This window comes from Blastococcus sp. SYSU D00669 (assembly GCF_054050715.1).
On sequence record NZ_JBJGZV010000032.1, the window covers coordinates 1 to 57,671 of the forward strand.

The window sequence follows — 57,671 nt, forward strand, 5'->3', positions numbered from 1 at the left end:
CCCCCCCCCCCCCCCCCGCCCCCCCCCCCCCCCCCCCCCCCCCCCCCCCCCCCCCCGCCCCGCCCCCCCGGCCCCCCCCCCCCCCCCCCCCCCCCCCCCCGCGGGCGGTGGGCGTCAGACCGCCGGGACCACCTGGAAGGAGGTGAACCGGACGTCCACGGCCGCGGTGGTGCTGCCGGGCCGGTGGGCGGCCAGCCCGACACCACCGGCGGCCTGCAGCCCGGCCGTGGTGTCGGTCCGCGTGATCGACGCGGTCGCGGGCTCGGCCGTGCCGGCCGCCCACACCGACGCCGCCACCTGCGTGGTGCCCGTGCCGGTCACCCGCACCCGCACCTCGAGCGCCGTCCCCGGCGTCCAGGTCAGGCCCGGGACGACGGCCTCCCCGCCGGGGAAGGCCTCCGTGCCGCCGGACAGCCGCGACAGCGCCAGGTACACCTGGCCGGTGGGCGTGATGCGCAGCCGGGCCCGGTACTCGTTGCCGGTGCCGACCCGGCGACCGGTGACGTACACGTACGTGCCGGCGCCGGTGGGCGTGGCGCTGAGGGTGAACGACGTGCGCACGTCCGTGGCGGTGGAGGGCACCCCGGCCAGGAACGCCCCCGTGTTGTTGCCGGCGCCCGGCAGCGACAGGGTCGCCGTGCCCGGTGCGACCGAGAGCCGCGTGGCCCCGGCCGACGCCTGCCACGGACCGCCGGCGTCCGCGGTGCCCAGGCCACCGGTCACCGAGCGCTGGAAGGCGTCGGCGGCCAGGACGCCCGAGGAGACCACCACCGTCCGGGTCGTCGTCGCCGTCGCCCCGTCGTCGTCGGTGACGGTCAGGGTGACCGGGTAGCTGCCGTCGGCGGCGTACGCGCGGGTGGCGGACGGGCCGGACGCTGTGCTCCCGTCCCCGAACGTCCACGCGTGGGACACGACGCTGCCGTCCGCGTCCGTCGACGTGCCCGCGTCGACGGTCACCGTGCGACCGACGCTGGTCGCGGTGAACGCGGCCACCGGCGGCTGGTTCGGCGCCGGACCGCGCGTGCCGGCCAGGTGGTGGTTCGCGACCTGGGCGGCGGTCAGGGCCACCGGGTAGACGGCGGCCTCGTCGATCCGGCCGGTGAACGTGGCGGCCCCGCCCCAGCTGGCGTCGGCGGCGATCCGCCAGAAGCCGGTGTAGACGTGCCCACCGCGCCAGTCGCTGCGCGCGGCCACCTGCTGGCCGTCCAGGTAGAGCGCCGTGCCGTTCGGCCCCACCGTCGCGACCACGTGGTGCCAGCGGCCGTCGTTGTACGCGCCCGGGCTGGTGACGATGCGGGCGGTCGCGGCGATGTAGACGCCGAAGTTCACCCGGCCCGAGGCGTCGAGGTAGATCATCCGGTCGGTCGAGGGGCTGACCCCGGTGGACGCGTTGCCGAAGCCCAAGATGCGGCCGCCGGCGGAGGAGGTGGTCTGGAACCAGGCCTCCTCGGTGAACGTCTGCGGTGCCAGGACCGGCGTGGTCGTGCCGACGAACGCCGACGCCGTCCCGTTGAACGAGTAGGCGCGGTCCGCGTCGCCGGCCAGGGCGCCGGTCTGACCCCGCGTGACGCCGGAGTTCAGCGGTGCGTCGTAGGCACCGGCGCGGTCGTGCACGGTCGAGCCGCTGGTCTCGCCCAGCGTCCAGTGGCTGCCGGCGCCGTCGGCGCTCACCAGCGCCGCGTACGACCGGGCCGGGCCGCTGCTGCCAGCCGGGACCGTCACCGTCGTCCAGGAGGACGCCAGGCGGTTGCCGTTGCCGTCGGTCGCGGTGACCAGGTAGCGGTGCGACCCCGCGGCGGCCGTGGTGTCGTCGCACGCCGCGGTCGGCAGGCGGAAGAACTCCGAGGGCCGCACGACCTGGCAGACCGGCGAGACGGTGTCGCTGTCGCGGTACACGCGGTAGGTCAGGAACTCGTCGTCCCGGTCGCTGACCGTGGTCCACGACAGGCGCACCGCCCCGGGCAGCGCGGTCGCGGCCGGGCTGAACGGCGCGGTCGCCCGCGGGGCGACCTTGTTCGGCGCCAGCGACCGGACGGCGAAGCGCACCAGCCCCTGCTGGCTGCTGCCGTTCACGCCCGGGAACTCGCCGCCGTAGACGACGTAGTCGGCGGTGCCGGTGACGGTCCAGCCGGCCTGCTGCTGGCCGGTGTAGCGGCCGCCGTAGAAGGTCGGGGACCACGCCAGCCGCGCCGGCGCGGGCGTGCCCACCAGGGCGGTGCTGAAGCCGCGCAGGTCGCTGACCTGCTGGTTGAGCGACTGGGCGGCCAGGGTGAAGGCGTTGGCGAAGAGGTGGGTCGGCTCCGACGTCCGCTGCGGGAAGCTGCCCACGTTGGCGCAGTCGTGGGCGTGGGAGGCGGTGTAGACCACGCCCCGGCTCGCGAAGGCGGAGTACGTGTCGCCGCGGCAGTCGGCGAACCACAGCGGCGTGCCGCCGTCGGCCGTGGCGGCGAAGCTGCCCTCGAGGTTGCCGGGGCCGCCGTACTCGTACCCGGTCCCGTAGACGTTCTGGCCGTCGGTCGACAGGCTCCAGATGGCGGAGTTCACGCCCTGGTTGGTGATCTTCTGGTTGGCGGCGAACGGCCGGGTGGCGCCGGTGGCGCCGTCCAGCGCGCCCACCCCGGTGGCCTTGACCCCGTTGAGGCTGTCGAACCGCCCGGCGACGACGACCTGGCCGCCGGACCCGGCGAGCACCAGCGCGAGGACCTCGTTGGAGGTCTGGCTGTTGACCTCCGGCCGCCCGGGCAGCCAGTTGCCCGCGGTCGAGCCCACCCCGGGGACGGGCGCCCAGCCGAGCAGCGCGCCGGTGACGGCCGAGACGGCGGCGAGCCGGGTGCGCGAGACGGAGCCGACGGCGGTGACCGAGCCGCCGAGGTAGACGGTCGTGCTCGACGCCGCGATCGCCCGCACCTGGCCCTGCACCGCCGGCGCGAAGGAGGGCACCAGCTGGCCGGTGGCGGTGTCGTAGGCGGCGATGCGGTTGCGCACCTGTCCGTTGGCCCGCGTGAAGTCGCCGCCGACGTAGATGCGCGAGCCGTCCGGGGAGGCGGTGACGACCAGCGCCTGCGCGTTCAGGTCCGGCGCGAACGACGTGACCAGGTTGCCGGTGCGGATGTCGTAGGCCAGCAGGTTGTTGCGCACGGTCTCGTTCGACCCCGCCGGCGAGCCGGCCGGTCGCGCCGAGGTGAAGGAGCCCGCGACGTAGACGGTGTTGCCGACGACGACCTGCGACCACGCGACCCCGTTGATCTGCACGGTCGGCAGCGGGTCGGCGCTGACGGTGGCCGGCCCCGCGGCGGCGGCCAGGTCGGCGGCCTGGTCGGCCTGCGCCGCAGGCGGTGCGGTGAGCTGTGCACCCATCGCGACGAGAAGCAGCCCGAGCAGGGCCACCACGGCCCGCCCGGGCACGCGGAGCACGCGTGCCGACATCGATGTTCCCCCGTGACTCGATCCCGGCGGTCGGGGAAGTCGACCGCCGGAACCAATACTGAGAGTGAGCATCAGGGGCCGTCCAGGGGTGAGGTGATCACCTCATCCGGTGGGTGACCTGTCGTTCTGCATCCAACGGGTGACCGGTTCTCATCACTCGGAGTGAGGACGCCGAGGGTGGTGGAGCCGGAACGCAACGGTCCCCGGGTCGGCTGCGCGAGGCAGCCGGCCCGGGGACCGTGCGGGGTGTCGCGTCAGGCGACGGGTGTCACCGCCAGCGCGGTGAACCGCACCGCCAGCGGCGTCGTGGCGCTCCCGGAGAGGTAGGCCGACAGGCCGATCCCGCCGGGCGCCTGCAGCGCCGCGTCACCGTCGGTCCGCGTCACCGTCGGCGCGGTCGGCTCGGCCGATCCGGCCGGCCACACGGTCGCGGCCAGCGAGGTCGTGCCGGTGCCGGAGACCTCGACCCGCACCGAGAGCGGCGTGCCCGGGGTGTGGGTCAGGCCGGGGACGACGACCTCCGCGCCGATCAGCGCCTCGCCGGCCGAGCCGGCCAGCTTGGTGAAGGCCACCCGCACCGTGCCGTCGGCGAGGAACCGCAGCCGCGCCCGGTACTCGAGGTTGGTCCCCACCCGGCGGCCGGTGACGTGCACCGAGGTGCCGCCGCCGGTCGGCGCCGCGGACAGCGAGACCGTGGTCAGCACGTCGGTCCTGGTCTCGGCGACCTGCCCGAGGTACGAGCCGGTCAGGTTGCCCGGGGCGTCCAGCCGCAGGGTGGCGGTGCCCGGCTCCACCGACTGGCGGCTGCCGCCGTTGGACGCCGTCCAGGCCCCGCCGGTGTCGGCGGTGCCGAGCCCGCCGGTGACCGTCCGGCCGAAGGCATCGGCGGCGAGGACCACCGGCGTGTTCGTCGCGGCGCTGACGGTGACCAGCTCCTCGCGCACCGAGGAGGTGCCGGCGGAGTCGGTCACGGTGAGCCGGACCGGGTAGGTGCCGGCCGCCGCGTAGGTGTGCTCCGCGGTCGCCCCGTTCGCGGTGCTGCCGTCCCCGAAGTCCCACGCGTAGGAGGCGAGGGCTCCCTCGGCGTCGGTGGAGGCGGCGGCGTCGACGGTCACCGTGTAGGCCGACTCCCCGTGGACGAACGCGGCGGTCGGCGCGGAGTTCGCCGGCGCCCCGGCGCCCGGGGTGATCGCCCGGAACCCGTAGACCCGCACGACGGTGGCGGCGGTGGTGCCGCCGGGCCGGCTGGCGGTGAGGCCGACGGCGCCGGCCACCTGCAGCGCGGCGTTGCCGTCGGTCCGCGTGATCGACGGGGTCGCGGGCTCGGCCGTGCCGGCCGCCCACACCGACGCCTGGACCGTCGTGGTGCCGGTGCCCGACGTCTGCACGCGGACGTTCAGCACGGTGCCCGCGGTCCAGGTCAGGCCGGGGACGATCGTCTCCCCGCCCGGGTAGCCGTCGGTGGTGCCGGCCAGGCGCGACAGCGCCAGCCCGACCGAGCCGTCCGCGGCGACGCGGACCCGCACGCGGTACTCGCCCACCCCGTCGACCCGGCGCCCGGTCACGTACACGTAGGTGCCGTTGCCGGTCGGGGCCGCCGAGAGCGCGAACGAGGTGCGCACGTCGGTCGTGGTGGCCGACACGCCGCCGAGGTAGGCGGTGTCGCTCTGGCCGGCGCCGTCGAGCCGGAGCTCGGCCGCGCCCGGCGTCACCGACTGCCGGGTGGCACCGGCCGAGGAGGTCCAGGCACCGCCGGTGTCGGCGGTCCCGAGGCCCCCGGTGGTCGTCCGGCCGAAGGTGTCGACGGCGTGCACGACGGTGCCGGCGACCGCGACGGTCCGGGTCGTCGTGCTGGTCGCGCCCTCGTCGTCGGTGACCGTCAGCCGGACGGTGTAGCTGCCGTCCGCGTCGTAGGTGTGGCTGGCCGTGGCCCCGGTGCCGGTGGTGCCGTCACCGAAGTCCCAGGCGTACGCCGCGACCGAGCCGTCGGGGTCGGTCGACGCCGAGCCGTCCAGCCGCACCGTGCGGTCGGCGACCGCCGAGGAGAAGCCCGCGGCCGGCGCCTTGTTGGCCACCACCGAGACCGGGATGCTGATCGAGCCGGTCGCACCCTTGTCGTCGGTCACGGTCAGGACGGCGGTGTAGGTGCCCGTCGCCCCGTAGGTGTGGGACGCCGTGGCCCCGGTGCCGGTGGCGCCGTCGCCGAAGGACCACGCGTAGCTCGCGACCGTGCCGTCGCCGTCGGTCGACGCGCTCGCGTCGAACGCCACGGTCAGGTCGGTCACCGCCTGCGTGAAGCGGGCCCTGGGCGCCGCGTTCGCCGGCTTGCCGACGACGCCGAGGGTGTGGTGGGCCCTGACCTGCGCGGCCGAGAGCGCGGTGCCGTAGACGGCGACCTCGTCGATCCGGCCGGTGAAGGTGTCCGAACCGCCCATCGCGTCGTCGCTGCCGACCCGGAGGTACCCGGTGAACGGCTGCCCGGCCGTGACGCCGGTCCGCGAGCCGACCAGCTCCCCGTCGACGTAGAGCGCCATGCCGTTCGCGCCGACGCTGGCGGCGACGTGGTGCCACGTGCCGTCGTTGAACGACGCCGTGCTGGTCACCGTCGTCTGCATGGTGAAGAACAGGACGCGGGTGCTGATGCCGAAGTTCACCCGGCCGCGGTTGTCCAGGTAGACCTGCCGGTCGGAGCTGGTGCTGGTACCGCTGCTGCGGTTGCCGTAGCCCATGATCCGGCCGCCCTTGGTGGACGTGGTCTGGAACCACGCCTCCTCGGTGAACACGGTCGGGGCGGCCGCGGCGGTCTGCGTGGACAGCGTCGCCGTCGCGGTGCCGTTGAACGAGAAGGCGGTGTTCGCATCGCCGGTCAGGGCGCCGGAGACGCCCTTGGTGACGCCGCCGCCGACGGTCAGCGGGGCGCTGCCGACACTGGCGGCCGCGGTCGAACCGGAGGTCTCGCCCAGCCGCCAGTGGCTCGTGGCGCCGTCGGCCCGGACCTGCTCGCCGTAGGTCTGCGCGCTGCCCGCCGTCGCCGCACCGACGACGTCGACGCTGACCTCGGCCGAGGACACCGTGTTGCCGAACGCGTCGGACGCGGTGACCACGTAGCGGTGCGTGCTGCCGGCGACACCGGTGTCGGTGAAGCTCATCGTCGGCGTGCGGTACCAGGTGGAGGCCTGCAGCGCGCCGTGCACCGGGGCGGCCTCGCCGTCGCGGTGGACCCGGTAGGTCAGGTTCTCGTTGTCGGCGTCGCTGGTGGCCCTCCAGGTCAGCGTGACCTTGCCCGGCTCCGGGCTCGCCGCGACCGGGGTGAGCCCGCCCGAGGCCTCCGGCCCGACGGCGTTCGGGGCGAGGTCGGCCACGGCGTACCGGACCAGGCCCTGCTGGCCGACGCCGTTGACCCGCGGGAACTCGCCGCCGTAGACGACGTAGTCGCCGTTGCCCGACACGGTCCAGCCGGCCTGGCCCTGCCCGGTGTAGGTGCCGGGGGTCATGGTCGGGAACCACGGCAGCAGCGAGCCGGACGGCGAGCCGACGAAGTTCGAGTTCCTCAGGGTGTGCGACCGCAGGGTGCCGGTCGGCGCCAGCGTGTACGCCGTGCCGAACTTGTGCACCCGCGGGTTCTGCTCGACGAAGCCGCCGATCGCCTCGCAGTCGTGCGTGTGGCTGGCCACGTAGACCACGCCGTCGGTGACGTAGCTGGCGTACGAGTCGCCGCGGCAGTCGTTGACCTCGACGATCGCGCCGCCGTCGGCCCGCGCGACGAACGAGCCCTCGAGGTTGCCCGGGCCGTAGTAGTCGTAGGCGGTGCCGATCACCAGGTCGCCGGAGGTCGTGAGGCTGTAGACCGCCGAGTTGATGCCCTGGTTGGTGATCTTCTGGTTGATCGCGAACGGCCGGGTCGCGCCGGTCACCGGGTCGAGCGCGGCGACACCGGTGGCCTTGGTGCCGTTCATCGAGTCGAAGCGGCCGGCGGCGACGACCTGGCTGCCGCCACCGGTGACGACCAGGGCCATGACCTGGTCGCTGGTGGCGCGGTTCCCGTCGGTGTTGCCGGCGGCCGAGCCGACGCCGGGCACCGGGGCCCACGGCAGCAGCGCACCGTCGGCCGCGGTGACGGCGGCCAGCCGGCTGCGGCTCACCCCGCCGACGGCGGTGATGCTGCCGCCGAGGTAGACCGTGTCGTCCGTGGCCGCGATGGCGCGCACCTGGCTGTTGACGTTGGGCGCCCAGCCCGCCACCAGCGCGCCGGTGGCGGTGTCGAAGGCGGCGACGCGGCGGCGCACCTGGCCGTCGACCTCGGTGAAGTCACCGGCGACGTAGACCCGGGAGCCGTCGGGCGAGGCCGCGACGGCGAGCACCTGGCCGTTGAGCTCGTGCGCGAAGGAGGTGAGGAGCTCGCCGGTGCGGATGTCGTAGGCGAGCAGGTTGGCGCGGGGCGTCTCGTTCGTCCCGGCCGGCGCACCGGCCGGTCGGGCGGAGCTGAACGCGCCGCCGACGTAGACGGTGTCGCCGACGACGGCCTGCGCCCAGGCGACGCCGTCGATCTGGACGGTCGGCAGCGCGTCGGCCGTGACGGTGGCCGGCGTGGCCGCCGAGGCGGTGAGCGGTGCCGAGTCGGCCGAGGCGGTGCCGGGCACCAGGGCCATCGCCCCGGCCACGGCCAGCAGCGCCACGGCTCCTGAGACGGCGCGCGCGGACGCGCGCCTGGGCTGTGCGGACATGCCGGTTCCCCCGAGTTCCCCCGTGTCGTCCCCCACCACCGGGTCGGCGAGCTGCCGATCCGGTGCGTACAGAGCGTGACGATGACACGGGAGATCACGGGCCGGCATCACACGGACCGGTGACGAGCTGCGGAAACAACCCGGCCGAGGGAGTCCGGGGTGACGGTCCGTGACGGGCAGGCGCCGGCCGGCGACGGGTCGGACCCGTCGCCGGCCGGGCGTCAGACCACCGCGGTGACGGTGAGCGGGCCGAACCGGACGGCGGTGTTCGCGGTGGTGCCGCTCGGCCGGTGCACGGCCAGCCCGATGCCGCCGTTCGCCTGCAGGCCCGCCGTGGTGTCGGTGCGGGTCAGCTGCCAGGCGGCCGGCTCGGTGCCCGTCGTCCAGACGGTGGCGCGCACGGTGGTGGTGCCGGTGCCGGTCACCTGGACGTGCACGTTGAGCGTCTGGCCGGCGGTGTAGGTGAGGCCCGCGACGACGACCTCGCCCTGGGGGAAGGCCTCCGTCGTCCCGGTCAGCCGGGACAGCGCCAGCCCGACCCGGCCGTCGGCCAGCAGCCGGACGCGGACCCGGTACTCCCCCACCCCGGTGACCCGGCGGCCGGAGACGTACACGTAGGTGCCGTTGCCGGTCGGCGCGGTGGTGGTGCTGACCGTGGTCCGGATGTCGGCGCTGGTCTGCGCCACGCCGCCGAGGTAGGAGCCGGTGTTCTGGCCCGCCGCGGTCAGCTGCATCTCGGCCACGCCCGCCGTCACCGACTGCCGGGTGGGTCCGGCCGCCGACGTCCACGCGCCGCCGACGGTCGCGGTGCCGAGCCCGCCGGTGACCGTCCGGTCGAACGAGTCGCCGGCGATCGCCGGCGGGCCCTGCGGCGCGGTCACCCTCACCGAGCGGGTCGTCGTCCCGGTCAGGCCGGCGTTGTCGGTCACCGTGAGGGTGATCGTGTAGGTGCCGGCCGCCGCGTAGGTGTGCGTGGCGGCGGCGCCGGTGCCGGCCGGGGTGCCGTCGCCCCAGTTCCACGAGTACGACGCGATCGTGCCGTCGGCGTCGGTGGAGGCCGAGCCGTTCACCGCGACGCCGAGCCCGGTCACCGTCGGCTGGCCGAACGCGGCCGTCGGTGCCTGGTTGCCCGCCGGGGCGGCGACGGTGACCGACCGGGTGGTCGTGCCGGTCCCGCCCTGGCCGTCGGTGACGGTCAGGGTGATCGTGTAGGTGCCGGCCGCCGCGTAGGTGTGCGTGGCGGCGGCGCCGGTGCCGGCCGGGGTGCCGTCGCCCCAGTTCCACGAGTACGACGCGATCGTGCCGTCGGCGTCGGTGGAGGCCGAGCCGTTCACCGCGACGCCGAGCCCGGTCACCGTCGGCTGGCCGAAGGCGGCCGTCGGGTCGGCGTTGGTCGGGGTCCCGGCGCCGACGGCGGTCACGGCGAAGCCGGTGACGCGCACGTCGGTGGCCGCGGTGGTGCCGCTGGGCCGGTGCGCCGAGACGCCCACGCCGCCGGCCGCCTGCAGGGCGGCCGTGGTGTCGGTGCGGGTCAGCTGCGGCGTCGCCGGCTCGGTGCCGGTGGTCCACACCGTGGCGCGGACCGTCGTGGGGCCCGTGCCCGAGGTCTGCACGCGGGCGTTGACGGTCTGGCCCGCCGCCACCGTGAGCCCGGGGACGATGACCTCGCCCTGGGGGAAGGCCTCGGTGCCGCCGGAGACCCGGGACAGCGCCAGCCCGACCCGGCCGTCGGCCAGCAGCCGCACGCGCACGCGGTACTCGCTGGTGCCCACGCGGCGACCGGTCAGGTACACGTAGGTGCCGTTGCCGGTGGGCGCCGCCGACAGGTTGAACGCCGCCCGCAGGTCGGAGCTGGTCTGCGAGACGTTCAGGTAGGAGCCGGTGTTGTTGCCCGCGGCCGGCAGCGCCAGGGTGGCGACCCCCGGGGTCACCGACTGGCGCGTGCCGCCGGCGGACGCCTGCCACACGCCACCCACGTCGGCGGTGCCGAGGCCGTTGGTGGCCGTCCGGTCGAACGTGTCGCGGGCGATGTGGGCGACGCCGGCCGCGACGGTGACCGAGCGGGTCGTCGTCGCCGTCCCGCCCTGGTCGTCCGTGACGGTGAGGGTCACGGTGTACGTGCCGGCGGCGGCGTAGGCGTGGGTCGCCGTGACGCCGGTGCCGTCGGTGCTGCCGTCGCCCCAGTCCCACGAGTACGACGCGACGGTGCCGTCGGAGTCGGTGGACCCGGCGCCGTCGACCGACACCTGCAGGCCGCTGGTGGCGCTGGTGAACGAGGCCGTGGGCGGCAGGTTCGCCGGCGACACCGTCACGAGCTGGGACGCCGAGCCGGTCGCACCCTTCTCGTCGGTGACGATCAGGGCCACGGCGTAGGTGCCCGGCTCCGCGTACGCGTGGGTGGCCGAGGCCCCGGTGCCGGTGGTGCCGTCACCGAAGTCCCACGCGTAGCTCGCGATGGTGCCGTCGGGGTCGGACGCCGACGCGGTGAAGCTCACGCCGCCGCCGTTCTGCTGCGTGGTGAACGTGGCCGTGGGCGAGACGTTCGCCGTGGTGCCCGAGCCCAGCGCGTAGTGCCGCGAGAGCACCTCGGGCTTGGGTGCCGAGATGTAGAGCGCCACCTCGTCGATCCGGCCGTCGAAGTACGCGCCCTGGTCGCCGCCGACCCGCAGGTGCGCGTTCAGCGTCAGACCGGGGGGCGTGTCGTTGCGCGAGGCCACCAGCGCCCCGTCGACGTAGAGGAACATGCCGGCCGGGCTCAGCGTCGCGGCGGTGTAGTGCCACTGGCCGTCGTTGTACGAGCCCGGCGTCGTCACCGTGCGGGCCTGGCCGCCGACCAGGACCGAGAAGGTCAGCCGGCCGTCGGCGCCCATGGTCAGGGTGCGGTCCGTGGTCTGGCTGTCCCCGGTCGGCGAGGTGCCGAACCCGAACAGCTGCCCGGCCGTCGTGGCGGAGGACGAGAACCACAGCTCGGTCGTGGTGGTCTCCGGCGCGCCGAAGGGGAAGGGCACGAACCCGCCCAGCTGCTGGGCGAAGATCTCCAGGTGCAGGCCGGAGTCCGGCGTGCCGGCGAGGTCGAAGGCGGTGTCCGCGTCGCCGGCCAGCGCCCCCGGGACGCCGGCGGTCACGCCGGGGCCGCCGGCGAGCCGGCTGCCGCCGTCGGCCGTGACGGCCGCGGTGCTGCCCGCGGCGTCGCCCATCGACCACACGACGTACGCGCCGTCCTCGCGGATCGTGTCGACGTACGCGCGGCCCGCCGCCGGCGGGGTCTCGCTGATCGTCGCCCACGCCGTCCAGGCGCGGTTGCCGAACGGGTCGGTCGCCTCGACGCGGTACTGGGTGCCCGGCGCGGTGTCGGTGAACGACATCTCCGGCAGGTTCCACCAGGTCGACTTCCGGGTGGTGGTGTGGATCGGCGTCGTGCCGGTCGCGTTGCGGAAGACGCTGTAGGTCAGCGTCTCGTTGTCCGGGTCCCACGTCGCGGGCCAGGTGATGCGGGCCTGCCCGGCCGCCGGGGAGTCGACGTGGGCGGCGAAGTCGGCGCTGAAGGCCGGGCCCACGTCGTGCGGCGCCGCGGCGTTGCCGGGCAGCGGGTAGCGGACCAGGCCCTGCTGGTCGACGCCGTTGACCCGCACGAACTCGCCGGCGTAGGCGAGGTACTGCCCGTTGCCGGTGATGCTCCAGCCGGCCTGCAGCTGCCCGGTGACCTGGCCGGCGTTCATCGTCGGGAACCAGTCGAGCGCGGCGGGTGCGGGCTTGCCGTAGAAGGCGTCGCTGCGCAGGGTGAACGGGCCGACGGTGCCGGCCGGGGCCACCGTCACGGCGGTGGCGAACTTGTTCACCCGGGGGTTCTGCTCCGGGAAGCCGCCGATGTTGCTGCAGTCGTGCGCGTGCCCGGCGAAGTAGACGACGCCGCCCGTGGCGTAGGCGCCGTAGTGGTCGCCGTGGCAGTCGTTGATCGCCAGCACGGTGCCGCTGTCGGCGGTGGCGGTGAAGGAGCCCTCGAGGTTGCCCGGGCCGGAGAAGTCGTAGCCCGTGCCGACGACGATCTGGCCGTCGGTGAACAGGCTGTACACCGCCGAGTTGATGCCCTGGTTGGTGATCAGCTGGTTGACCGCGAACGGCCGCGTGGCGCCGGTGACGGCGTCCAGCGCGCCGACCCCGGTGGCCTTGACGCCGTTGAGGGAGTCGAACCGGCCGGAGGCGACGACCTGCGCGCCGCCGCGGGTGACGACCAGCGAGAGCACCTCGTTGCTGGTGGCGGTGTTGCCGTCGCGGTTGCCGGCGGTCGGCCCGACGCCGGGCTGCGGCGCCCACGGCAGGAGGGCGCCGTCGGTGGCGCTCACCGCGGCCAGCCGGTTGCGGCTCACGCCGCCGACGGCGGTGATGCTGCCGCCGAGGTACACGGTGGAGCCGGCGGTGGCGATCGCCCGCACCTGGCTGTTGACCGCCGGCGCCCAGTCGGCGACGAGGTCGCCGGTGGCGGTCTCGAAGGCGGCGACGCGCTGCCGGGTCTGCCCGTCGACGGTGGTGAAGTCGCCGCCGACGTAGATGCGCGAGCCGTCGGGCGACGCCGTGACCGCGAGCACCTGGCCGTTGAGCACCGGCGCGAACGAGGTCAGCTGGCCGGTGGTGATGTCGTAGGCGAGCAGGTGGGTGCGGGCGACCTCGTTCGTGCCGGCCGCCGCGCCCGGCGGCCGGGCGCTGGTGAAGAGCCCGCCGACGTACACGGTGTTGCCCACGACCGCCTGGCTCCACCCGACGCCGTTGATCTGCGCGGTGGGCAGGCCGTCGGCCGACGCGGTGACCGGGTTGGTCGGCGACGGCGGGCTGGGCTGCGAGTCGGCCGCCGCCGGAGGTGCCAGGAGGGCCAGGACCCCGCTGACCAAGAGCATGATCACCGCTCCGGCCACGGTCCGCTGCGGCACGGCCGCCGACGATCGCCACATGACTAGGTTTCCCCCGCTTCGAACTGGGTACAGCACCGCGTTCGAACACGCGGCGGCGAATGCTAAGCGTCACTGTTGATCACGAGCCAGGGAAGCCCGGGCACACGATCGGGTGGTCAGCGGCTCGTCGGCCGCGCCGGCTCCGTCCCGATGTCACCCGCGGTGACTGTCGGCGACCGGGTGGGCGACCCTCCCCCGGGGGACGACGACGGCCCCGGGCCCGCCGGAAGCGGGGGCACGGGGCCGTCGGTCAGCGCCCGGCGGTCACCGCACGGCGGTCGCCCGGAAGCCGGTGACCCGCACCGTCGTGGCCGCGGTGGTGCCGCTGGGCCGGTGCGCCAGGAGCGCCAGCCCGCCGGTGCCCTGCAACGCCGCCGTGGTGTCGGACCAGGTCGCCTGGGCCGCGGCCGGCTCCGCGCCGCTGGCCGCCCAGACCCGGGTCGCCAGCGTCGTCGTCCCCGTGCCCGCCCCGGTCTGCACGACGCGGACGTTCAGCGTCTGGCCGGCCGTGTGGGTCACCCCGGGCAGCAGGCTCTCCCCGAACGGGAAGGTCTCCGCGCCGGCGACCAGCCGGGACAGCCCCACGTAGACCTGACCGGTGGGCGTGATGCGCACCCGCACGCGGTACTCGTTGCCGGTGCTCACCCGCTTCGGCGTGACGTAGAGGTAGGTGCCGGCTCCCGTCGGGGTCATGTCGAGCGTGAACGACGTCAGCAGGTCCACGTCGCCGAACCCGCTGCCGACCCACGAACCGGTGTTGTTGCCGGCCGCGGGCAGCGTCAGGTTGGCACCGCCCGGGGTGACGTTCTGGCGCGTCCCGCCCTGCCAGACGGTCCAGGCTCCGCCGACGTCGGCGGTGCCGAGCCCGTTGCTCGCCGTCCGGTCGAACCTGTCCTCGACCAGCACCGCCGGGCCGGGGGTGTCCGAGACGGTGATCGTCTTGGTGACGTCGTCCTCGAGGCCCTCGGCGTCGGTCACGGTGAGCGTGACGGGGTAGGTGCCGGGGGCGGAGAAGGTGTGGGTCGTCGTCGGGCCCTGGGTGGAGGTCCCGTCGGCGCCGAAGGTCCACTCCCAGCCGGTCACGCCGCCGTCGTCGGTGCTGCCCGACGCGTCGAACGACACCGACAGGCCGTTCGCCGTGGAGGTGAACGCCGCCACCGGCGGCTGGTTCTCCGCCGGCGCCGTGACGGTGACCTGCCGCGACGTCGAGGCGGTGGCGCCGTCGTCGTCCCGCACGGTCAGCGTGACGGTGTACGTGCCGGGAGCGGTGTAGGCGTGCGTCGCCTGCGCCCCGGTGCCGGTGGAGTTGTCCCCCCAGTTCCACTGGTACGCCGTGATCTGCCCGTCGGTGTCGGTGGACGCCGCGGCGTTCACCGACAGCGTCAGGTCCGAGACCTGCTGGGTGAACGACGCCGTCGGCGGGTTGTTCACCGTGCCGCCGCCGGTGCCGAGCGCGTGGTGGTTGGCCACCTGCGTCGCCGTGAGCACCGTCGGGTAGACGGCGACCTCGTCGATGCGGCCGTTGAACCACTGCGAGCCCGACCAGGTGGCGTCGCCGCCGACCCGCCAGTAGCCGTAGTAGTTCGGCCCGCCGATCACCTGGTTGTCGCCGGCCCGCAGGACGCCGTCGACGTAGAGGCGCATGCCCTCGGGGCCCATGGTGGCGACGACGTGGTGGTACGCGCCGTTGTTGAACCCGCTGCCGCTCTGGATCGTCCGGCGGTTGTTCAGCCAGTTCACGCCGAAGACCACCCGGCCCGAGCCGTCCATGTAGACGTGCCGGTCGTAGGTGGAGCTCGTCCCGGTGCGGGAGTTGCCGAACCCGATGATCTTGCCGCCGGCCGTCGAGGTGGTCCGGACCCACGCCTCGAGGGTGAACACGTTGGGCGCCTGGACCAGCGTCGCCGTGGCCCCGAAGCCGCTGGACGTGCCGTTGAAGTTCGACGCGGTGTTCGCATCGCCCTCGATCCCGCCGCCCACGCCCCGGGTCACCCCCGAGCCGAGGGCGAGGTCGCTGCCGCCGAGGCCGGAGAACCCGGTCGCGCCGGACGCCTCGCCGAGCGACCACAGGTCGGTGGCGCCGTCGGCCCGGACGGCCGCGACGTACGGCCGCGCGGGCGTGCTGCCGGCGGGGACGTTCGCCGACACCCAGGAGGTGCGGGTGGTGTTGCCGAACGGGTCGGTCGCGGTGACCCGGTACTGGTGCGTGCCCGAGACGCTGCCGTCGGTGCAGCCCGCCGGCTCGAGGTTCCACCAGCGCGAGGCGCGGGTGGTGGTGCAGACCAGGCCGGCGCTGTTCTCGGTGTCGCGGTAGACGCGGTAGGTCAGGTGCTCGTTGTCGTAGTCCCAGGTCTCGCGCCACGCGATGCGCGCGGTGCCGGGCGCCGGGGAGCTGACCGAGGCGGCGAAGCCGCTGCCGAGCGGGCCGACCCGGTTCGGCGCGACGTTCGGCATGGCGAACCGGACGAGGCCGGCCTGCGCGGTGCCGTTGACGCGCGGGAACTCGCCGCCGTAGGAGACGTAGGTGCCGTTGCCGGTCACGCTCCACGAGCCCTGCGACTGGCCGGTCACCGAGCCGATGCTGATGTCGGGGTTCCACGCCACCTGGGTGCCGGCGGGCTTGCCGACCCAGTTCACGTTGGTGCCCCAGCGCACGACGGTGGTGGGGGTGGTCGTGTAGGCGGTGCCCCGCTTCTCCACGCGCGGGTTCTGCTCGATCTGCCCACCGGTGCTGTCGCAGTTGTGCGTGTGGCTGGCGACGTAGAGCAGCCCGTTCATGGGGAACGAGGAGTACGAGTCACCGCGGCAGTCGTTGATGAGGATCAATGCGCCGCCGTCGGCCCGCGCGGCCCAGTTGCCCTCGACGTTGCCGGGGCCCATGTAGTCGTAACCGGTGCCGTAGACGGTGCCGCCGTCGGCCGAGACCGACAGGCTGTAGATCGCCGAGTTCACGCCCTGGTTGGTGATCAGCTGGTTGATCGCGAACGGCCGGTTGGCGCCGGACGTCGGGTCGAGCGCGGCGACCCCGGTGGCCTTGACCCCGTTCATCGAGTCGAACCGGCCGGAGACCACGACCTGGTTCCCACCGCCGGTGACGACCAGCGCCATCGGCACGTTGCTGGTGGCGGTGTTGCCGTCGCGGTTGCCCGTGGTGGGGCCGACGCCGGGCTGCGGCGCCCAGGGCTGGAGCGCTCCGCTGGCCGCGCTGACCGCCGCCAGCCGGTTGCGGCTGACGCCGCCGACGGCCGAGAGGCTGCCCCCGATGTACACCGTGCTGCTCGTCGCCGCGAGGGCCCGGACCTGGCCGTTGACGCTCGGCGCGAAGCCGGCGACCAGCTGGCCGGTGGCGGTGTCGTACGCGGCCACCCGGTTGCGGGTCTGGCCGTTCGCCTGGGTGAAGTCACCGCCGACGTAGATGCGCGAACCGTCCGGCGAGGCGGTGACCACCAGCGCCTGGGCGTTGAGGCTGGGCGCGAACGAGGTGATCAGGTTGCCGGTGGTGATGTCGTAGGCGAGCAGGTTGTTGCGCACCGTCTCGTTCGAGCCCGCCGGGGAGCCGGCGGGACGCGCCCGCGTGAACCGGCCGGCCACGTAGACGGTGTTGCCGACGACGACCTGCGACCAGACCACCCCGTTGATCTGGACCGTCGGCAACGGGTCGGCCGAGACCGACGTCGGGTTGGCCGGGGACGGCGCCGGCGGCGCCGAGTCGGCCCGCGCGGCGCTCGGGGCGACCAGCGCGAGGACGCCGGTGACGAGCAGGACGCTCACCCACCCCGCCAGGAAACGTCTCGGAGTGGTCGGTCCTGCAGTCATCTGTCTTCTCGTCCCCGTGGTAGCCGTCGACGGCCTGGTGCGGCCGGCGCCGAATACTAGGTGTGACGACTGCCCGCACGACAGGGGGCTGCATGTCACTCGATGTAGTGGCCGACCCCGGCCGCAGGGACTTGTAAACCCCCTTTAACCCGGAGTGCGCCCCGCCCGACGGTCGGTCCGACCGTGACGCATCGTCACCGGCAGCCGAGGCGCTGCGTCACCCAGGGTGAGCGACGCGCCTCGGCACCGGCGGCCGTCAGGAGACGGGGCCGCTGAAGAGCAGCAGCGGGGCGCCGGCCTGGTAGCCCACCTCCACGGTGACCAGGTCGCGCTGGTCCGCGGGCACCGTGAAGACGTAGGTGCCCTCGGCCGCGTCGCCCGGCTCGACCATGTCGATGCCGAACGGCCGCTGCGACGGGTCGTCGAGCGGGGACGCGGGCGTGCGGTCGGCGCCGTAGTACATGTTGATCGCGGCGCCGGCGAGCGTGATCGCCTCGGCGGTGCCGTTCTCGACCCGCACGGTCACCCGCAGCGCGGGGCCCGCGACGTTGCCCGGGCCGTTCGCCGTGCCCTCGATCGCCTCGATGCCGGTGAGCGTGGCGACGACGCCGTTGCCCACGGCGGCCGGGGCGTCCAGGGGCACCTCGGGCAGCCCGGGCGGCAGCTGGTCCACGTTCTCGGTCGGGCCGGTCGGCGTGGGGGTCGGCGGGTTCGGGATGACGCCGGTGTCCCGCGTCGGCTCGGTGCTGCTCGCGGTGGCACCGCCCTCGGCCGACTCCGACGTCCCGTTGTCGTCGTTCAGCACCACCAGCAGCGCCACCAGGGCGGCCACCACGACCACCGCGACGGCGGCCAGGACCAGGGTGCGCCGGCGGCGCTCCCCACCCTCCGGCGCCGGTCGCCGGGTCGACGGTTCGGTCGTGGTCACAGCGTCCTTCCCCCCGGCGGTCGCCCCGTGGGCGCCGCCGTCCGTGCTCGAGCTCATCGCGGCAGTCGGCCGATCTCGCGGAACCACTTGCCGCAGGCCAGCACCAGGTAGCCGGCCGTCGCGACGAAGAGTGCCGTGTAGACGGAGAAGAAGACGAGCGGCGCGCCCAGCAGCAGGAAGACCCAGCAGAGCAGGCCGTAGTCGGTGGGCACGACGAGCAGCGAGCGCAGGACGCTCGGGCGCTGGCCGGTGCGGGTCGCGCGGGTGACCGCGCCGTGCCGCTCGCGGAGGGCCTCGTTGAGCATCGTGCCGAAGAAGAGCACGGCGCCGACGACGGCGAAGCCCATCGGCACCAGCAGCCAGGCCCCGCGACCGACGACCTCGGAGCGGTACAGGCTGATCAGCACGGCCAGGTGCAGGCTCGAGGTCTTGGCCGCGTCGACCATGTGGTCCAGCCACTCCCCGGCCGGGGAGCCGCCGCCGCGCAGCCGCGCCAGCTGGCCGTCGGCTGCGTCGAACGCGTACCCGACGACCAGGCAGGCGGTCACCGCCGCGGCCACGGGCCAGGACGGGTCGAGCACCGCGACGAGGGTGATCGCCGTGGCGGTGAAGCACGCGCTGATCGCGGTGACCACGTTGGGCGTCAGCCGGACGTGGAAGGCGAGGGCGGCGAGCACGCGGCCGAGCTTGCGGTTGACGAACCGCGAGTAGGCCGGAGCGCCCTGGGCCCCCTTCTGCGCGGCGGCCAGCCGGCGGATCGTCGCGGCCAGCGACTCCCCCGCCGGCGCTGCCAGGGTGGCGGCCGGGGTCGTGGTGCTCATCGCTGGGTTCCTCCGCTCGCCGCCCCGGGAATCGGCTGGATCTCGGGCGCGTTGTCCAGGGGATGGGCCGGCGCGGGCACGAGCAGCTCCGACAGCGGGACCACGTCGGCCCCGGCCGCCCGCACCCTCCGCCCGGTCGGCCGGCGGGCGGGGACGTCGCGCGCGGCGAGCCGGCGGGCGAGGTCCTCGTACCCGGCGGCGACGTCGTCCCAGTCGTAGCCGGCGGCGAGCGCGCGGGCGCGGGTGCCGGCCTGCCGGACCGCGCCCGGCTCGGCCTCCGCCGCCTGCAGGCAGGCGGCGAGCCCGGCCGCGTCGGCGAAGTAGCGGCCGGCGTCGGCGGCCACCTCCCGGTTGAAGTCGACGTCGAAGGCGATGACCGCGGCGCCGGCGCCGATCGCGCGCAGCAGCGACGGGTTCGTGCCCCCGACCGAGTGCCCGTGCAGGTAGGTGTAGGCGTTGCCGTACAGCTGGTCCAGCTGCACCTGGTCCCAGACGCCGCCGAGGAAGCGCACCCGGTCGTCGGCCAGGGCGTGCACCCTGCCCGTGTACTCGTCGGAGTACGGCGCCGAGCCGACCACGACCAGCGGCTTGCGGGCCGCGCTGCGCACGTAGCCGTCGACGATGACGTCGACGTGGTTCTCCGGCTCGAAGCGGGCGACGACGAGGTGGTAGCCGCCGGGCGCCAGGCCCAGTTCGGCGAGCCGGTCGCTCCCCGGCGCGATGAGCGGAGCGCCGTAGGTGAGCAGGGTCGTCGGGGCGGCGAACTCGTGCTCGTAGTAGTCGGCGATCCCGACCGCGTCGGCGATGAGCGCGTCGGACCAGCGGACCGCAAGCCCCTCGGCGGCCCGGTAGTAGCGCTGCCCGGCCGGCCCCCACTTGGCGCGCTTCCACTCCAGGCCGTCGACGTGGGTGGCGACGGGGATGCGCGCGAGGCGCAGCAGCGGCAGCAGCGGCGAGTTGGCGGCGTTGAATACGAAGGCGACGTCGGTGCGGTGACGGACGAGGTGGGCCACCGACAGCGCCGTGTGGGTCAGCGTCTCCAGCGACCGCTTGCGGGCTGCGGGGAGGTGGACCAGGCGCATCCCGAGGTGCTCGGGGAGGCGCTCGCCCTGCCCGGGCACCGTGCGGCAGTAGACGACGACCTCGTGCCCGCGCTCGGTCAGCCGGCGGCCGACCTCCTCCACGGCGGTCTCGAAGCCGCCGTAGCGGGCGGGGACACCTCGTGTCCCGACCATCGCGATCCGCATGGTGTCCTCGTCCATCCCGTCTGCAGCAAGGTCGCGCCCGGTGGCCGGAACCGCCGGACGCCGTCCCAGACTCCCCGATCACCTGCGATCTCGACCCCGGACGACGGGAGGGCGTCACCCCCACGGGTGACGCCCTCCACGATCCGGCGGCCGCTCGGGCCGGGTTCAGTACGCGCCGGAGCGGGACAGGACCGCGCGGCCGGTCTTCCAGAGGATGAGCAGGTCCAGGGCGAGCGACCAGTTCTCGACGTAGCGGAGGTCGAGGCGGACCGACTCCTCCCAGGACAGGTCGCTGCGCCCGGAGATCTGCCACAGGCCGGTGAGGCCGGGCTTCACGAGCAGCCGGCGGCTGACCTGGGAGTCGTAGTTCGCGACCTCGGCGGGCAGCGGCGGCCGCGGGCCGACCAGCGACATGGAGCCGCCGAGGATGTTGAACAGCTGGGGCAGCTCGTCGAGCGACAGCCGGCGCAGCCAGCGGCCCACCGGGGTGACCCGCGGATCGGCGCGCATCTTGAACAGCAGGCCGTCGGAGATGTTGTCGCCGCGCAGCTCCTCGAGCCGCCGGTCGGCGTCGGCGACCATGCTGCGGAACTTGAGCATGGTGAACGACTGCCCGTTGACGCCGATCCGCTCCTGGCGGTACAGCACCGGACCGGCGCTGGTCAGCCGCACGGCGAGCGCGATGCCGATCATCACGGGGGCCAGCAGCAGCAGCGCGAGCGCGGCGGCGGACCGGTCCACGCCGCCCTTGACGACCCGGCGCCACCCCTCGAAGCAGGGCTGCTCCACCGAGAGCAGCGGCAGACCCTCGAACGGGCGGATGTGCAGCCGGGGCCCGGCGACCTCGATCAGGCCGGGGGCCACCAGCAGCTCGATGCCGGTGCCCTCCAGCTGCCACGACAGCTGCCGGAGGTACTGGGCGGCGGTCTCGCTGGCCGACGTCACGGCGATGGTGTCGGCGCCGAAGCGGCCGGCGAAGGCGACGACGTCGTCGAGGCCCCCGACGGGGACGCCCGCGCCCTCGGCGACCGTGACCCGGTCGGCCGGCGTGACGCAGGCGGCGACGACCTCCAGACCGGCGTAGTGCTCGCGCTCGAGCCGGGCGACCATCTCGAGGACCGCCCCGCCGCGCCCGACGACGACGACCTTCTTCGTGCAGCGGCCCAGGCTGCGCAGGTGGCGCAGGTACCCCCGGGCGGCGTAGCGCCCGAGGGCGGTGACCACGACCAGCGTCGGCATCGCGATGACCACGAAGGCACGGCTGAGCTCGAGCACCATGGCGTAGGAGACGAACCCGGTGATCGCCAGCAGGAGGAAGCCGGCCCGCCCGACCCGGCGGTACTCGTCGCTGCCAGTGCCGAAGACCCGCTCGGAGTGCGCGCCGCTGACGGCCAGCAGCGCCGGCCAGGCGACCACGAGGGCCACGGCCGACCAGAAGAGGGTGCTGCTGACGTCGATCCCGCCCGGGCGGGTCAGCACGACGGCGGCACCGGCGACCGCGGCGGCGAGCGCCTCGAACACGACCAGCGCCGCCGAGTAGGCGCGGACCCAGCCCGGTGCGGCACGGCGGCCGAGCCGCCGGGACCTGGGCGGGGCGGCCGCCGCCCCCGGCCGGCCGAGCAGAGCCAGCTCCGCCGGACCGCGTTGGCTGTGCTGGAGCAACATGACTTCCCCCGTTGTCGTGACACTCTGTAGCCGACGCCACAGCCGGTGCTCCGACCACGCGCACCCCAGCCAGCTGGAATGCGGGGCCTCCGGCTCGATGAGAGGAAAACACTCACAGAGCGTCACAAGAGCGTCAATACGACCACCCGGTGCTTCACCCGTTCGGGAAGCCGTTCACCCCTCTGCGCAGCCGGGCACCGCGCAGCGTCATCAGCGCGGGTGGACCTCGTTCTGCGCGGCCTCGAGACCGCGGGCGAGCAGCAGCTCGGCGGCGTCGGCGGCCTCGGAGACCAGGAACGGCAGTTCCTTGCGCTCGGTGGCGGAGAAGTCCTTGAGGACGAAGTCGGCGGGGTCCTGCCGGCCCGGCGGGCGGCCGATGCCGACCCGCACCCGGAGGTAGTCCTTGGTGCCGGTGGAGCGGGTGATCGACCGCAGCCCGTTGTGCCCGCCCTCGCCGCCGCCGCGCTTGAGCCGGACGCTGGCGAAGGGGATGTCGAGCTCGTCGTGCAGCACGACGAGGTCGGCGGGGTCGAGGTGGTGGTAGTCGAGCAGACCGCGGACGGGCCCGCCGGACTCGTTCATGTACGTCGTCGGCCGGGCGAGGACGACGCGCCGGCCGGCCAGCCGCCCCTCCCCGGAGAGCGCACGTGCCCGCGCCCCCTTGCCGGGCGAGAGCCGGATGCCGGCGCGGGAGGCCAGCTCCTCGAGCACCATGACGCCGACGTTGTGCCGGTTGCCGGCGTAGCCCGGCCCGGGGTTGCCGAGCCCGACGACCAGGAAGGGGCCTTCGGGCACGACGACGGGGGCGCCGGCGGTGCCGGCGCCCCCGCGGGTCGTGTTCTCGCTCAGCGGGACCCTCAGCTGTTCTCGGTGGACTCCACCGACTCGCCGCTGCCCTGGTCCTGCGGCTCGGGGACGACGTCGCCCTCGCCGGCACCCTCGGCGGCCTCGGCCGACTCCTCGCGCTCGATGCCGGCCTCGGCCTCGGCCTCGGCGAGCTCGGCCTCGAGGGCCTCCGCGGACTGCGCGGCCGACACGTTGACGACGAGCGCCTCGGCGTCGGTGAGCAGCGTCGCGCCGCCCGGCAGCGCCAGCTCGCCGGCGGTGACGCCGTGGCCGGCCTCGCGGCCGGTGACGTCGACCTCGATCGTCTCGGGGATGCTGGTCGCGGCGACCTGCACCGAGACGGTGTTGAGCTCGATGTTGACGATCGTCTCGGCGGCGGCGTCCCCGACCACGGTCACCGGCACGTCGACGGTGACCTTCTCGCCGCGGCGGACGATCAGGAGGTCGGCGTGCTCGTGCTGGCGGGTCAGCGGGTCGCGCTGCACGGACTTGGTCAGCGCCAGCTGCTCCTTGCCGTCCAGGACGACGGTGAGCAGGGCGTTGCTGCCGCCGTTGCGCAGCGCCGCGGCGAACTCGCGGGCCGGCAGCGACAGGTGGACGACGTCCTGGCCGTGCCCGTAGAGGACGGCCGGGATGCGGCCCGCGCGACGGGTCCGGCGGGCGCTGCCCTTGCCGAACTCGGTGCGGACCTCGGCGTCGAGGCGGAAGTCAGCCACGGTGGTGTGCTCCTTGGTATCGGGTCTGCGGTCCGGCGCACGGCGCGCAGCACACCCGCGGAGGGCACACGCACGTCGATCACGGAGCACGCGCTCCCTCGCCGGGCTGTGCTCGAGGGTACCCCAGCCCGCGGAACCGCCGTCCGCCCACCTCGTGGGGCGCATCGCCCGCCGTCCCCCCGCCTCGCCCGTGCTGCAGGACGGGTGGAGCGGGGGAAGAGCGGGCTCCGCGGGCCGCGCCCGCTACGAGGCGCCGCCGAAGAGCGACGTCACGGAGCCGTCCTCGAAGACCTCCTTGATCGCCCGCGCCAGCAGCGGGGCGATGGACAGGACGGTCAGCTTGTCGAACTGGCGGGCCGGCTCGATCGGCAGGGTGTTGGTGACGATGACCTCGCTGACCCGGCTGTTCTTCAGCCGGTCCACGGCCGCGCCGGAGAGCACCCCGTGCGTGGCGGTGACGATGACGTCGGCGGCGCCGGCCTCGAACAGCGTCTCGGCCGCCTTCACGATCGTGCCGCCGGTGTCGATCATGTCGTCGACCAGGATGCAGACCCGGCCCTCGACCTCGCCGACCACGCGGTTGGCGACCACCTCGTTGGGGCGCATGGGGTCGCGGGTCTTGTGGATGAAGGCCAGCGGGACGCCGCCGAGCTTGTCGCTCCACCGCTCGGAGACGCGGACCCGGCCGGAGTCCGGGGAGACCACCGTGAGGTCGCGGTCGCCCCACCGCTCGCAGACGTGGCCGACCAGCAGGTCGAGGGCGAAGAGGTGGTCGACCGGCCCGTCGAAGAAGCCCTGGATCTGCGCGGTGTGCAGGTCGACGGCCATCAGCCGGTCGGCGCCGGCGGTCTTGAACATGTCGGCCACCAGGCGGGCCGAGATCGGCTCGCGGCCGCGGTGCTTCTTGTCCTGGCGGGCGTAGGGGAAGAACGGGGCGACGACGGTGATCCGCTTGGCCGAGGCGCGCTTGAGCGCGTCGACCATGATCAGCTGCTCCATGAGCCAGGTGTTGATCGGCGCGGTGTGGCTCTGCACGACGAAGGCGTCGCAGCCGCGTACCGACTCCTCGAAGCGCACGAACAGCTCGCCGTTGGCGAACTCGTAGGCGGCGGTCGGCGTGGGGGTGACGCCGAGGTGACCGGCGATCTCGGCCGTGAGCTCGGGGTAGGCCCGGCCGGAGAAGAGCATCAGGCTCTTGCTGGTGGTCTGCCGGATGACGCTCATCGGCTCGTCTGCCCCTAGCTCTCAGTCCGTGGTGGTGCCTCCGGGCGTGCCGGCGTCGGACTCCGCGGCCCGCGCCTCGGCCGCCTCCGCGGCCTCCGCGGCGGGTGTCCCGGCTCGGCGGCGGCGCACCCAGCCTCCCACATTCCGCTGCTGCGCCCGCGCGACGGCCATGGCGCCGGGTGGGACGTCGGACACGATGACCGAGCCCGCGGCGGTGTAGGCGCCGTCCCCGACGGTCACCGGGGCGACCAGCATGGTGTCGGACCCGATCCGCACGTGGTCGCCGACCGTGGTGTGGTGCTTGGCCACGCCGTCGTAGTTCACGAAGATCGTCGCGGCGCCGATGTTGGCGCCCGTGCCGATGGTCGCGTCCCCCACGTACGACAGGTGCGGCACCTTCGAGTCCTCGCCCACGGCGGCGTTCTTGGTCTCGACGAAGGCGCCCACCTTCGCCCCGCGGGCCAGCCGGGTGCCCGGGCGCAGGTAGCTGAAGGGACCCACGCTGGCCGCGGGGCCGATCTGCGCGCCGGAGCAGTGCGAGCGCACCACCTCGGCCCCCTCGCCCACCTCGCAGTCGGTCAGCGTGGTGTCCGGGCCCACGACGGCGCCGGCGGCCACCGACGTGCGCCCGAGCAGCTGGGTGCCCGGCTGCAGGACGGCGTCGGGGTCGACGGTGACCGTCACGTCCACCCACGTGGTCGCCGGGTCGACGACGGTCACGCCCGAGACCATGAGCTCGTCGAGCACGCGGTCGTTGAGCGTCCGCCGACGCGCGGCGAGCTCGCGCCGGTCGTTGCAGCCGAGCACGTCGGCCGGGTCCTCGGCGACGTGCCCGCCGACCCGCGCCCCGTCGCGCACCAGCAGGGCCAGGACGTCGGTCAGGTAGATCTCGCCCTGGTCGTTGTCGCCCTTGACCTCGCGCAGCGCGTCGCGGACGGCGGCGATGTCGCCCACGTAGACGCCGGCGTTGACCTCGGCGATCGCGCGCTGGCCCGGGTCGGCGTCGCGCTCCTCGACGATGGCGCGCACCGCCCCGTCGCGGTTGCGGACGATCCGCCCCAGCCCCGTCGGGTCGTCGACCACGGCGGTGAGGACGGTCAGCGCGTTGCGGTCCTCCTGGTGGGTCGCCACCAGGTCGACGACGGTGGCCGGCCGCAGCAGGGGCGCGTCGCCGTTGACGATGAGCACCGCGCCCTCGATCCCGGCGAGCGCGTCGAGCCCGATCGCCGCGGCGTGGCCGGAACCCCGCTGCTCCTCCTGCACGGCCGGCACGGCGTCCGGGGCGATCCCGGCCAGGTGCTCCTCGACGGCCTCCCGGCCGGCCCCGACGACGACCACGGTGCGCGCCGCCCCCAGCGGCTCGGTCGCCGCGAGCACGTGGCCGAGCAGCGACCGGCCGCCGAGGGTGTGCAGCACCTTGGGCAGCCGCGAGCGCATGCGGGTGCCCTGGCCGGCGGCGAGGACGACGACGGCGGCGACCGTCGGGGCGGGCTGCGGGCTCACGGGACTCCTCATGCCTGTCGGACGGTGCTCTCGGCTGGGGGACTCGGACTCGAACCGAGACTTCCCGGCTCCAAAGGCCGGCGGGCTGCCGATTACCCCATCCCCCACCGGGCGACGGCTCGCACCGGGCGCCCGGGAGCAGCCTAGGCCGTCGGCGATCTGCGGCGCGGACGGTTGGGGAGGCGGGATCGCGGGCATTCCTACGGCCACGTAGGTTACGGCGACGTAGCTTCGGTCGGCCCCGCCCCGGAGCCGGTTCCCCCTGTCCGCCCCGCGCTCCCGGAGGCCCCTTGTCCGCTCCCTCGCTCGACCGGCCCGCCCGCCCCCGCGTTCCCCGGCCCGCCGGTCCCGCCGATCCGGACGCCGGGCTGCCGGCCAACGCCCTCGGGGAGGTGAAGCGCCCCGGCGAGCAGCTGGCCCTCTACGTCTTCGTGCTCGTGCCGTTCCTCGCCCTGGCCGCCGTGGTCCCGGCGGTGTGGGGCTGGGGCCTGTCGTGGACCGACGTCACCCTGTTCGTCGTCTTCTACGCGATCGGGCTGCTCGGCATCACCGTCGGCTACCACCGGCACTTCACCCACGGCTCGTTCAAGGCGAGCCGGCCGCTGCGCATCGCGCTCGTCATCGCCGGTTCGGTCGCCGTCCAGGGCCCGGTCGTGCAGTGGGTGGCCGACCACCGCCGCCACCACGCCTTCTCCGACCGCGCCGGCGACCCGCACTCCCCCTGGCGCTACGGCGACGACCTGCGGGCGCTGACCAAGGGCATGTTCCACGCGCACATCGGGTGGCTGTTCGACAAGCGCCAGACCAACCCGCAGCGCTACGCCCCCGACCTGCTCAAGGACACCGCGCTGCTCCGCACCAGCCGGCTGTTCGTGCTCTGGGCCGGCCTCGGCTTCTTCCTGCCGGCGCTGATCGGCGGCCTGGTCACGATGAGCTGGACCGGCGCGTGGACGGCGTTCTTCTGGGCCGGCCTGGTGCGCGTCGCGCTCTTGCACCACGTGACGTGGTCGATCAACTCGCTCTGCCACACGATCGGCAACCGGCCGTTCGTCGCCCGCGACCGGTCCACCAACTTCTGGCCGCTGGCGATCCTCAGCGCCGGGGAGTCGTGGCACAACCTGCACCACGCCGACCCGACCTGTGCCCGGCACGGCGTGCTGCGGGGCCAGATCGACATCAGCGCCCGGGTCATCTGGGTCTTCGAGAAGCTCGGCTGGGCGCGCGACGTCAAGTGGCCCGACCCGGTCCGGCTCGCCGCCAAGCGACGCACCCCCGAGCCGGCGACGACCTGACCCGAGCCGACCCCCCGCCTCCTCCGCCCGGGCGACCCGGCCGCCGCCGGACGCCCGGGCGGAGCGCTTCCCGGGGGACGATGGCAGCCATGAGCAGCAGTGCGGCCCGTCCCCGGGTGCGGATGACCGGTGCGCAGCGGCGGCAGCAGCTGCTCGACATCGGCCGGGAGCTGTTCGGTCAGCGGGGCTACGAGGCCACCTCGATCGAGGAGGTGGCCGCCCGCGCCGACGTGAGCAAGCCGGTCGTCTACGAGCACTTCGGCGGCAAGGAGGGGCTCTACGCCGTCGTCGTCGACCGGGAGATGCAGCTGCTGCTCGACCGGTTCACCTCGGCGCTGTCGACGCCCGGCACGCCCCGCGAGCTGCTCGAGCGCGCCGCGCTCGTCCTGCTCGACTACATCGAGGACGACACCGACGGCTTCCGCGTGCTCACCCGCGACCTGCCGGTCACCAACAGCGCCGGCACCTTCTCGACGCTGATCGGCGAGGTGGCCAGCAAGGTCGAGCACATCCTGGCCGACCAGTTCGACCTGCGCGGCTACGACCCGCAGCTGGCCGAGCTGTACAGCCAGGCGCTGGTGGGCATGGTCGTGCTGGTCGGGCAGTGGTGGCTCGACACCCGGTCACCGGGCAAGCGCGAGGTCGCCGCCCACCTGGTGAACCTGGCTTACAACGGCGTCTCCCACCTGGAGCCCTCCCCCGGCCTGGTCGGCGAGGCCTGAGGACCCCTCAGCCCACGAGGCGGGCGCCGGGCACCGGGCCGTGCACGGCCCGGACGGTCCGGAAGACGCCCTCGCCGGCCAGGGTGGCGGCCAGCCGGACCGCGGCCTCCTCGTCCTCGGCCAGCGCGGCCACCGTGGGGCCCGATCCGCTGAGGAAGGCCGCCAGCGCGCCGGCGTCGGTCGCCGCCCGCAGCGCCCGCCGCAGCTCCGGTCGCAGGCTGACCGCCGGGGTCTCCAGGTCGTTGGCCAGCGCCTGGGCGAGCGCGGACGGCGGACCGCTGCCGAGCGCGGCGATGACCGGCTGCATCGACGGCGCGTCGGTGCCGTCGGGCAGCCGCCCGGTGGCGCGCAGCCGGTCGAGCTCGGCGTAGACCGCGGCCGTCGCCAGGCCCTCGCGCGCGATGCCCAGCACCCAGTACGACTGCCGGCGCGCCAGCACCGGCGAGAGCCGCTCCCCGCGGCCGCTGCCGAGCGCCACCCCGCCGAGCAGGCTGAACGGGACGTCGCTGCCGAGCTGCGCGGCCAGGTCGGCGAGGTCGCCGCGGGTCGCGCCGGTGTTCCAGAGCGCGTCGAGGGCGACCAGCGCGGCCGCGGCGTCGGCGCTGCCCCCGGCGAGGCCGGCGGCGGCCGGGATGGCCTTGGTGATGTCGATGGCGGCGTGCGCCTTGACCCCGGCGTGCTCGGCCAGGAGGACGGCGGCGCGCCAGACGAGGTTGCGGCGGTCGGTGGGCACGTGGTCGACACCCGTGCCGGGCGCCGTCCCCTCCCCCGAGACGGTCAGCGCCAACCCCTCGGCCGGCCGGGCCGTGACGGTGTCGAACAGGGAGACGGCGAGGAAGACGGTCTGCAGGTCGTGGTAGCCGTCGGGCCGCAGCGGACCGATCGACAGGTGCACGTTGACCTTCGCCGGCGCGCGGGCCACCACCGCGCCGTCCCCGGCGATCCGCCCCGGGCCGCCGTGCGTCGACCAGCTCACGGTTGGCCATCCTCCGCCACCGGGGTGGCTGCGAGGCGGGCGAAGTCCACCACCGAGAGCTGCTCGCCGCGGGCCGCGGGGTCGATGCCCGCCGCGCGCAGCCGCGCCTCGGCGGCGGCGGGGCTGCCCGCCCACCGGGCGAGCGCCCCGCGCAGGCTCTTGCGCCGCATGGCGAAGGCCGCGTCGACCACGGCGAACGTCGCCGCGCGGTCCCCCGGCGGGGGCGGACGGCGGACCAGCGCCACCAGGCCCGAGTCGACGTTGGGCTCGGGCCAGAAGACCCGCCGTCCCACCGACCCGGCCCGGCGCACCTCGCCGTACCAGGCTGCCTTGACCGACGGGACGCCGTAGGCGGGGGTGCCGGGCTCGGCGGCCAGCCGCTCGGCCACCTCGGCCTGGACGAGGACCAGCGCCCGCTGCAGCGACGGCAGCAGCTCGAGCAGGTGCAGCAGCACGGGCACGGCGACGTTGTACGGGAGGTTGGCCACCAGGGCGGTCGGCGGCGGCCCGGGCAGCTCCTCGACGCGGAGGGCGTCGGCCCGGACGACGGTGAGCCGGTCGGCGAGCGCGGGCAGCCGCTCGGTCACCGTCCGCGGCAGCAGGTCGGCCAGCCGGGGGTCGATCTCCACCGCCACGACCGAGGCCGCGGCCGGCAGCAACCCGAGGGTGAGCGAGCCCAGACCGGGGCCCACCTCGCAGACGACGTCGTCGGGACGCACCCCGGCCGTGCGGACGATCCGCCGGATGGTGTTGGCGTCGTGCAGGAAGTTCTGCCCGAGCGACTTGGTGGGCCGCAAGTCGAGCTGCCGGGCCAGGTCGCGGATCGCGGCCGGGCCCAGCAGCCCGTCGGCGGGCTCGGGGGACGTGCTCAGCGCGACCGGGTCACAGGTACCGGCCGCAGTGCGGCCACGAACTGGCACCGGTGCGCTGGTAGAGCAGCTGCGCCCGGTAGGTCTGCTCGTCGGGGGACGCCTCGGACGGCAGGCCCGTACCGCCGACCGAGCGCCACGTGGAGACGGAGAACTGGTAGAGGCCGTGGTAGAGGCCGTTCGCGCTGACGATGCTCGGGTTGCCGCCCGACTCGCAGCGCGCCAGCGCGGCCCAGTCGAGACCGTCGGCGGACGGGGTGTTCGCCGGGCGCTCCTTGGTGCCGACCGTGACCAGCTCGTCCACCGGCGGCTTGGTGACGGTGGAGGACAGCTGCTGGCGGCCGGTCTCGACGCCGTCGACGACCGTCACCCGCCACACCGTGGTCTGCTCGCCGTCCGCCCCCGGCTGGGTGACCGTCTCGTCGCCCTCGAACGCCTCGGGGTCGGGGGTCTCGACCCGGCCGTGCGGGACGGCGGTGACCTCGGTGACGTCGGAGACCTGGACCCGGAAGACCTGCAGCCGCATCCGGTCGAGCAGCGCCTGGGTCGGGTAGAGGCTGGTGCGGTCGGTCTCGCTCAGCACGACCCCCTGCTCGGCGAGCAGGTCACCGGCGGTCGCCGCGGTGGTGGTGACCACGCGCTGCTGGCCGTCGACGACCAGGGTGACGTCCTTGGGCGTGGTGATCGACAGCTGCATGCCGTCCAGCGGCAGGCGCTCGCTGCGGCTGGCGGAGAGCACCAGGTCCTGGGCGCGGAAGCCGAGCTGGTCGAGCGCCTCGTCGACCGACAGCGCGGTGACGTAGACCTCGCTGCTCACGCCGTCGACGGTGAGCTGCAGCGGGCGGGCGCGGTTGACCACGACGGTGTCGCCGTCGCCGACCTCGGCGTCCTCGGCCGGGAGGACGACGTCGTGCGCGGCGGGCTCGAGGCCCTCCTCCTCCAGGACCTCCCCCACGGTGTCGGCGTAGGTGGTGACCGACCGGGACTGCCCGTCGATGGTGAGGGTCAGCGACTTCTGGGCCAGGTAGTAGGCCACCGAGCCGCCGACGAGCCCCACGAGCACGAGGGCGAAGAGGCTGAGCTGGAGGGAGCGGCGCACGACACTTCCACTGGGTCACGGAACCCGGGCAGGAGCCGGACCGCGCGCACCACCGGGAGGAGGAGCCCCGGTCGGTGAACGCCGCCCGGGTCGGTCTCCACCCCGGCTGTCAGTCACGACACGATAACGAACACGGTGCGAGGAGCAAGGTGCGACGGCAGTCAACCAGGAGATCGCCATGTCGCCTCGTGGGCGCGCCGATACGTAGAGTGACGGACGTGCCGGGTGTGACCGCTGGGACGGGTGCGCACGGTGGGTTCGGCCGGTGACCGACGCCACAGTGTGACCGCCCCCTCGGACGGGCACGTGGACGGGTTCGCTCAGCCGGCGAGGGCGCGCTCGTCCACCCGGACCGGGCGCAGCCAGGTGAGCAGGAACCCGCCGACGGCGACCCCGGCGGCGAGCGCCGAGAAGCCGCCCGCGACCAGCGCCACCGGGAGCAGGTCGAAGCCCTCCGACACCTGGTCGCCGCGCTCGATGCCGGCCAGCAGCAGGAGCGCGCCGAGGGGCAGCAGCGCCAGCACGCTGGCCGCCGCGGCGACGAGGTGGGCGGTCCAGGTGCGCAGCGCCTCGTCCACGGGGACGTCGGCACCCTCCGCGGGCAGCGGGCGGACGACCGCCCGCAGCAGGGCCACCTCCGCCAGCAGCCAGGCGACGACCGGGACCACGAGGGCGACCCAGCCCACCGCGTCGGCGAGCTGGCCGTCGCGCCAGAGCAGGACGGCCGCGACGACCTCGGCGGCGACGACCGCGCGCATGGTCCACAGCAGCCACGCCGAGATCAGCTCGCCCAGGCGGGGGCGGCGCGGCGGGGCGGTCAGCGGCCAGCGCGGCCGCGGCCGGGTGGCCTCGGCCAGCAGGACCCCGACGAGCAGCCCGACGGCCAGCGCCGGCACCCACAGGAAGACCGAGGCCTCGGCGAAGAGCACGATGCTGCCGACGATGCCGAGGACGCCCAGCAGGAAGCCGAGCCGGCGGACCCGGCGGCCGTGCTGCGCCTGCCGGCGCAGCGTCGCGACGCCGTCCTGGTCGGGGGTGGCGAACTCGACGGCGGCGGAGGCGACGGCCCGGCGGCCGGCCGCCAGCCACCAGGCCCGGGACAGCAGCACGCCGGGCACCAGGACGGCGATGAACAGCACGACGGCGATGAGGCGGCCCACGGCGTCCAGTGTGCATCGGTTCGCTGTGCGCCGGGATCCCTAGTCCCCCCAGGGACCGAAGATGCGCTCCGCGTTGCCGGTCAGGGTCGTGCAGAGCTGCTCGAGCTCCACGCCGGTCACCTCCGCCAGGGCGCGGACGGTGTGCGGCACCAGCCGCGAGGCGTTCGGGCGGCCGCGGAACGGCACCGGGGTGAGGAAGGGCGCGTCGGTCTCGACGAGCAGCTGCTCGACCGGCGTGAGCGCCGCGGCCTCGCGCAGGTAGGCGGCGTTGGCGAAGGTCAGCGTCCCGGCGAAGGAGAGCACGTAGCCGCGCTCGACGCAGGCCTTGGCGAAGGCGGCGTCGCCGGAGAAGCAGTGCAAGACGGTGTGCTCGGGAGCGCCCTCGTCCTCGAGCACCCGCAGGATCTCCTCGTGCGCGTCGCGGTCGTGGACGACCAGCGCGATCCCGTGTTCCCTGGCGATGCGGACGTGCGCCCGGAAGGACGCCTCCTGCGCCGCCCACCCCTCCGGCCCGGTGCGGTACCGGTCGAGGCCGGTCTCCCCCACGGCGCGCACCCGGGGCTGGGCGGCGAGCCGGTCGATCTCGGCCAGGGCGTCGTCGGTCGCCCGGCCGGCGCCGGCCTCGTTGGGGTGCACCGCGACGGCGGCGAGCACGTTCGGGTGCCGGGCGGCGAGCTCGGCCGACCACCGCGACGAGGCGACGTCCACGCCCACCTGGACCAGCCGTGGGACGCCGACCTCGGCCGCCGCGGCGATCTCGGCGTCGACGTCCTCGGGCGCGGGGAGGTCGCCCTCGTCGTCGTCCCCCGGGCGCGCGCCCAGGACGATGTCGAGGTGGGTGTGGCTGTCCAGCGCCGGGGACGGCAGCGGCTCCGGGGACGGCGGGAGCTCCCCGCGCCGGTTGGCGCGGGACGCGGCGGAGCGACTCACTCGCCCTCTTCCAGCCGGCGCAGCTCCTCCTCGACGACCGACTCGTCGAGCTTCTTGAACACCGGCGTCGGCGGCTGCAGCGGCGTCCCCGCCGCCAGCGGCCGCGAGGCCCACACCGCCTGGGCGGCGGCGTAGTCGCCGGTGATGATCGGGTACGGCGAGCCGTCGTCGAGGTCCTCGGTCTCGACCACCTGCGGCGCCGGCGACCACACGCCCGTGCCGCCGAGCAGCTCGTGCACCTTCTGCGCCGAGTGCGGCAGGAACGGGGTGAGCAGCGTGTTGCAGTCGCTGACCGCCTGCAGCGCGGTGTGCAGGACCGTGTCCCGCCGGACCGGGTCCTCCTTGAGCTTCCACGGCGCCTGGTCGGACAGGTACTTGTTCGCCTCGCCGACCACGCGCATCGCCTCGGTCGCCGCCGCCTTCTGCCGGTTGCGCGCGAGCAGGTCGCCCACGGTGGCGAACGCGGCCCGGGTGGTGGCCAGCAGGCCGTGGTCGGCGTCGGTCAGCTCGGCCGGCGTGGGGACGGCGCCGACGTTCTTGGCCGCCAGCGACACGCTGCGGTTGACCAGGTTGCCCCAGCCGGCCACCAGCTCGTCGTTGTTGCGGCGGCGGAACTCCGACCAGGTGAAGTCGGTGTCCTGGGTCTCCGGCCCGGCGACGGCGATGAAGTAGCGCAGCGCGTCGGCGTCGTAGCGGGCGAGGAAGTCGCGCACGTAGATGACGACCTGGCGGCTGCTGGAGAACTTGCGGCCCTCCATGGTGAGGAACTCGCTGGAGACGACCTCGGTGGGCAGGTTCAGCCGGCCGAGGTCACCGGCGGACCCGCCCCTGTCGCCCTCGCCGTTGTAGCCGAGCAGCTGCGCGGGCCAGATCTCGGAGTGGAAGACGATGTTGTCCTTGCCCATGAAGTAGTAGGCGTCGGACTCCGGCGACTGCCACCACTGCCGCCAGGCCTCGGGGTCGCCCGAGCGGCGCGCCCACTCGATCGACGCCGAGAGGTAGCCGACGACGGCGTCGAACCAGACGTAGATGCGCTTGTCGGGGCGGTCGCGCCAGCCGTCGAGCGGCACCGGCACGCCCCAGTCGATGTCCCGCGTGTAGCTGCGCGGCTTGAGGTCCTCGAGCAGGTTGACGCTGAAGTTCAGGACGTTGGGCCGCCAGCTCTTGCGGGTGGCCAGCCAGTCGCCCAGCGCCTTGGTGAACGCGGGCAGGTCGAGGAAGTAGTGCTCGCTCTCGACGAACCTCGGGGTCTCGCCGTTGATCCGGCTGACCGGGTTGATGAGGTCGGTCGGGTCGAGCTGGTTGCCGCAGTTGTCGCACTGGTCGCCGCGGGCGCCGTCGTAGCCGCAGATGGGGCAGGTGCCCTCGATGTAGCGGTCGGGCAGCGTGCGCCCGGTCGACGGGCTGATCGCGCCGAGCGTCGTCTTGGGGAAGACGTAGCCGTTCTTCAGCAGGCCGAGGAAGATCTCCTGGCTGATCCGGGCGTGGTTGACCGTCGTCGTCCGCGTGAACAGGTCGTAGGACAGCCCGAGGCTGGCCAGGTCGCCCACGATGATCCGGTTGTTGCGGTCGGCGATCTCCCGCGGCGTCACGCCCTCGGCGTCGGCGGCGACGGTGATCGGCGTGCCGTGCTCGTCGGTGCCGCTGACCATCAGCACGTCGTCCCCGCTCATGCGGTGGAAGCGGCTGAAGACGTCGGACGGGACGCCGAAGCCGGAGACGTGGCCGATGTGCCGCGGGCCGTTGGCGTAGGGCCAGGCCACGGCGGTCAGGATGTGCCGATCACTCACGGCACGAGAGTAGTGAGCCCCGTCGAGCGGGTTCCGCTCAGCGGGTGGAGGAGACGGTCCCGCCCCGCATGCCGGCGTCGTTGCCGCCGGTCGTCGGGCCCAGCAGCGCGACGGCACCCAGGGCCACGCCGATCACGGCGAGGGTCGCCACGCACACCCCCCGGTGGCTGGCCACCGGGTCGGGACGGCGCTCGCGCGGCCGCGGGCCGGCCGCGACCCAGTCCACCGCGGTCGGGGCGCCGGCGAGCAGCAGCTTGCCCACCGGCAGGGCGAGGGCCAGGAGGGCCACCGCGGGCAGGGGCAGGGCCCGCGGCAGGTAGGCGTCCAGGTCGGTCGTGAACAGGCCGACGAGGAAGAGGAGGGCGACCAGCGCCAGCTCGAGGTGGGCGACCCAGGCGAGGATCCCGCGGCCGGCGCCGTCGACGAGGGTGGCCGCACCCCCGGCGCAGCCGACGATCCAGGAGGCCAGCGCCAGCAGCACCAGCACGACCACGCCGCCGCCGGGCCGGTCGGGGGAGGTGAGCACCCCGTCCAGGCCGGTGAGCGCCCCGGCGAGCAGCGCTACCGCCTCGAGCAGCGCGATCGCGGCCGCGCCGACGACGGTCGCCGGCAGCCGGCGGACGGCCGGCGCGGTCTCCGGCGCCGCCGGGCGGGTGTCGCGGGCGTCGAGGACGCTGGTCGCCACGGGGAGCTCCTAGGACGGGGACTGCTGTCCCCGGTTCCGTCGGTGCTCCCGCGGCGGCGCTGGATCCCCCGCGCGGGGGGCCTCACCCCTGGGGGTGAGGTCAGGTCTGCCCGGCCTCCTCCGGCGCCCGCTCGCGCCCGGCCAGCCGGCTGCGGCGGTACCCGTAGAGGAAGTAGGCCACGAGGCCGGCCGCCATCCAGATGAGGAACCGCACCCAGGTCTCGACCGGCAGGTTGGCCATCAGCCACAGGCAGGCGGCCGCGGAGAGCAGGGGCAGGGCCGGGACCAGCGGCACGCGGAAGGTGCGGTGCAGGTCCGGGCGGGTGCGCCGCAGGATCCAGACGCCGATCGACACGAGGAAGAAGGCGAACAGCGTGCCGATGTTGACCAGCTCGGCCAGTTCGCTGAGCGGGATGACCCCGGCGAGGACGGCGACGACCACGCCGGTGATCAGCGTGATCCGGTAGGGCGTGCCGTGCTTCGGGTGCACCTGGGCCAGGCCGGGCGGGAGCAGTCGGTCGCGGCTCATCGCGAAGAGCACGCGCGACTGGCCGAGCATGAGGATCATGACCACCGAGGTCAGCCCGGCCAGGGCGCCGACCGAGATGATGCTGGCGAAGATCGGCAGGCCGACGTCGGAGAAGGCGCCCGCGAGCGGCGCGTCGGGGTTGAGCTCGGTGTAGTTCTGCATGCCCACGACGACCAGCGAGACGGCGACGTAGAGCACCGTGCAGATGGCCAGCGAGCCCAGGATGCCGCGCGGCATGTCCCGCTTCGGGTTGCGGGTCTCCTCGGCCGCCGTCGCCACGATGTCGAAGCCGATGAAGGCGAAGAACACGATCGACGCCCCCGCGATGACGCCACCCCAGCCGAACGTGGTGTAGCCGAAGCCGAACAGCGACTGGAGCAGCGGCGCGTCCCACCCGCTGGCGCCCTCCGCCGGGGGCTGCGCCGGCGGCACGAACGGCGAGTAGTTGTCGGCGGTCAGGTAGAAGACCCCGACGACGATGATCAGCAGGACGATAGCGACCTTGATCGCCACGATGATCGCGGTGACCCGGCTCGACAGCTTGATGCCGAGGATCAGCACGCCGGTCATGAGCAGGACGACGAAGATCGCCGGGATGTTGAACGACGCGGTCTCCCCCGCGATCGACTCCGGCAGGGGGATGCCGATGTCGTCGAGCAGCTGGTTGAGGTAGCCCGACCAGCCGACCGCGACCGTGGCGGCACCCAGCGCCAGCTCGAGCACCAGGTCCCAGCCGATGATCCAGGCGATGAACTCGCCGAAGGTCGCGTAGGAGAAGGTGTACGCCGAGCCGGCGACCGGGACGGTCGAGGCGAACTCGGCGTAGCAGATCGCCGCCAGGCCGCAGACCACTCCGGCGATCACGAAGGAGATCGCGACCGCCGGGCCGGCCTGCTCCTGGGCGACCACGCCGGTGAGCACGAAGATGCCGGTGCCGATGATCACGCCGACGCCGAAGACGGTGAGGTCGAGGCCGGAGAGGTTCTTCTTCAGCCGGTGCTCGGGCTCGTCGGTGTCGCGGATGGACTCCTCGACCGTCTTGATCCGGCGGTTGGCAGCACTCACGGCGTCCCCCTCTGGGTGCGGGTGCGTGATCGACTTCCCCCGACACGCTGGGGGTAACCGCCGAGCGCCGACCTACGCTGCCAGCGCCGGAACGGCCGGCAGCAGGGAGGAGGCTCGTCCCGTGAGCGAGGCACCGGAACCCAGGGCGGACACCGCGCCACCCCCCGCCCCGTTGAGCGCGGTGCGCCCGCTGCGTCCACGCCGCACCGGCCCACCGCACCCGCCCGGCGACCGTCCCGAGGGGGCCGTCGTCGACTGCGCCGTGTACGTCGACGGACGCCGACGGGACGTGACCGACCCGGACGGAGCGCTGCACCAGGCCGATGCGGAGGGCGGCTTCGTGTGGCTCGGGCTCTACGCGCCGAGCGAGGGCCAGCTGAGCGAGATCGCCGCGCGCTACGGCCTGCACCCGCTCGCCGTGGAGGACGCGGTCTTCGCCCACCAGCGCCCGAAGCTGGACCACTACGACGACGGCCTGTTCATGGTGCTCAAGACCGCCACCTACGTGGAGCACGAGTCGCTGACCTCGACCAGCGAGGTCGTGGACACCGGGGAGCTCATGGTCTTCCTCGGCCGGAACTACGTGATCACCGTCCGGCACGGGGAGCACGGTGGTCTCGGCGAGCTGCGGCGGGGCCTGGAGAGCCAGGAGGACCTGCTGCGGCTGGGCCCCGCGGCGGTGCTGTACGCGGTGGCCGACCACGTCGTGGACGACTTCGTCGACGTGGCCGGCGCCGTCGAGGAGGACGTGGACGAGCTGGAGGCGTCCGTGTTCAGCCCCGAGCGCACCGACGACATCGGCCGGCTGTACCAGCTCAAGCGGGAGCTGCTGTCGCTGCGCCGTGCCGTCTCGCCCCTCGAGGTCCCGCTGCAGCGGCTGGCGCACAAGCCCACCGAGTTCGTCCCTGCCGAGATCCGGTCGTACTTCGCCGACGTCGAGGACCACGCCATCCGCGTGCGCGACCAGGTCGGCGGCCTCGACGAGCTGCTGACCTCGATCCTGCAGGCGTCGCTGGCGCGCACCTCCCAGGCGGACAACGAGGACATGCGCAAGATCTCCGCCTGGGCGGGCATCATCGCCGTCCCGACCGCGATCGCCGGCATCTACGGGATGAACTTCGAGCACATGCCGGAGCTGACGTGGCGGTTCGGCTACCCGCTCGTGCTGCTGGTGATCCTGGGCGTCTGCGTGGCCCTCTACCGCGGCTTCAAGCGCAACGGCTGGCTGTAGCCCGGCGCGGCTCCAGGCATAGGTACCTATACGTGCGTTCTCAGCCCCGGAACGCGCGTATAGGTACCTATGCCTGGAGCTGGACGACACCGATTCGCCGGCTGTCCACAGGCTGCTGAGATCGCCCTTCTGAACAGTGGCGATCCAGGCAGGCTCACCGCGTGGATTGGCGTGCGGTAGTTCGTGACACGGTGCGGCAGAACGGCGGCCTCGCGACCCGCCGGCAGTTGCTGGAACGCATTCCGGTCGTCGTTCTCGATGGGCACATCGGACGGCGAAACCTGTCCCGGGTGTTCCCGCACGTCTACCGACTGCAGAACGCGCCGACCGACGATCACACCTTGCTCCGCGCGGCTCACCTGCACGCCGGCCCGGTTGCGGCCCTGAGCCACACGACCGCCCTCGCGGTCTGGGAACTGCGAGCTCTCGAGCGGCCGCTGCACCTGACGGTCGACCAGGGACTCAAGCGTGCCGGCGCGCCCGACCTGGTCGTGCACCGCCGGCTGCGCTTCGATCCCGACTCCGCGCAGTGCGTCGAGCGCCGCGGCCTCCGCATCACGGCCTTGCCTCGCACGATCATCGACTCCTGGCCCCTGCTACCCGTCCACGAGCGTCGTCCGCTGGCGCTCGACGTGGCACGTCGGCGCCTCGTGACCGCCGATCAACTCCGCGACGCCCTGGCCGAGCGTCCGAACGTGGCTGGACGGCGCCTGCTCCGCCAGACGATCGAGCTGATCGTCGACGGCTGCCAGAGCGAGCTCGAGGCGCACGGCGTCCTGAACGTCTTCCGCCACCGGTCCCTGCCGCGCAGCGTCGGCCAGCACCAGGTCCAGCTGCCCGACCGCCGCGTCAGACTCGACCGCGCCTGGCCGGAGGCGAAGTTGGCGGTCGAGCTGGACGGCGCTCAGCACCACACTTCGCCAGAGGACCGGCGGAGAGACCTCGCCAGAGATCGCGAGCTCGCGGCCCTCGGCTGGGTCGTTCTCCGGTTCACGTACGCCGACGTGCTCCGCGATCCGGACGGGGTGCGCGCAAAGGTGCTGGAGGTCTACCGCGCCCGCATGGAGCAGCTGCGCGCGGGCTGACTGGCTGTCCCAGGCATAGGTACCTATACGTGCGCTTTCTCGCCTGACACGCATGCATAGGTACCTATGCCTGGGAGCCGCGGGCGGGTCAGGAGCCCTTCGCGGTGACGACGGCGTCGTAGACGGTGCGGCGGGGCAGCCCGGTGCGGACGACGACGGCGCGGATGGCGTCCTTGCGGGTCGCTCCCGCGGCCTCCTCGGCGGCCACCGCGGCGGCCAGCTCCGCCGGGCCCAGCTCCACCGGCGCGGCCACCGCCCCGGCGACGACGAGGGTGATCTCGCCGCGCACCCCGTCGGCGGCCCACGCGGCGAGCTCGCCCAGCGGGCCCCGGCGGACCTCCTCGTGGGTCTTGGTCAGCTCGCGGCAGACAGCGGCGGCGCGATCGGACCCGAAGGCCGCAGCGGCGTCGGTGAGGGCGTCGGCCAGCCGGTGCGGGGACTCGAAGAAGACCATCGTGCGACGCTCGTCGGCGAGCCCGGCCAGCCGCGACCGGCGCTCCCCGCCCTTGCGCGGCAGGAACCCCTCGAAGCAGAACCGGTCGCAGGGCAGCCCCGACACCGCCAGCGCCGTGGTCACCGCCGACGGGCCGGGCACCGAGGTCACGGGGACGCCGGCCTCGATCGCCGCGCGCACCAGGGTGTAGCCGGGGTCGGAGACCGACGGCATGCCGGCGTCGGTGAGCAGCAGCACGGTGGCGCCGTCGGCCAGCGCGGCCAGCAGCCCGGGCAGCCGCGCCCGCTCCACCGACTCGTGGAAGGTCACCACCCGCCCGGAGAGCGAGACGGAGAGGTCGGCCGCCAGCCGGTGCAGCCGCCGGGTGTCCTCCACCGCCAGCACGTCGGCCGACGCCATCGCCTCCCGCAGCCGGGGCCCGACGTCGCCGGGCTGGCCCAGCGGCGCGCCGCCCAGCACCAGCCGTCCAGTCACGCCCGCAGCCTGTCACGACGGCGCCGGCCCGGCCGCCACATACCCTGGCCCCCATGGCCGTGCCGGTGGACGAAGCCGCGCCGGCGGCACCCCCCGACGAGCCGCCCGCCGTCGCGGCGCCCGCGCGCGCCCGCCGCTGGCCGCCGCCACGGCCCCGGCGCGACGGCCACCCGCCGCTGCCCACCGACCGGCGCCTGTCGTGGGCGCTGGCGCTCGGGCTGGGCCTGGTCAGCTTCGTCGTCCGCCTGTGGGACATCAGCTACCCCGCCGACGAGCTGTTCGACGAGGCCTACTACCCGCCCGAGGCCCGCGAGATCCTGATCTGGGGCTTCGAGTACAACCGCGGCTACACGTTCATCGTCCACCCGCCGCTGGGCAAGTGGCTGATCGCCGGCGGGGAGTGGCTGTTCGGCTACAACTCCTTCGGCTGGCGGTTCCCGTCGGCGGTGGCCGGCTCGATCGCCGTCGTCGTCCTGGTCCGGCTGGCCCGCCGGCTGACCGGGTCCACCCTGCTGGGCTTCCTGGCCGGGCTGCTGCTGGCCCTCGACGGCTTCTCGTTCGTCATCTCCCGCACCGGCCTGCTCGACGTCTTCCTCCAGGTGTTCGTGGTGGCCGCCGTCGCGTGCCTCGTCGTCGACCGCGACAAGGTGCGGGAGCGGATCCGCGCCGCCGGGCCGCTGACCACCGGGTTCCGGCTGGGGCCGCGCGGCTGGCGGATCGCGGCCGGGTTCCTGTTCGGCTGCGCCTGCGCGGTCAAGTGGAGCGGGATCTGGTTCCTGGCCTTCTTCGCCGTCCTGTCGCTGTTCTGGGAGCGCGGCGCGTGGCGCGGCGCCGGCGTCGGCAGCCCGACCCGGACGACGCTGCGCCGCGGCCTGCCCGGGGCGCTGTGGGCGCTGGCCGTCGTGCCCGTGGCTACCTACATCGCGAGCTTCACCGGCTGGTTCCTCGGCGAGACCAGCCAGGGCCGGCACTGGGCCGACCAGCACCCCGAGACGTCCTTCCCCTTCATCCCGGGCCCGCTGCGCTCGCTGTGGCACATGCACACCGAGTGGTGGACGTTCCACAACAACCTGTCCAGCCCGCACCCGTGGGAATCGGGCCCGTGGTCGTGGCTGGTCGACGGCCGGCCGATCCTGCTGTGGAACCCGCAGGGCCTGACCGACGAGTCCGGCGGGCAGGTCGTCCGCTACATCCTCATGGTCGGGACGCCGACCCTCTGGTTCGCGTTCGCGCCCGCGCTGCTCTGGCTGGTCTGGCGGATCGTCGCCCGGCGCGACCCCGCCGCGCTCACCGTGGGCGTGGCGATCGCCGCCGGGTGGCTCACCTGGTTCCTCAACCCCGAGCGGACCATGTTCATCTTCTACATGGCCCCGGTCGTGCCGTTCTTCGTGCTGGCGGTCACCCTCGCCCTGCAGGACGTGCTCGGCGCCCGGCACCCCGAGCCCTGGCGGCACCAGCTCGGGCTGGGCGCGGTCTGCCTGTACGTCGCCGTGGTCGCGGCGACCTTCGTCTTCTTCTACCCCGTGCTCACCGGCCAGCCGCTGCCGCACGCGGAGTGGCTGCAGCGGATGTGGTTCCCGTCATGGTTCTGAGGAGCGAGCGCACCAGATAGTTGGGCCCGTGCGTCCGTCGTCGCGCCGTCCTGACCACCGGGCGCCGGGTGCCGGCCCGGGCCGACGCCGAGCCGGCCGGGGCCGGGCCCGGCAGTCCGGACGACGTCGCCCGCGAGGTGGCCGACGAGTTCGGCGGCGCCCCGGGCGCCATCGACGAGGAACACCACGCCGTGCGGCCCTGATCGACCCTCGCCTACGGTGACCCCGGCAGGCGCAGACGGCGGGAGGACGGCGATGACCTCGACCGACGAGCGGCCCCGGGTGCTCACCGATGTCGACGGGCACGTCTGGCGGATCACGCTGGACCGCCCGGAGGCCGGCAACGCCCTCGACCCGGCGCTGGCCCACCAGCTGGCCGCCGCCCTGCGCGACCGGCCGGCGCAGACCCGGGTGGTGCTGCTGCTCGCCAACGGGCCGCGCTTCTGCGTCGGCGGCGACATCGGCTACTTCGTCGCCGCCGACGACCCCGGAGCGCAGGTCGGGCAGCTGGCGCACGACTGGCACGAGGTGATCCGGCTGCTGCTGCACTGCCCGGTGCCGGTGCTCGCCGGGGCGCAGGGCGCGGTCGCCGGCGCCGCGGTGGGGCTGATCGGCGCCTGCGACATCGTGGTCTGCGGCCGCTCGGCGAAGATCCGCCCCGCCTACCTCGGGATCGGGTTCTCCCCCGACGGCGGGTCGTCCTGGGCCCTGACCCGCGCGCTCGGCGCACCGCGGGCGCTGGACCTGCTGCTCACCGACAGCGCGCTGAGCGCCGCCGAGGCGCACACCTTCGGCCTGGTCAGCCGCCTGGTCGAGGACGAGGACCTGCACAGCGAGGCGATCGCGCTGGCGCACCGCGTGGCCGCCGGACCGGTGCGGGCGATGGTCCGCACCCGCGCCCTGGTCCGGCGGGCCGCCGTCCGCACCCTCGACGAGCAGCTGGACGACGAGGCCCGCCTGATCGCCGAGTCCGCCGCCGACCCCGAGGGGCGGGAGGGCGTGCGGGCCTTCCTCGAGAAGCGGAAGCCCGACTTCCCCGGCGCGGCCTAGCGCCCCTCAGCAGCCGCCGATCGAGATCCCCCGCGCCGTCAGCCACGGCACCGGGTTCACGCGGTTGGCGTAGAGGCCGCCCATGTGCACCTCGAAGTGCAGGTGCGGGCCGGTGGACTGGCCCTTGTTGCCGACCTCGGCGATCTGCTGCCCGGCCGACACCACCTGGCCGGCGCTGACGAAGAACCGGTTGACGTGCCCGTAGAGGGTGATCGACCCGTCGCCGTGCTGCACGTAGACGGCCTGCCCGAAGCCGTTGGCGGCGCCGGCGTGCAGCACCGTCCCGCCCTCGGGCGCGTAGACCGGCGTGCCGATCGGCGCGGCGATGTCGACACCCTGGTGCATCGTCCCCCAGCGCGGCCCGTAGCAGGAGGTCACCCGGCCGACCGTCGGGGGGACGGCGCCGCCGCCGGCCGCCGCGGCGGCGACCGTCTGCGCGGCGGCCTGGGCCGCGGCCTGCTCGGCCGCCTCCCGCTCGGCGAGGTCGGCGTCCGGGTCGCTGGAGCCGGTGGCGGCCAGCAGCGCGATCTCCGCCTCGCGGAGGGCGGCCTCGTGCGCGGCCTTCTCGGCCACCGCGGCGTCGTAGGACTGCTGCGCGGCGGTCAGCCGGGCGGCCGCGGCCTGCTCGGCGGTGGCGGCGTCCCGGGCGAGGGCGTCGCGCTGGGCGACCGCCTCCCGGGCGACCTGGTCGGCCTGCTGCTGCTGGGCCTCCACGACCTCGTGCTCGGCGAGCGTCTCGGCCCGCTCGTCGCTGAGCAGGTCGAGGGTGAGGGCGCGCTGCAGCACCTCCTCGGGACCCCCCTCGCCGAGGAAGACCATGGCCGAGCCCATGGGGTGCTCGCCCATGTAGCTGCGCCGGCCGAGGTCGGCGACGTCCTCGCGGGTCTCGGTGACCGCGGCGGTGGCCGCGGCGAGCTCGGCGGCGGCCGTCTCGGCCGCGGTCTGCGCCTCGGTGAGCGCCGCCTGGGCCTGGATGCTGGCGTCGGAGGCGGCCTCGGCCTCGACGGTGAGCCGCTGCAGCTCCGTCTCGGCGGTCGCCACGAGCGCCGTCAGGCGGGCCACCTCGGCGGCGGCGACGCGGGCGTCGTCCGCCGGTGCGGCCTGGGCGTGGCCGCCCGACAGCAGGACGGCGAGGCTCACGGCGACGGCCACGATCCCGGACTCGGAGGTCCGGGAACGGCGCTTGTTCGTGTTCTGGGCAGGGCTGTGCGGGCGGTGCAGGGTCGCCAAGACCGGCGGGCTCCTTCTTCCTCGCCGCCTACCGGGTTAGCTGACGGGTTCGGGCGGGAAGACGCCCTACCTGCGCACCCCCGTGCGCGCAGGATTCACCCCAGAGGAACCATGGGTCCCCGGTCCGACCCGAGGGTCGGTTCGGCGGGGCCGGCCAGTGCCCAACGGGTTGCTGGGACGTGGTGCAGCCGGACCGCCGGGAACGGTACCCCAGATCACGGCGCGATCACGAACCGAGAGCTCACGCCCCACGAGCCACACCGGGAACCACCCGGAAGACGACGACGCCGCCGGGGCGGGTGCCCCGACGGCGTCGGCGGAAGGGTGGAGCTGAGGGGATTTGAACCCCTGACCCCCTCGATGCGAACGAGGTGCGCTACCGGACTGCGCCACAGCCCCTCGGACGGAAAGACTACCTTCCGCCGGCGGCCCTCCTGCAGGGGCCCGCCGCGAGCTCGCGAGCGGTGGGGGGCAGGAGGGCCCGTTCTCAGCCGTTGACGACCCGGGCCGGGCGGTACTCGTCGATGTCGGCGAAGCCGATGTCGTCGTCGTCCAGGCCCACGACGGCGCTGTTCTGCCAGCCGGCCGGGGCCGCGGTGCGGGCGGCCACGACCCGGCCGGGCCGCAGCGGGTGCACCGGGGCCAGGGGCAGACTGGGGTGCGGCAGCGACGGCAGCGCCTCCTGCACGCCCGTGGGCTGCTCGGCCACGGCCGGCACCGCCGCCGGCCGGCGCTCGCTCGCCCGCGGAGCGGTGGAGGAGAGGAACGCCTCCCGGGCAGCCTGCCGCGCCGCCCGGCGGGCGGCGAGCCGCTCGCGGCGGGCGGTCCGGCGCAGCACCAGCACGTAGCCGACGACGGCGAGGTCGAGCAGCAGCTGCGCCGGCCACACCCAGGCGCTCACCAGCAGCGCACCGGCCAGGCCGAGCAGCGCCAGCGCGACCAGGGCCGCGAGGGTCCGCCGGCGCAGCTTGTGCACGTCCACCTTGAGCTCGCCGGTGGCGTGCAGCGCCTCGCGGTCGATGGCGACCCGCTCGGTGTCGGCGGTGACCACGGGGTCCACCGTGCGCCGCCGCTGCAGCGTGCGGCCGGTCGAGGCCAGCCCACCCCGGGCCGACTGCGAGTCGCCGCGTGTCACCACCATGGGCACCAGCACGACGAACCACAGCACGACCAGAGCGGCCAGCAGCGCGCCCGATCCCATCTGAACACCACCTGTCACACGAGTCACCGGCCTCGGCAGGTTATGCAGGAAGTTCACCCGACGCGGGGAGGCGCGCTGGAGTGTCGCGATGCGTGTCGTGGAACGGGTGTGACGACCGGGTCGGCGTGTCGACATGAGGACCGCGCGCGGGGCGGGTCAGCGTGGTATGCGCTGCCGCCAGCGGGTCAGGACGCCGCCGGGGACGTCCTCGGCGAGCAGCGCGAAGGTCAGGTGGTCGCGCCAGTCGCCGTCGATGTCCAGGTAGCGGCGCAGCAGCCCCTCGCGGGTGAAGCCGAGCCGCTCGACCAGCCGCTGGCTGGGGCCGTTCTCGGGGCGGATGTCGGCCTGCAGCCGGTGCAGGCCGACCGGGCCGAACGCGTGGTCGCACACCAGCGCGACGGCCAGGGAGGCCATCCCCCGGCCGGCCTCCGCGCGGTCGATCCAGTACCCGAGGTGCCCGGAGCGCATCGCGCCGCGGACCACGTTGTCGATCGTCACCTGCCCGGCCAGCCGACCGTCCACCCGGATCGCCCAGGGCAGCGACGTCCCCGCCCGGGCGCGGCGGGCGACGGCGCGGCGCATCACCCGGTAGGCCGCCGGCGTGTGCCGCAGCCGCCACGGCTGGGCTGACGACGGCTCCCACGGCGCGAGCCACTCCTCGTTGGCCAGCCGCAGCCGGCTCCACTCCGCGGCGTCGCGCCGGCGCAGCGGGTGCAGCTCGACGGGCCCGTGGGACAGCGTCGCCGGCCAGCCCGGGTGGAGCAGCGGATCGGTCACGACCGGCGGTCAGCCGCCGAGCAGCAGCGGCATGACGGTGACCAGCCCGCCGGGGGCCACCTCGGTCACGTCCTCATCGACGACGACCAGGCAGTTGGCGCGGGCCATGCGGGCCAGCTGCGCCTCGCTGCCGTCGCCGACCGGCTCGACGACGTAGCCGCCGTCGGGGTGCCGCATGACCGTGCCGTGCAGGTACTGGCGGTAGCCCAGCGGCGAGACCAGCTGCTGGGCCGAGATGGCCTGCACCGTGCGGCGGAAGAGCTGGCGCTTGCCGAGCATGAGGCGGATCGCCGGGCGGACGAACACCTCGAACGACACCAGCGCCGACACCGGGTCGCCCGGCACGCAGATCACCGGCACCGAGTCGCGGCCCAGCCGGCCGAAGCCCTGCACCGGCCCGGGGTGCATCGCGACCGGGGTGAAGGCGGTCGGCCCGAGCTCGGCGAGCACCTGGGGCACGGTGTCGAAACCGTCGCTCGAGAAGGTGCCCGAGACCAGCACCAGGTCGCTGCGCAGCAGCGCGCTCTCCAGCCGCTCGGTCAGCCGCTCGCGGTCGGTGGGCAGGATGCCGCCGCGGTAGGCCTCCGCGCCGGCGTCGCGGGCGGCCGCGGCCAGAGCGTAGGAGTTGACGTCGACGGCCTGCCCCGGGCCGGGGTCGGCGCCGACGTCGACGAGCTCGGCGCCGGCCGAGAGCACGGTGATCCGCGGCCGCGGGCGCACGTGCACGCGGTCGCGGCCGACCGCGGCGAGCAGGCTGATCTGCGCCGGGCCGATCGGGGTGCCGACCTGCACGGCGGAGTCGCCGAGCGCGACGTCGTCCCCCACCTGCCGGACGTAGCTGCCGGCCGGGGGCGCGGCGTGGACGGCGACGCGCACCTCCCCCTGGTCGGTCCAGACCGCCGGGACGACGACGTCGGCCCCGGCGGGCAGCATCGCGCCCGCGTCGACCATCTGCGCCAGGCCGGGGCCGATGGACGACGGCGTGGGGCTTCCGGCGGTGCTCACCCCGACCACGGCCAGCTGGACCGGCGCCTCGAGGGTCGCGTGCGCGACGTCCTGGGCGCGGACGGCGTAGCCGTCGAGGGCGGCCTGGTCGAAGGCGGGCAGCGCGCGCTTGCTGACGACGTCCTCGGCGCAGAGCAGCCCCTGCGCGTCCAGCACCGCGAGCTCGATCGGGTCGACCTGCGGGGCCGCGGAGAGGATCTCCTCGAGGTGCCGCTCGACCGTGCGCACCTGCGGGGTGGCCGGCGCGGGCGGCGGCGACGGCAGGCGGTCCAGCTCGATCTGGGTGGTGTCGCGGGCGGCCCGGCCGTGCCGCGCGAGGGGCTCGCGCACCGCGGTCCCGTGCCGCAGGTCCATCTGCGACGTCTCCCGCTGCGCTCCGGGCCCCCCGCTCGTGCCGTTCTCCGTCATGCCCACGGACCCGATGGTGCCTCCTGTCGCCCGCGCTCAGGCCGGCGACGCGCCATCGGCCGGCAGCTCGGCCACGAACTCGGCGAGCCAGGCGCGCAGCGGCGGGCCCAGGTCGTCGCGCTCGGAGGCCAGCCGGATGACGGCCTTGAGGTAGTCGAGCCGGTCGCCGGTGTCGTACCGCCGCCCGCTGAAGACCACGCCGTGCACCGGCTCGCCGCGCGCGACCAGCGTGGCCAGGGCGTCGGTGAGCTGGATCTCGCCGCCGCGGCCGGGCGCCGTCTCCCGCAGCACGTCGAAGATCTCCGGGGCGAGCACGTAGCGGCCGATGATGGCCAGGCTGCTCGGCGCCTCGTCGACCGGCGGCTTCTCGACCAGCCCGGTGATCCGCACCACCTCGTCGCCGGCGGAGGCGTGCCCGCCGGGCTCGACCGCCACCGCGCCGTACTTGTCGATGTTCTCGCGGCCCACGTCGAGCAGGGCGATGACCGAGCCGCCGTGCTCGGCCTGGACGGCGAGCATCTGCTCGAGCAGGTGGTCGCGGGCGTCGATGAGGTCGTCGCCGAGCAGGACCGCGAACGGCTCGTGCCCGACGAAGGCCGCGCCCTGCAGCACCGCGTGGCCCAGGCCGCGCGCCTCGCCCTGGCGGACGAAGTGCACCTGCGCGACGTCGGTCGACGCGTGGACGGCGCCGAGCCGCTGCTCGTCGCCCTTCTTCTCCAGCGCGGTCTCGAGCTCGGGGACCCGGTCGAAGAAGTCCTCGATCGCGGCCTTGTTGCGGCCGGTGACCATGAGCACCTCGCCGAGCCCGGCCCGCGCCGCCTCCTCGACGATGTACTGCAGCGCCGGGCGGTCGACGACCGGGAGCAGCTCCTTGGGCACCGCCTTGGTGGCCGGCAGGAAGCGGGTACCCAGCCCCGCCACGGGGATGACCGCCTTGCGGGTCGGGCGGGAGCTCGAGGTCGGCATGCAGGGGAGCCTAACTAGGCTTCGGCGGTGACTTCCCCGCACGACCCGGTCGCGGCCAAGGCGGCGCTGCGCGAACGATTCCTCTCCCGCCGCCGCACCCGACCGGCGCCGGAGCGGGCCGCGGCCGCCGCTGCGGTCACCTCGGCGCTGCTGCGCGGGCTGGCCGGCACCCGCACGCTGGCCGCCTTCGTCCCCGACGAGGCCGAGCCCGGCCACGGCCGGCTGCCCGCGGCGTACACCCAGCTCGGGGCGCGGGTGCTGCTGCCGGTCGTGCCGTCGGAGGACGCGGAGCTGGCCTGGGCGGTGGACACCGGCCGGCTGGCGCCGGGGCGGTACGGGCTGCTCGAGCCGCTCGGGCCCCGGCTGGGGACCACCGCGATCGGCGCCGCCGACGTCGTCGTCGTCCCGGCGCTGGCCGTCGACCGGCGGGGCGTGCGGCTGGGCCGCGGGGGCGGCTACTACGACCGGGCGCTGGTGCACGCCCGCCCCGACGCCGTCCTGGTCGCGGTCGTCTTCGACGACGAGTTCACCGACGCGCTGCCCGCCGAGGAGCACGACCGGCGGGTGACCGCCGTCGTCACGCCCGCCGGGGGCTGGCAGGAGCTCACCCAGCAGCCCTGAGGCCTCGCTGGAAAGGTGGTCGCCGACCCACCTCGACGTCGCGGGAGGGACCGTGTCCCCGGAGATCGTCACCATCCTCGCGCTGGTCGTGATCTTCGCGATCGCCTCCTTCCTGCCGATCAACATGGGGGCACTGGCGTTCGTGGCGGCGTTCCTCGTCGGCACCCTGTCGGTGGGGCTGAGCACCGAGGACATCCTCGCCGGCTTCCCCGCCGAGCTGGTGGTGACGCTGATCGGGGTCACCTACCTGTTCGCGATCGCGCAGAACAACGGCACCGTCGACCTGCTGGTGCGGGGTGCGGTGCGCCTGGTCGGCGGCCACGTGGCGGCGATCCCGTGGATCATGTTCTTCGTCACCGCGCTGCTCACCGCGATCGGCGCGCTCTCCCCCGCCGCGGTGGCGATCATCGCCCCGATCGCGCTCACCTTCGCCGCCCGCCACGGGATCAACCCGCTGCTCATGGGCATGATGGTGATCCACGGCGCGCAGGGCGGCGGCTTCTCGCCGATCAGCGTCTACGGCGTCACCGTGAACGAGATCGTCGAGGCCGAGGGGCTCCCGGACTCGTCGGTCGCCGTGTTCCTCGGCAGCCTCTTCTTCAACCTGGCGATCGCGGTCGTGCTCTTCCTCGTGTTCGGCGGCCGCCGGCTGCTGGGCCGCAAGGTGGCGGTCGCGGCGGCGGCCCCGGCGGCCGGGGAGGCGCAGACCACGACGGTGCGCGGGCACGGCGCCGAGCCCGGCCCGGCGGTCGGCGGCGGCGACGACCGGGGCGACCAGGCCCACTACGGCGACGTCGTGCGCGCCCAGCCGGTCACGCTCGACCAGGTCCTCACCCTCATCGGCCTGGCCGCGGTCGCCGTCCTGGCCCTGGTGTTCGACCTGGACATCGGCTTCGTCTCGATCACCGTGGCCACGATCCTGGCGATGTTCGCCGCGGCGCGGCAGAAGGGCGCGGTCAGCCAGATCAGCTGGTCCACCGTGCTGCTCATCGCCGGCGTGCTGACCTACGTGTTCGTGCTGCAGGAGGCCGGCACGATCGACTACATCGGCGAGGCCGTCATCGGCCTGGGCGCTCCGCTGCTCATCGCCCTCCTCCTCTGCTACATCGGAGGGGTGGTGTCGGCCTTCGCGTCGTCGACCGCGATCATCGGTGTCGCCATCGCACTCGCGGTGCCGTTCCTGCAGGAGGGCAGCATCGGCGCCGTGGGCGTGGTGGTCGCCCTGTCGGTGTCCTCGACCATCGTCGACGTCAGTCCCTTCTCGACGAACGGCGCGCTGGTCCTGGCCAACGCGCAGGACGTCGACAAGGACCGCTTCTACAAGCAACTGCTGGCTTACGCCGGGGTGGTCGTCGCCGCCGGACCGTTCCTGGCCTGGCTGGTGTTCGTCGTGGTCCCCAGCTGGTTCTAGACGATCGGAGTCCCTGTGTCCGGACCGCTCGACGGCGTGCTCGTCGTCGACCTCACCCGCGCCCTGGCCGGCCCGCACGCCGCGATGATGCTCGGCGACCTGGGGGCCCGGGTGATCAAGGTGGAGAGCCCGGGCGCGGGCGACGACACCCGCGGGTGGGGGCCGCCGTTCGTGCAGCCGGACTCGGGGGACCGGGAGTCGACGTACTTCCTGGCGGCGAACCGGAACAAGGAGTCGATCACCCTCGACCTCAAGGACGACGGCGACAAGGCGGTGCTCACCGAGCTGCTGCGCCGCGCCGACGTGCTGCTGGAGAACTTCCGCCCCGGTACCCTGGCCCGCCTGGGCTTCGGCACCGACGTGCTCGCCGAGCTCAACCCGCGGCTGGTCACCCTGGCCATCAGCGGGTTCGGTCACGACGGGCCGGAGGGCGGGCGGGCCGGCTACGACCAGATCGCCCAGGGCGAGGGCGGGCTGATGTCGGTGACCGGCCCCTCCCCCGACGACCCGCAGCGCGTGGGCGTGCCGATCGGCGACCTCCTCGCCGGCATGTACGGCGCCTACGGCGTGCTCGCCGCGCTGCTGGAGCGGGAGCGGACCGGCCGCGGCCAGGTGGTGCGCACCTCGCTGCTGGCGGCGATCGTCGGCGTGCACGCCTTCCACGGGACGGCGTGGACGGTGGCCGGCCAGGTCGGCCGCGCGCAGGGCAACCACCACCCGTCGATCGCGCCCTACGGGCTGTTCCACTGCCGGGACGGCAGCGTGCAGGTGGCCTGCGCGAACGAGTCGCTGTGGCGGCGGCTGTGCGCGGAGTTCGGCTTCGACCCCGAGGCGCCGGGCATGGCCACCAACGGCGAACGCGTGGTGAACCGGCCCCAGGTCATCGCCCTCCTGGAGGGCGCGTTCGCGACCATGCCCGCCGAGGAGCTGCTGGAGCGGCTGAACAAGGTGGGCATCCCCGCCGGCAAGGTGCGCACGATCGACGACGTCTACGGCTGGGACCAGACGCAGTCGCAGGGCCTGCTCGTCGACGTCGAGCACGAGACCCTGGGCGCGCTGAGGATCCCCGGTCCTCCCCTGCGCTTCTTCACCCCGGGTCCGGACGGCGAGACCGAGACCACCCGCCGCGACCACCTGCCGCCGCCGGTGCTCGGCTCGTCGAACGAGGCGGTGCGCCGGTGGCTCACCGACGGCGTGCCGCAGCCGGACGAGGACGACGTCGAGGACGGGCACGCCACGTGAGCGAGCGCCCGAAGCGGCTCGACGCCCGCACGCTGCGCGACCTGGTGCTCGACCCCGGCTCGTGGAAGTCGTGGGACGCGCCGGTCCAGCGGCGCGACGTCGACCCCGACTACGCCGCGGAACTGGCCGCGGCGGCGGAGAGGACGCGGCAGGACGAGGCGGTGGTGACCGGCGAGGGCACGCTGCGCGGGCGGCGGGTCGCGGTGATCGCCGGGGAGTTCGGCTTCCTGGCCGGCTCGATCGGGGTGGACGCCGCCGAGCGGCTCATCCGCGGGGTGGAGCGGGCGACCGAGGAGGGGCTGCCGCTGCTGGCCGCGCCGGTGTCGGGCGGCACCCGCATGCAGGAGGGCACGGTGGCGTTCCTGCAGATGATCGGCATCACCGCCGCGATCGCCCGGCACAAGCAGGCCGGGCTGCCCTACCTGGTCTACCTGCGCGACCCCACCTTCGGCGGGGTGCTGGCCTCGTGGGGGTCGCTGGGGCACGTGACCATCGGTGAGCCGGGCGCGGCGATCGGCTTCCTCGGCCCGCGGGTCTACCAGGCCCTGTACGGCGAGCCGTTCCCGGCCGGCGTGCAGACCGCCGAGCACATGGCCGCCCGCGGGCTGCTCGACGCCGTCGTGCCGCACGAGGAGATCGCCGACGTCGCCGACCGGGCGCTGCGGGTGCTGGCCGCTCGGCAGACCTGGCACCTCGACGTCCGCGGCGCCGAGCGACCCACGCCGGAGGACGGCACCGACGCCGACGACCCCGAGGACAACCGCAGCGCCTGGGACGTGGTCACCGCCTCCCGGCGCACCGACCGGCCCGGGGTGCGGCGGCTGCTGCGCACCGCGGCCACCGACGTCGTCGGCCTGTCGGGCACCGGCGCCGGGGAGAAGGACCCCGGCCTGCTGCTGGCGCTGGCCCGCTTCGGCGGGGCGCCGTGCGTGGTGCTCGGCCAGGACCGGCGCGGCCAGTCGCTGTCGGCCCCGCTCGGGCCGGCGGCGCTGCGCGAGGCCCGCCGGGGCATGCACCTGGCCGCCGAGCTGCGGCTGCCGCTGGTCACCCTGATCGACACCCCGGGTGCGGCGCTGTCCCGGGAAGCCGAGGAGGGGGGCCTGGCCGGCGAGATCGCCCGCTGCCTGGAGGACCTGGTGATGCTGCGGGCGCCGACGATCGCGGTGCTGCTCGGGCAGGGCACCGGCGGCGGCGCGCTGGCCCTGGTGCCGGCCGACCGGGTGCTGGCCGCCGCGAACGGCTGGCTGGGCCCGCTGCCGCCGGAGGGCGCCTCGGCGATCGTGCACCGCGACATCGACCACGCCGACGTGATGGCCGCCAAGCAGGGGGTGCGGGCCACCGACCTCTGGCGGGCCGGCATCGTCGACCGGGTCGTGCCCGAGCGCCCCGACGCCGCCGACGAGCCGGGCGAGTTCTGCGGCCGGCTCGGCCGGGTCCTCGGCGAGGAGCTCGCCGGGCTGCTCGGCCGCGACGACACCGAGCGCTTCCGCAGCCGGCTGCACCGCTATCGGCACCTGGGCCGCAGCGGCTAACCGCGCTCCGTCAGCTCGGCGCCGTGCTCGACGCGCAGGCTGTGGTCGGGGTCGAGCCGCTCCAGCACGGTCTCGAGCACCTCGCGCAGGGCCTTGGTCCGGTCCGGCGTCAGGGGGTCGAAGAACGCCGTCCGGACGGCGTCGACGTGCCCCGGCGCGACGCTGCGGACGACGTCCCAGCCGCTCTCGGTGAGCACGGCGACGTTGCCGCGGCCGTCCTCGGCCGACCGCTCGCGGCGCACCCAGCCGCGCTCCTCCAGCCTGGCGACGGTGTGCGAGAGCCGGCTCTGCGACTGGTTGGCGCGGCGCGCGAGGTCGCTCATCCGGCGGCTGCGGCCGGGCGCCTCGGAAAGCATGGCCAGCACGACGTAGGCGGCGTGGGTCAGCCCGGCGTCGCGCTGGAGCTGCGCGTCGAGCACCCGCGGCAGCAGCTCCGAGACGGTCAGCCAGGCCCGCCACGTGCGCTGCTGCTCGTCGTCGAGCCACCGCTGCGTCACGGCGGGAACGGTACCGGGCTGCCGGCCCGCGGTGATCACCGTCATCCGGCGAGCTGCGCGGACGACGCCGCCCCGGGGTCGACGGCCGCGCGCCACGCGGTCGGGCTCACCCCGAACCGCCGGCGGCACCAGCGGGAGAAGGCGCTCGGGGCGGCGAAGCCCAGCTGGTCGGCGATGTCGGCGACGGCGTACCGCGGGTCGTCGAGGTAGCGCTCGGCCAGACCGGCCCGGACGTCGTCGACGATGGCGGCGAAGCTGTCCCCCTGGGCGGCGAGGTGGCGGTGCAGGGTGCGCTTGCTCATGCCGAGGCCGCGGGCGACCTGGGACATCGAGCAGCGGCGCAGCGGGAGCAGGGCGGTGACCAGCTCGCGGACCCGGTCGCCCGGGTCGTGGGCGGCCGGCGGCGGCAGGGTGAGCAGGAACTGGCGGGTGTAGGTGCGCAGGCCGGGATCGGCCGGGTCCGCCAGCGCGTTCGGGGAGTCCAGGTCGGCGGAGTGGAGCACGAGGCCGTCGAACCGCTGCTCGAAGCGCAGGGCTGGGCCTAGCAGCCGCCGGTGCTCGGCCGGGTCGGCGGGGGCCGGGTGCACGAAGCAGACGGCCAAGGGCTGCCACTGCTCCCCGCGCAGCCACCGGAGGCCGTCGAGCAGCGCGGCCACGGCGAGGTCGAGCACCTGGCGCACGGGCACCGGCTCGCCGAGCTCGAACCAGACCTGCACCGTGCCCACGCCGTCCGCCTCGGACAGCCGGATCCGGACGGCCTCGCTGTAGGTGTGCTCGTAGCGCATCAGCAGCTCGAGGGCACTGCGCAGGTCCGGCTCCTCGCGCAGCACGATGCTCAGCGGCCCGATCGTCGAGAGCCGTCGCCACTGCGCGAGCTGGAGACCGAAGTCCTCCCGCCCGGCCGCCACGGCCGACGCGTCCAGCAGCCGGGCCACGGCCGACGCGTTCACCCACCGGTCGGGCGAGGCCAGGTCGGCGGCCTCCAGCCCCGCGCGGGCCAGCAGGGCGTCGACGTCCAGTCCGGTGGACGTCGCCAGCTGCGCGTACCCGTGCAGGACGGCGGAGCGCGAGAGCGGACGCATGAGGGCACCTCGGGGCGGGCTGCGGGAGAGGCTAGCCGGATCCCGACCGCCCGAGGGGGCGTCGAGGCCGGTGGCCCCCGCGGGACGGGAATTCGTCCTCGGCGGTACACCCGCGGCGCGGCGTCGCGGGGAGGCTGGCAGGGAAGAGGCCCGACCCGAGGTGCCACGCCGCGCCCGCTCGGCCCCACCCCGGCCGGGAGACGCAGCCGATCCCAGGCGCCCCGCGGGCACCGCGGTCCGTTCGGACCGGCACGGGTGAGTGGTCGACACGGGCCCGGGAGCACCGGGGCCGGGCCCGTCGCCACCACTCGAGGAGGAGCCATGAGCGATCGCGTCACGTGGGAGCCCTGTCCCCGGTGCGGCGGGACCGCCGCCGTGGGCTGGGCGCCCGACACCGGGGACGCCGCCGGACCGGCCAGCGAGGTCCCCGTCGAGTTCGACTGCACCAGTGGCTGCAGCGTGACCCCGGCCGAGCTGCGGCTGCTCGCGCGGCGCCACGAGCCGTGACGCGACCGAGCTGTCGGCCGGGTGACCGACGTCGTCAGCGGCTCGCCGTCACCGCGCAGAGCGCGGCGGCGGGTGGGCCGATCCGCTCGGGCTGGTGCGGCTGCAGGCCCGCCTCGCGCAGCTGACCGAGCAGCACGTCGACGGCCGGCAGCTCCATGCGCTGCTCCTGCGCCCGCAGCAGCAGGTCGAGGTGCCGGCTGAACAGCTGCGGCCCCGCCACGGTGGTGACGACCACGAGGGCACCGCCGGGTGCGAGCAGGCGGGCGACCGCGCGCAGCAGCCCCACCCGCTCGTCGACCGGCACGTAGTAGATGACGTTGGCCAGCAGGGCCAGGTCGATGCCGTCGGTGAGGGCGCCCGGGCGACCGGCGGCGAGCGCCTTCCGGATGTCGACCACCTCGACGCCGGCCCGGTCGGCCAGACCTCGCTCGCTCAGCGTGCGCCGGGCCAGTGCCGCGGCGTCGGGGTCGACGTCCACGCCGACGCCGGTGGCGTCGGGAGCCGCCTCGAGGACCACCGCCAGGTACAGGCCGGCACCGCACCCGATGTCGAGCACCCGGCGCGGCCGACGCTCGGTGACCGTGCGGACCAGATGGTGGCGGACCAGCGGGTACATCGCGGTGGAGATCCGGGCGATCACCTCGCCGTGCTCCGCGGTGTCGCGCCGCCCCGGGCCACCGCGCAGCAGCGCCGGCAGACCCCGGTAGAGCTCGGTGTGGTAACCGCCGAAGCCCTCGTACGACGCGCGCACCACGTCGTCGTCGACGACCGCGCGGCCGAACCGGGTGAGCCGCCACGGGTCCGCTCCGGCGATCAGCCCCGCGGCAGCGAGCACGCGGAGATAGGCGGCCAGCAGGTCGTGGTCGACCACGTCCAGGCGTGCGGCCAGCTGCTCGGTGCCGGCCGGGCCCTCGCCGAGAGCGTCGAGCAGGCCCAGGTCGAGCGCGGCGGCGATCTGCTGCACCCGAACGCCGGTCAGACCCGCTCGCGCGGCGCGCAGCCGCGCAGGGAGGTTCCCGCTGCGCAGCACCTCGGCCAGCAGCGCCGGCGTGGGCATCCTCGCCATCGGGCACCCCCTCGGCCGGAGAGCGCGACGGTAGCGCACCTCGAACGCGCGGACGGCCGACACGTGCGCCCGAGGAGCTGGCCCAGGCCCGGGCACCGATCGAGCGCGCCACGCCCGCGCGCGTGATCCTCGCCGCCGGTGTGTGGACGCGGTGGGCGAGACAGCGCATGATTAGCAGTCGACAGGGCCGAGTGCCAATCCGGCTCACCCGACGAGGAGCGCAACCGCCGTGCCCACGTACCAGTACGTCTGCACCAACCCCGACGGCAAGCACGAGTTCGAGCTCGTGCAGTCGTTCACCGACGAGCCGGCGCAGGAGTGCCCGGTCTGCGGCAGCACGGTGCGCAAGGTCTACGGCTCGGTGGGCGTGGTGTTCAAGGGCTCCGGCTTCTACCGCACCGACAGCCGCGCCGGCAGCGGCAACGGCTCCTCCTCGTCGAGCAGCTCGTCGTCCGACGGCGGCTCGTCCTCCCCGTCGTCGTCGTCGAAGGACTCGTCCCCGTCATCCAGCTCCTCCTCGGGCGGCACGGCGAAGGCCGCCGCCGGCTGAGGTCGCCGCAGACCTCCCTCCCGGGCCCGCGCGCTGTCCACAGCCGCGGGCCCGGTCCACAACCCGGCGGCGGACGCCGGTCGACACCCGCCCGCGAGGAACGCTGCGGGGGTGCTGCGTCTCCGCCGTCCCCGCTCCCCCGTCGTCGCGCTGCGCCGCCTGGCCGCGGCGTTGCTGGCTGCGACCGCTCTGGTCCTCGCCCTCCGTCCACCCCCGCCGGCAGCGGCCGACGGCCCACGGCCGGCGCCCGTGGTCGTGGCCGCGGCCGACCTGCCGTCGGGTGCCGTGCTCCGCAGCACCGACCTGGCGGTCGCCCGGCTGCCGGCCGGGGCCGTGCCCCGGGGCGCGGTGGCCGACCCGCGGGAGCTCGCCGGCCGGCGGCTGGCCGGCGGGGTGCGGACCGGTGAACCGCTGACCGACGTGCGGCTCGTCGGGCCGGGGCTCACCGCCGGGCTGCCCGCCGGCCAGGTCGCGGCACCGGTGCGGCTCGCCGACCTGGCGGTGGCCGGGCTCGTCCGCACCGGCGACCGCGTCGACGTCCTCGCCACCGCACCCGACGCCGCGACGGCCGAGGTCGTCGCGGCGGCCGCGCTCGTGCTCGCGGCTCCGGCCCCCGCCCCGGAGGCGGACGAGGACGCCGGGCTGCTGGTGCTCGCCGTGGACGCGGCGACGGCGGCCCGCCTGGCCGCGGTGGCCACGTCGGCCACGCTG

Annotated in this window: 43 protein-coding genes, 2 tRNA genes and 1 riboswitch (1 of these 46 running past the window's edge); of the genes, 14 read left to right on the forward strand and 31 right to left on the reverse strand. The window is 74.8% G+C overall.

Annotated features, from left to right (window positions below):
* Positions 1-114: 114 nt before the first annotated feature.
* The 13 genes from ACI8AF_RS20005 to ACI8AF_RS20065 form a co-directional block, all read right to left on the reverse strand.
* Positions 115-3,426, reverse strand: coding sequence for a LamG-like jellyroll fold domain-containing protein (locus tag ACI8AF_RS20005; protein ID WP_456541501.1), 3,312 nt, complete (start codon positions 3,424-3,426; stop codon positions 115-117).
* Positions 3,427-3,680: 254 nt separating this feature from the next.
* A complete protein-coding gene (locus ACI8AF_RS20010) occupies positions 3,681-8,102 on the reverse strand; it encodes a PKD domain-containing protein (protein WP_456541502.1) in 4,422 nt (1,473 codons plus the stop codon).
* Positions 8,103-8,371: 269 nt separating this feature from the next.
* Complete coding sequence (locus ACI8AF_RS20015; protein ID WP_456541503.1) at positions 8,372-13,075, reverse strand: PKD domain-containing protein; 4,704 nt, start codon at positions 13,073-13,075, stop codon at positions 8,372-8,374.
* Positions 13,076-13,360: 285 nt separating this feature from the next.
* Positions 13,361-16,867 carry a PKD domain-containing protein gene (locus tag ACI8AF_RS20020; protein ID WP_456541504.1) on the reverse strand — a complete coding sequence of 1,169 codons (3,507 nt, stop codon included), beginning with the start codon at positions 16,865-16,867 and terminating at the stop codon, positions 13,361-13,363.
* Between the two features lie 301 nt (positions 16,868-17,168).
* Positions 17,169-17,840, reverse strand: a complete 672-nt coding sequence (locus tag ACI8AF_RS20025) for a hypothetical protein (protein WP_456541505.1) — start codon at positions 17,838-17,840, stop codon at positions 17,169-17,171.
* Positions 17,841-17,893: 53 nt separating this feature from the next.
* Positions 17,894-18,661 (reverse strand): CDP-alcohol phosphatidyltransferase family protein, encoded by a 768-nt coding sequence (locus tag ACI8AF_RS20030; RefSeq protein ID WP_456541506.1) that lies wholly within the window; start codon positions 18,659-18,661, stop codon positions 17,894-17,896.
* On the reverse strand, positions 18,658-19,923 hold the full coding sequence (locus ACI8AF_RS20035) for a DUF1972 domain-containing protein (protein ID WP_456541507.1): 1,266 nt from the start codon (positions 19,921-19,923) through the stop codon (positions 18,658-18,660). Before ACI8AF_RS20035 ends, ACI8AF_RS20030 begins: the two co-directional genes overlap by 4 nt.
* Positions 19,924-20,073: 150 nt before the next feature.
* Positions 20,074-21,573: a sugar transferase gene (locus ACI8AF_RS20040; protein ID WP_456541508.1), complete on the reverse strand. Its 1,500-nt coding sequence runs from the start codon at positions 21,571-21,573 to the stop codon at positions 20,074-20,076.
* Between the two features lie 210 nt (positions 21,574-21,783).
* A complete protein-coding gene (pth, locus tag ACI8AF_RS20045; protein WP_456541509.1) occupies positions 21,784-22,368 on the reverse strand; it encodes an aminoacyl-tRNA hydrolase in 585 nt (194 codons plus the stop codon).
* Positions 22,369-22,430: 62 nt separating this feature from the next.
* Positions 22,431-23,135, reverse strand: a complete 705-nt coding sequence (locus tag ACI8AF_RS20050) for a 50S ribosomal protein L25/general stress protein Ctc (protein WP_456541510.1) — start codon at positions 23,133-23,135, stop codon at positions 22,431-22,433.
* Positions 23,136-23,378: 243 nt separating this feature from the next.
* A complete protein-coding gene (locus ACI8AF_RS20055; RefSeq protein ID WP_456541511.1) occupies positions 23,379-24,359 on the reverse strand; it encodes a ribose-phosphate diphosphokinase in 981 nt (326 codons plus the stop codon).
* 21 nt (positions 24,360-24,380) lie between these two features.
* Positions 24,381-25,862: a bifunctional UDP-N-acetylglucosamine diphosphorylase/glucosamine-1-phosphate N-acetyltransferase GlmU gene (gene glmU, locus ACI8AF_RS20060; RefSeq protein WP_456541512.1), complete on the reverse strand. Its 1,482-nt coding sequence runs from the start codon at positions 25,860-25,862 to the stop codon at positions 24,381-24,383.
* 34 nt (positions 25,863-25,896) lie between these two features.
* A tRNA-Gln gene (locus ACI8AF_RS20065) sits at positions 25,897-25,969 on the reverse strand.
* Between the two features lie 183 nt (positions 25,970-26,152).
* Here ACI8AF_RS20065 and ACI8AF_RS20070 point away from each other — a divergent pair.
* Both ACI8AF_RS20070 and ACI8AF_RS20075 read left to right on the forward strand, forming a co-directional pair.
* Positions 26,153-27,154: an acyl-CoA desaturase gene (locus ACI8AF_RS20070; protein WP_456541513.1), complete on the forward strand. Its 1,002-nt coding sequence runs from the start codon at positions 26,153-26,155 to the stop codon at positions 27,152-27,154.
* 89 nt (positions 27,155-27,243) lie between these two features.
* Entirely contained in the window at positions 27,244-27,876 is a 633-nt protein-coding gene (locus ACI8AF_RS20075) for a TetR/AcrR family transcriptional regulator (RefSeq protein WP_456541514.1), read from the forward strand.
* A gap of 7 nt (positions 27,877-27,883) precedes the next feature.
* On the opposite strand, the gene ACI8AF_RS20080 is transcribed toward ACI8AF_RS20075, so the two are convergent.
* From ACI8AF_RS20080 to ACI8AF_RS20115, 8 genes are all read right to left on the reverse strand, one after another.
* A complete protein-coding gene (locus ACI8AF_RS20080) occupies positions 27,884-28,852 on the reverse strand; it encodes a 4-(cytidine 5'-diphospho)-2-C-methyl-D-erythritol kinase (RefSeq protein WP_456541515.1) in 969 nt (322 codons plus the stop codon).
* On the reverse strand, positions 28,849-29,772 hold the full coding sequence (gene rsmA / locus ACI8AF_RS20085; RefSeq protein ID WP_456541516.1) for a 16S rRNA (adenine(1518)-N(6)/adenine(1519)-N(6))-dimethyltransferase RsmA: 924 nt from the start codon (positions 29,770-29,772) through the stop codon (positions 28,849-28,851). Before rsmA ends, ACI8AF_RS20080 begins: the two co-directional genes overlap by 4 nt.
* Positions 29,735-30,820, reverse strand: a complete 1,086-nt coding sequence (locus ACI8AF_RS20090; RefSeq protein WP_456541517.1) for a ubiquitin-like domain-containing protein — start codon at positions 30,818-30,820, stop codon at positions 29,735-29,737. Before ACI8AF_RS20090 ends, rsmA begins: the two co-directional genes overlap by 38 nt.
* A gap of 320 nt (positions 30,821-31,140) precedes the next feature.
* Positions 31,141-31,980, reverse strand: coding sequence for a hypothetical protein (locus ACI8AF_RS20095; RefSeq protein WP_456541518.1), 840 nt, complete (start codon positions 31,978-31,980; stop codon positions 31,141-31,143).
* 39 nt (positions 31,981-32,019) lie between these two features.
* Positions 32,020-32,910, reverse strand: a complete 891-nt coding sequence (locus tag ACI8AF_RS20100; protein WP_456541519.1) for a TatD family hydrolase — start codon at positions 32,908-32,910, stop codon at positions 32,020-32,022.
* Positions 32,907-34,700 (reverse strand): methionine--tRNA ligase, encoded by a 1,794-nt coding sequence (gene metG / locus ACI8AF_RS20105; RefSeq protein ID WP_456541520.1) that lies wholly within the window; start codon positions 34,698-34,700, stop codon positions 32,907-32,909. Before metG ends, ACI8AF_RS20100 begins: the two co-directional genes overlap by 4 nt.
* Positions 34,701-34,737: 37 nt before the next feature.
* Positions 34,738-35,385, reverse strand: a complete 648-nt coding sequence (locus tag ACI8AF_RS20110) for a hypothetical protein (RefSeq protein ID WP_456541521.1) — start codon at positions 35,383-35,385, stop codon at positions 34,738-34,740.
* 100 nt (positions 35,386-35,485) lie between these two features.
* The gene (locus tag ACI8AF_RS20115) at positions 35,486-36,979 is read right to left on the reverse strand and encodes an amino acid permease (protein WP_456541522.1); all 1,494 of its coding nucleotides are present in this window, start codon (positions 36,977-36,979) and stop codon (positions 35,486-35,488) included.
* A 289-nt stretch (positions 36,980-37,268) separates the two neighbouring features.
* Here ACI8AF_RS20115 and ACI8AF_RS20120 point away from each other — a divergent pair, with 289 nt between their 5' ends.
* Complete coding sequence (locus tag ACI8AF_RS20120) at positions 37,269-38,210, forward strand: magnesium and cobalt transport protein CorA (protein ID WP_456541523.1); 942 nt, start codon at positions 37,269-37,271, stop codon at positions 38,208-38,210.
* Between the two features lie 161 nt (positions 38,211-38,371).
* Positions 38,372-39,295 carry a DUF559 domain-containing protein gene (locus ACI8AF_RS20125; protein ID WP_456541524.1) on the forward strand — a complete coding sequence of 308 codons (924 nt, stop codon included), beginning with the start codon at positions 38,372-38,374 and terminating at the stop codon, positions 39,293-39,295.
* A gap of 88 nt (positions 39,296-39,383) precedes the next feature.
* Here the strand turns inward: ACI8AF_RS20125 and rsmI are convergent, their stop codons facing one another.
* Complete coding sequence (rsmI, locus tag ACI8AF_RS20130) at positions 39,384-40,223, reverse strand: 16S rRNA (cytidine(1402)-2'-O)-methyltransferase (RefSeq protein WP_456541525.1); 840 nt, start codon at positions 40,221-40,223, stop codon at positions 39,384-39,386.
* A gap of 53 nt (positions 40,224-40,276) precedes the next feature.
* Here rsmI and ACI8AF_RS20135 point away from each other — a divergent pair, with 53 nt between their 5' ends.
* From ACI8AF_RS20135 to ACI8AF_RS20145, 3 genes are all read left to right on the forward strand, one after another.
* Positions 40,277-41,815 carry a dolichyl-phosphate-mannose--protein mannosyltransferase gene (locus tag ACI8AF_RS20135; protein ID WP_456541526.1) on the forward strand — a complete coding sequence of 513 codons (1,539 nt, stop codon included), beginning with the start codon at positions 40,277-40,279 and terminating at the stop codon, positions 41,813-41,815.
* 68 nt (positions 41,816-41,883) lie between these two features.
* The gene (locus ACI8AF_RS20140) at positions 41,884-42,018 is read left to right on the forward strand and encodes a hypothetical protein (RefSeq protein WP_456541527.1); all 135 of its coding nucleotides are present in this window, start codon (positions 41,884-41,886) and stop codon (positions 42,016-42,018) included.
* Positions 42,019-42,070: 52 nt separating this feature from the next.
* Complete coding sequence (locus ACI8AF_RS20145) at positions 42,071-42,865, forward strand: enoyl-CoA hydratase/isomerase family protein (RefSeq protein ID WP_456541528.1); 795 nt, start codon at positions 42,071-42,073, stop codon at positions 42,863-42,865.
* 6 nt (positions 42,866-42,871) lie between these two features.
* Here ACI8AF_RS20145 and ACI8AF_RS20150 read toward each other — a convergent pair whose 3' ends face one another.
* The 6 genes from ACI8AF_RS20150 to ACI8AF_RS20175 all read right to left on the reverse strand — a co-directional run bounded on the left by ACI8AF_RS20150 (position 42,872) and on the right by ACI8AF_RS20175 (position 48,452).
* A complete protein-coding gene (locus ACI8AF_RS20150; protein WP_456541529.1) occupies positions 42,872-44,095 on the reverse strand; it encodes a M23 family metallopeptidase in 1,224 nt (407 codons plus the stop codon).
* Positions 44,096-44,106: 11 nt separating this feature from the next.
* Positions 44,107-44,252, reverse strand: a riboswitch (cyclic di-AMP (ydaO/yuaA leader).
* A gap of 168 nt (positions 44,253-44,420) precedes the next feature.
* Positions 44,421-44,494: transfer RNA gene (locus ACI8AF_RS20155), tRNA-Ala, on the reverse strand.
* A gap of 88 nt (positions 44,495-44,582) precedes the next feature.
* On the reverse strand, positions 44,583-45,296 hold the full coding sequence (locus tag ACI8AF_RS20160; protein WP_456541530.1) for a hypothetical protein: 714 nt from the start codon (positions 45,294-45,296) through the stop codon (positions 44,583-44,585).
* Between the two features lie 156 nt (positions 45,297-45,452).
* Entirely contained in the window at positions 45,453-46,073 is a 621-nt protein-coding gene (locus ACI8AF_RS20165) for a GNAT family N-acetyltransferase (RefSeq protein WP_456541531.1), read from the reverse strand.
* A 9-nt stretch (positions 46,074-46,082) separates the two neighbouring features.
* Positions 46,083-47,486 (reverse strand): molybdotransferase-like divisome protein Glp, encoded by a 1,404-nt coding sequence (glp, locus tag ACI8AF_RS20170; RefSeq protein ID WP_456541550.1) that lies wholly within the window; start codon positions 47,484-47,486, stop codon positions 46,083-46,085.
* Positions 47,487-47,522: 36 nt separating this feature from the next.
* Positions 47,523-48,452: a UTP--glucose-1-phosphate uridylyltransferase gene (locus ACI8AF_RS20175; protein WP_456541532.1), complete on the reverse strand. Its 930-nt coding sequence runs from the start codon at positions 48,450-48,452 to the stop codon at positions 47,523-47,525.
* Positions 48,453-48,479: 27 nt separating this feature from the next.
* Here ACI8AF_RS20175 and ACI8AF_RS20180 point away from each other — a divergent pair, with 27 nt between their 5' ends.
* From ACI8AF_RS20180 to ACI8AF_RS20195, 4 genes are read left to right on the forward strand one after another with little or no spacing between them, the layout of a single operon-like run.
* Positions 48,480-49,073, forward strand: a complete 594-nt coding sequence (locus tag ACI8AF_RS20180; RefSeq protein ID WP_456541533.1) for a 5-formyltetrahydrofolate cyclo-ligase — start codon at positions 48,480-48,482, stop codon at positions 49,071-49,073.
* 52 nt (positions 49,074-49,125) lie between these two features.
* On the forward strand, positions 49,126-50,484 hold the full coding sequence (locus tag ACI8AF_RS20185; protein ID WP_456541534.1) for an SLC13 family permease: 1,359 nt from the start codon (positions 49,126-49,128) through the stop codon (positions 50,482-50,484).
* Positions 50,485-50,499: 15 nt separating this feature from the next.
* Positions 50,500-51,726, forward strand: a complete 1,227-nt coding sequence (locus ACI8AF_RS20190) for a CaiB/BaiF CoA transferase family protein (protein WP_456541535.1) — start codon at positions 50,500-50,502, stop codon at positions 51,724-51,726.
* A complete protein-coding gene (locus ACI8AF_RS20195) occupies positions 51,723-53,258 on the forward strand; it encodes a carboxyl transferase domain-containing protein (RefSeq protein ID WP_456541536.1) in 1,536 nt (511 codons plus the stop codon). The genes ACI8AF_RS20190 and ACI8AF_RS20195 overlap by 4 nt, the downstream gene beginning before the upstream one ends.
* On the opposite strand, the gene ACI8AF_RS20200 is transcribed toward ACI8AF_RS20195, so the two are convergent.
* Both ACI8AF_RS20200 and ACI8AF_RS20205 read right to left on the reverse strand, forming a co-directional pair.
* On the reverse strand, positions 53,255-53,755 hold the full coding sequence (locus tag ACI8AF_RS20200) for a MarR family winged helix-turn-helix transcriptional regulator (RefSeq protein WP_456541537.1): 501 nt from the start codon (positions 53,753-53,755) through the stop codon (positions 53,255-53,257). The genes ACI8AF_RS20195 and ACI8AF_RS20200 overlap by 4 nt on opposite strands.
* Positions 53,756-53,796: 41 nt before the next feature.
* A complete protein-coding gene (locus ACI8AF_RS20205; RefSeq protein ID WP_456541538.1) occupies positions 53,797-54,837 on the reverse strand; it encodes an AraC family transcriptional regulator in 1,041 nt (346 codons plus the stop codon).
* Positions 54,838-55,158: 321 nt separating this feature from the next.
* Between ACI8AF_RS20205 and ACI8AF_RS20210 the strand changes: the two genes are divergently transcribed.
* Entirely contained in the window at positions 55,159-55,344 is a 186-nt protein-coding gene (locus ACI8AF_RS20210) for a hypothetical protein (RefSeq protein WP_456541539.1), read from the forward strand.
* Between the two features lie 34 nt (positions 55,345-55,378).
* Here ACI8AF_RS20210 and ACI8AF_RS20215 read toward each other — a convergent pair whose 3' ends face one another.
* Positions 55,379-56,410, reverse strand: a complete 1,032-nt coding sequence (locus ACI8AF_RS20215) for a class I SAM-dependent methyltransferase (protein ID WP_456541540.1) — start codon at positions 56,408-56,410, stop codon at positions 55,379-55,381.
* A 229-nt stretch (positions 56,411-56,639) separates the two neighbouring features.
* On the opposite strand from ACI8AF_RS20215, the gene ACI8AF_RS20220 reads away from it, so the two are divergent.
* Together ACI8AF_RS20220 and cpaB are read left to right on the forward strand one after the other, a co-directional pair.
* Complete coding sequence (locus ACI8AF_RS20220; protein ID WP_456541541.1) at positions 56,640-56,960, forward strand: FmdB family zinc ribbon protein; 321 nt, start codon at positions 56,640-56,642, stop codon at positions 56,958-56,960.
* Positions 56,961-57,071: 111 nt separating this feature from the next.
* Positions 57,072-57,671 carry the 5' portion of a Flp pilus assembly protein CpaB gene (gene cpaB, locus ACI8AF_RS20225; RefSeq protein ID WP_456541542.1) on the forward strand. It continues 24 nt past the right edge of the window, so only the first 600 of its 624 coding nucleotides appear in the window; the start codon lies at positions 57,072-57,074; its stop codon lies beyond the right edge, outside the window.

Excerpts from the sequence above, each read along its gene's own strand:
- ACI8AF_RS20005 (WP_456541501.1), bottom strand. The coding sequence starts at position 3,426 with ATGTCGGCACGCGTGCTCCGCGTGCCCGGGCGGGCCGTGGTGGCCCTG.
- ACI8AF_RS20030 (WP_456541506.1), bottom strand. The coding sequence starts at position 18,661 with ATGAGCACCACGACCCCGGCCGCCACCCTGGCAGCGCCGGCGGGGGAG.
- ACI8AF_RS20035 (WP_456541507.1), bottom strand. The coding sequence starts at position 19,923 with ATGGACGAGGACACCATGCGGATCGCGATGGTCGGGACACGAGGTGTC.
- ACI8AF_RS20040 (WP_456541508.1), bottom strand. The coding sequence starts at position 21,573 with ATGTTGCTCCAGCACAGCCAACGCGGTCCGGCGGAGCTGGCTCTGCTC.
- ACI8AF_RS20055 (WP_456541511.1), bottom strand. The coding sequence starts at position 24,359 with ATGAGCGTCATCCGGCAGACCACCAGCAAGAGCCTGATGCTCTTCTCC.
- ACI8AF_RS20075 (WP_456541514.1), top strand. The coding sequence starts at position 27,244 with ATGAGCAGCAGTGCGGCCCGTCCCCGGGTGCGGATGACCGGTGCGCAG.
- ACI8AF_RS20135 (WP_456541526.1), top strand. The coding sequence starts at position 40,277 with ATGGCCGTGCCGGTGGACGAAGCCGCGCCGGCGGCACCCCCCGACGAG.
- ACI8AF_RS20145 (WP_456541528.1), top strand. The coding sequence starts at position 42,071 with ATGACCTCGACCGACGAGCGGCCCCGGGTGCTCACCGATGTCGACGGG.
- ACI8AF_RS20160 (WP_456541530.1), bottom strand. The coding sequence starts at position 45,296 with ATGGGATCGGGCGCGCTGCTGGCCGCTCTGGTCGTGCTGTGGTTCGTC.
- glp (WP_456541550.1), bottom strand. The coding sequence starts at position 47,486 with ATGACGGAGAACGGCACGAGCGGGGGGCCCGGAGCGCAGCGGGAGACG.
- ACI8AF_RS20175 (WP_456541532.1), bottom strand. The coding sequence starts at position 48,452 with ATGCCGACCTCGAGCTCCCGCCCGACCCGCAAGGCGGTCATCCCCGTG.
- ACI8AF_RS20205 (WP_456541538.1), bottom strand. The coding sequence starts at position 54,837 with ATGCGTCCGCTCTCGCGCTCCGCCGTCCTGCACGGGTACGCGCAGCTG.
- ACI8AF_RS20210 (WP_456541539.1), top strand. The coding sequence starts at position 55,159 with ATGAGCGATCGCGTCACGTGGGAGCCCTGTCCCCGGTGCGGCGGGACC.
- ACI8AF_RS20215 (WP_456541540.1), bottom strand. The coding sequence starts at position 56,410 with ATGGCGAGGATGCCCACGCCGGCGCTGCTGGCCGAGGTGCTGCGCAGC.